The organism is uncultured Psychrobacter sp., from assembly GCF_947495825.1.
In the GTDB taxonomy this organism is placed as follows: Bacteria; Pseudomonadota; Gammaproteobacteria; order Pseudomonadales; family Moraxellaceae; genus Psychrobacter.
The window spans coordinates 346,029-403,699 of the sequence record NZ_CANMAH010000001.1 but is presented as its reverse complement, the minus strand read 5'-3'; the positions used below and the strand labels follow the sequence as shown (position 1 = coordinate 403,699).

The window sequence follows — 57,671 nt, the reverse complement described above, 5'->3', positions numbered from 1 at the left end:
AGACAACAGTTTTGACCCAAGTATTGCAGCGGCATAAAAACGCACAGACGCCATTAGAAGTACTGGCGGCATTAGGCGGGCTTGAGATCGCTATGATGGCAGGGGCGCTGATTCAGGCCGCCAGTGAGCACCGTATTTTATTAATTGATGGTTTTATTGCCAGTAGTGCATTATTGGCTGCCGAGCATCTAGCGCCAGGTGTCGCGCAGTATGCCATTTTTGCCCATCACTCGGTCGAGCCAGGGCACGCGCATTTATTAAAACGATTAAATGCTGAGCCACTACTCAATATGGGTATGCGTTTGGGCGAGGGTAGCGGGGCTGCGCTTGCTTATCCGCTATTGCAGTCCGCTTGCGGCTTTATAAACGAGATGGCAAGCTTTAGCGATGCTAGCATCAGTGAGCAAAACAGCTAATGTCAAAGTTACTAAACAAGCCACCAAACCAATTGCCAAACCAGTCAGTAAATCAGTCATCGGAGCAACCAACACAGCAGTCAGCAAACGCGCCTTCAGATCGATCAGCGCCGTCACAGCAGCTTGTCGCGTCGCCAAGCATTGGTCAATGTATCAAACAAGAAGGCATACTGTTACTGGTTGCAGTACAGTTTTTGACGCGCCTGCCGGTGCCCGCGTTTAAAACCTACGATCCGCAGTGGTTACACCAGAGTAGTCGTCATTTTCCCGCCGTTGGTTTGCTCGTTGGGCTGCTTTGCGCTGGTGTGTTTTGGCTGGCCAGTTTGCTGTTTACGCCTTTGGTCGCGGCGGTGATAAGTACGGTCTTTGGGGTTAGGCTGACTGGCGCCTTTCACGAAGACGGTCTTGCCGATAGCTGTGATGGACTGGGCGGTGGTCTGACCCGCGAGCGCACTTTAACGATTATGAAAGACTCACGTTTGGGCACATACGGCGTGTTAGGTCTGGTGTCGGCGCTATTGATTAAGATTTCTTTATTAGCGTCCATGCCGTCATCGGTGGCTATCGTCGCGCTAATTCTTGCTCATACCGCATCGCGCTTATTATGTATCAGTTTGCTTGCGCTATTGCCGTATGGCGGCGAAGTCGAGCATGCCAAGGCTAAACCGATGGCGCAGCAGTTGACACCGCTACAAGGGTTTTTCAGTAGTGGTTGGCTATTGGTAGCAGGCGCGCTCGTTGTCTTCTTGTTGCCGAGCACAGTGCAGCAGATTGGTCTGAACCAATGGATAGTAGCGCTGATATTGGCATTGCTGGCGACAGACTATATGCGCCGCTTATTACGCAGGCGGTTAGATGGCTATACGGGTGATGGGCTAGGGGCGACACAACAGCTGAGTGAAGTTGCCATTTATGCTGGGCTGGCTGTTTCTATACCTTTTGTCTAAAGTATATAGTCAGTCCTAAATGAAAAGAGTACAAGTATTATGACGCGCTACTGGTATAAATTTTCCTTGCTTGCTGTGCCTACGCAGACAGATGCTACGAAAAATTCATCCCAGTAGCACTGTGTTTATTTTATGGTGAATTGACTATAAAAAAACAGGAGGCGAATCAAGCAATGACGCTTTATATTTGGCGGCATCCAAAACCCATGGCCACTGACGGGCGCTGCATCGGCCAGAGTGATGTGGCCGTCGATATGCGCAAATTAAAACGTCTGGCACATCGTATCGAGCGTTTTGTGCGGCGGCATCAGCTGCCAAAGGTGATCTGGGTAAGCCCGTTACAGCGCTCACTCAAAGTCGGGCAGATATTAGCGCAGCGCGGTTTTGCCTGTCATGTCGCCCCTGAGCTCGCTGAGATTAATTTTGGTAAATGGGATGGCCAAGATTGGGTGCAAATCGCCAAGCAAGAAATCGATGACTGGTGTGCTGATTTTGCTCACTTTGCCCCCGATGGTGGTGAGAGCTTGCAGCAGCTATTTGAGCGTGTTGAAGGCTGGTTAAAGATAGTCTGGGCAGAGCAAAACGGCCTCGCGCCCATACTCGCTATCGGGCATGCGGGCTGGATAACTGCTGCAAAAATACTCGCCGCTGGTCACGAAGTACCCAAAATAGCAGCAGATTGGCCAGCTTCAGTGACGTATGGAGAGTGTAGTTATTTGACGCTTTCAGGCATTTAGCTATGGCTCACTTATTTCTAAACGGCATAACCAATAATCCCCATAGTAAGGCGTTTTGTTTGGGTGAGGGATATTCTTTTAGCCCAATATCTAGCTCATCATCAGGCTTCTGCGCCGCGCCTTTATAACTACCAAAGATCCAATCCCACCAAATGACACTAAAGCCATAGTTTGAGTTGGTTTCACTGACGCGCTGGCTGTGGTGAATACGGTGCAAAATCTGCGTCATCAATATCAGACGTGCCGGTTTTTCGATCGCAGGTGGCAGGCGAATATTGGCATGATTAAACATTGCCAAGCCATTTAGCGCAATCTCAAATATCAGCACTGCAATGGCAGGAACGCCCAATAAGCTGACGGCAACGAGCTTCACTAAAATGCTTAAGACAATCTCAATGGGATGAAACCTTAAGCCTGTGCTGGCATCAATATGCGCATCGGCGTGATGGACTCGGTGCAGCCGCCAAAGAATAGGTACGCGATGAAATAATCGGTGCTGCCAGTAAATAATAATGTCGAGCAATATTAAGCTTAATACGATAACGACGATGCTTGGCAAATCGATAATATTAAATAGACCAATTCCATGCTGCTGATTATAAAGTGCCACCGCTGTCAGCCCAACTGGCACGGCTAGACGAGCGATGACTGATGATACAAACACCAAGCCAAAGTTGGCAAACCAGCGTGTACGGCTTTTAATGGGCGCGGTGCGGGCAGGTATGCGCCACTCAATCAGCATCATAATGACTAAGATGCTGAAAAAAAACCCAAGACGCCACCATACTTCGTTAGTCATTGCTTACCTCTTGAGGGTTTAAACCAGCTGAGCTGCTAACATCAGCCTCTAGCTGTTTAAGGGTATGATAACCACCATAAATACGGGTAAAAATCGTAATCGCGCAGGCCGTTGCAAAGATGCTAGCGAGTAATTCAAAGTGCTGCGGCCAGATGCAAAAAGCGATAAACAGCGCGATGGTTTCGGTGCCTTCTGTCAAACCGTTTAAATAATAAAAACTTTTATATTTGAACTGTGGTCTATCCAGTTTAAACTTTTCTGCGGCAATCGCAAAGGCTAAAAAGCTAGAGCCTGTGCCGATAAATACGGCAAGTAATAACGCACCTGCAATGGCGTTTTGTTCAGGATTGGCCAAGATAAATCCAAGTGGTACCGCTGCATAAAATAAAAAGTCGAGTGTAATGTCTAAGTAGCCGCCTGCGCTTGAGCTTTGCTGTGCATGGCGGGCGAGAGCGCCATCAAGACCATCAAAAATACGATTTAATATAATGGCTGCTAGTGCGCCATACCACAGCTCAAACGCCAGCAGTGGTAACGCTAATATGCCGATTAAAAAGCCCACCACTGTGAGCTGATCAGCGGTGATACCGCGCTTGTGCAAGACAACGACCACAGGGGCGAGCATTGGCTTAATCATGGGCGTAAGAAATTTGTCTAGCATGTGCGTGCCTTTTGTATGGTAAATTCTAAATAAAATCGATACGCTAATATCTGCATGCTACTGGAATGAAGTACCGGTTTTAAAGTGAATCAGCGATATTCTGTTTTGATGTCTAAGTTTCGAATCTAAAAGCATAGGCCTAAATTTATAGGTCTAAATGAATCACTTTGCCCTTTGCAGCCTCAGCATCGCTATGGTCGTGGGTGACCATGATAGCAGGGAGTTTATGGGTGCGGATTTGCTCAAATACCAATTGGCGCGTATCTACTCGTAGCTGGGTATCGAGCTTACTAAACGGCTCGTCTAGCAGTATCGCTTTTGGCTCGCTCAATAGCGTTCTAAGTAGCGCCACTCGTGCTTGTTGCCCGCCCGATAAATTATCAGGATGACGATCTTCCATGCCTGCTAAACCTACTTGTGCCAACGCCTGTTCTATTTTTTCACGGCGCTGTTTTTTATTGCTGTTTTTACTGCCTTTAGGCATCGCAAAAGCAATGTTGCCCGCTACCGATAAATGTGAGAACAGTAGGGCATCTTGATACAGTACCCCAATATGGCGCAGGTGCGTCGGCAGATGGCTTACATTTTTATCATTTAACCAGACCTCGCCAGTAGCGGTAAAACCATTTGGCAAAGTACCTGTTAGCCAATTTAACAAGCTTGATTTACCGCTGCCAGAGGGTCCCATGACGGTCAGTATCTCACCACCAACAATCTGCTCATCTAGGCTGAGCAATAGCTCGCCTTGTCGATATAACTGTAAGTCTTTTATCTGTAACGATGATTGCATCAAGAACCCTTTTTTGCGTTTTTAACGATTGAATTTTAACGTCTGGATTAATGTCTGGACTTCTAACGACCACCACTTTTAAAAAAATACTTCGGCAATACCCACGCCAATATAAAGCCAATTAGCGGTAGCGCCATTTGGATGATGGCATACACCGCACTGGTGCGCCTACTGGCACCATTGGCAAGAGTCACCGCTTCAGTGGTAATGGTGGCGATACGTCCGCCACCTGCGAGCAGCGTCGGCAAGTACTGACCAAAGCTAATGGCTAAACCAAGGGCAATGGCAATCAAAATCGGTGCAAATAGCTGGGGTAGTTTGACCTGCAAAAATACTTTGGCAGGAGTTGCACCAAGGCTCGCGGCTACATGAGAAAAACGCGGGTCTAGACGCCGATAGCTGCTGGCAAGCGATAAAAACACATAAGGCAGCACAAAGAGCAGATGGGTAAACGCCACATTAAAAAACGCCGTTTGGTTATTCACCAGTTGCTGTAACCAAACTAAACCAAATAAAAAGGCAATGCTCGGCACTAACAGCGGCAGATAAATAATAAAACTGGTCAATGTTGAAAGTGGTTTTTTACTTAATTGCTCAGCTTCTAGACATAATAAAGTCAGCACAATGGCAAATACGGTGCTTACGATACCGATTGCAATGGTATTAAATAATGGCGTACCCATTTGCGTAAAGGCACTTTGAAAATGTAATAACACAAGCTGCTCTGGCAATGCAGCTGGAAAGCGCCAAAAACCAGCCACAGACCACATGACCAGACCAATGAGCGCCAGCAAAATAAAGCCAACCACCACAGTGGTAAGCGTGGCGGTGATTTTTTGCCAGAGTACATCGGCATAGTGGCGCTTACCATTTATCAATATGCCATTAAAGCAAGCTTTTATCGCTTTTTCGCTACCAAGCCACAAGGCGATTAAGCCGCCTGTCAATGCCAATTGTAATAACGCGCCTGCCGAGGCTTTTATACGTAGGTTTAAGTCCACATCGTTAAACCATTGCATGATAGTAACCGCCAGCGTCGGCGGCGTGTTTGGACCTAATATCAATGGCATCTCGACACTGGCACTGGCATAGGCCAGCACGGCTAAGATAGGCAATCGCAGCAAAGGATAGAGGACAGGGAGGACGGCTTTAAAAAAGGCAGTGATGGGATAATAACCGAGATTGAGCGCAACTTTATATTGTTGGCGCAGCTTTTTACCCAGCTCTGGCTGTGCCAAAGCCCCTAATGCCATGAGTAATAAAAACGGCAGCTCTTTTAAGGTTAAACCTAAAATAATACTGATGCCGTAGGGGTCATGTGGCAACATACCGCCTGGTGCCAACTCCCAGCCGCTTAGCCAAGGTGAAATAAGCCGTGAAAACATACCAGAAGGCGCAATTAAAAAACCAACCGCAATGGCTGCCGCTGCATGAGGAATGACTAAGATTGGACTCAGTAATCGCTCAATACGGGTCAACCAAATGCTATTAAAAAAAGCTGCCAGTATCATTAAGGCCATGACAAAAGCGAGTAACGTGCTGATTAATCCAGTGGCGATGCTAAGCGCGACCATTTGGCTAAGACCGGGCGTCTGCCAAAGTTCATGAAAGCCTTGTAGACTAATGGTCGTTTGCTCAAGTGCAGGCAGCCAGCTAAAGGCAGGTAACAACACACTGAGCAAACCACCGAGCACGGGTAATATCAGCAGTAGCAATAAAAATTTTGGACTTAAAGATACAACGCCCGTAAAGATGCGCGTAGATAGGTCTGTCTGATAAGGCGCTGTCGTTTTCGTATTTGCATCAGCCGTTTTATTATTAGAATCTTTACTCATGGGCTGACCCCATAACGAGCCTGCCAGCCTTCCATAATGGCATCAACCCAGCTCGGATGTGGTTCACTTACGGTACGTTTTATCGCATCAACCGGTAGGGCGCTCGGATGCTGTTTGTTAGTCTTGAATAGCGCTTGTTGTTCAGGGTCGAGCGTTGATTGCACGAGTACGGTTTTATCACCCCACACAGCAGGCGTTTGCTTTCTAGCTTGTGCTTCTGGGCTTAGCAAGAAGTTTGCCACCAGCTGCGCCGCTTGCGGATGGCTGGCGTTATAAGGAATGGCTACAAAATGGGTGTTGCTTAAGCTGCCATCGCTCATCGCATAGCTACGAATACTTTGGGGTAAATCATACCGCTGTACGGCCGCTGGCACTTCCGGTGCAGAAAAGGTAAAGGCTAAACTCAGCTCGGTATCATCGACCAAGCGCCGCATGTGCGCGCCCGTTTGCACAAATTGCTCACCTTTGCGCCATAGCGTTGGATGCAAATCATCGAGAAACGTCCATAGCGGGTCTAACACTAAGTATGTATTTTGCTCAGTAGCTGGCAGGTTGAGCTGTGCTTTGGTATTTTCGCCTGTGCTCGCATCTTGATTTTCGTGCAGCATGACTAAAGCGTATTTTAAAAAACTCATACCCAAAAAATCAGGCGGCTTTGGGTAGCTGAAACGCCCGGGGTTTTGCGCTGTCCAATTGACTAGCTCATGTAAAGTGGTTGGTGGCTTGTCGGTCGATAAGCTGTCGTAATAAAAAGTCAGTGAGGCTTGCCCCCATGGCACTTCCATACCATTGGTCGGTACACCAAAATCAAAGTTAACGGCAGGATTATTCTCTGGATCGGTCAAGGCAAAATTTGGCAGCTTGTTCGCCCATTGTTTCAGTAATAGTGAATTCTCGCTCATGGTGGCAAAGTTGGCGCCATTTATCCAGATGAGATCCACGCTGCCTTTGTCGTTATTGTCGGCAGACTTTTCCGCAAGTACACGGCTGACGGCTTCACTGGTGTCGCTCAATTTGACATGAACCAAATTGATATTATATTTGTCATCGACTTGCTTGGCCGCCCACTGTAGATAGGCATTGATCTGAGGGTCACCGCCCCAGGCATAAAAGTAGACGTCTTGATTGCTACCTTGCGCCTCTATTTGCTGCCAAGATGATAAATTTTGATTAAGGTCATCGGTAGTGAGTGAGGCAGTGCTGGCGGATATGCTTGAAGAAATAACCGTACAGACGCTAAGCGCCATAGCATAGGCGCTATAGCGGCTTAAGTTTTTTAACGTTGGCATAGCTGGTAAAGATTTAATAACGTACATTTAAGTTTCCGTTATGATGATATATTTTCAGCGCAATTGATAAAAAATCTACCTAACCTCGACGCCATGTATGGTATTTCTCAAGTAAGTTTAATACCGTTTCAGGCGCATGATTGCGTTTCCATTCGCCAGCCGCGTATTTATTACCCTCCGCCCATGTCGGGTACATATGAATGGTGCCGAGTATTTTATTCAACCCTAAACCGTGTTTCATCGCTAATATAAATTCCGGCATGATATCCCCAGCATGCTCAGCGACGATGGTCACGCCGAGTATTTTATCTTTGCCTTTTGGCGTAACCACTTTGATAAAGCCATCGTTGGCGCTTTCCGTCACCGCCCGATCTAAGTCTTTAAAGTCGTAGCGGGTGATCTCAAAGTCGATACCTTTTTCAATAGCCTCTTGCTCATTTAAGCCCACGCGTGCGACTTCTGGATCAATAAAAGTCGTCCACGGAATCACGCGGTAATCGACTTTAAACTTCTTTAGATGCCCAAACAAACCGTTTACGGCGGCGTACCATGCTTGATGGGAGGCAACGTGAGTAAATTGATAAGGGCCGACGACATCGCCAGCAGCGTAAATATTGGGATAGAGGGTTTCTAGATAGTCATCGGTCTCGATGGTACGTTCAGTTTCTATTCCTAAAGCTTCGAGACCATAACCCTCTAAGCGCGCACTACGCCCAACGGCGCAAATTAACTCGTCATACTCAATATCAATTTCTGCCTCATTGTGTTTCACCACAATATATTTTTTGTCGTCACGTACCTCGCAGCGCATTGCTTGATGCGAGGTTAAGACATTCACGTCACTCTCAGTGAGTGCTTTTTGCGCAAATTCTGAGACTTCCACGTCTTCTTTTTTCATTAGACGCGCGCCTCTCTCGATTTGGGTCACATTGGAGCCTAAGCGTGCAAAGGCTTGCGCCAGCTCAGAACCGATGGGCCCGCCACCAAGCACCACCAGTTTTTTTGGTGCTTCATCAAGCTCGGTAAATTTGTTCCATATAGTATCACTGGTCACATAGCCGGTCTCTTCCAAACCTGGCAAGTCTGGTACAAACGGCCGCGCGCCAGTAGCGATAACGATGGAGCGTGCGGTTAGTTTTTGCGTGCCGCCATCGTTTAGCGCAATCTCCACTGTCCACGGATTGATAAATTTGGCATAGCCTTTTAATACTTCGACGCCCAAGTCCGTATAACGCTCGACGCTGTCATTTGGCGCGATATCAGCGATAACTTGATGGATACGGCTTATGACATTTTTAAATGAAAACGCTGGTGGCGTATTGTCCAAACCATAACGCTCAGCGTGGCGCATCTGTTCGGCGACTTTCGCGCTTTTGATCAAGGCTTTACTGGGTACACAGCCATAGTTTAAGCAGTCGCCGCCCATTTCGCCCGCTTCGATTAAGGTCACTTTTGCTCGGACGGTCGCCGCGATATAGCTGGTGACTAGCCCGCCAGCACCAGCGCCAATCACAATCATATTACGGTCGAATTTTTTAGGTTTGCTATAGCTTTTATAGACGCGGCGTTTTTTTAGCATAGTTAATATCCCTTTTGCGATAAGTGGAAAAAAGCCTAATAATGCAAATGAGACAATCAAATTAAACGATAAAATCCCTGACAGACTGTCAATTTGCGCCAGTTGCGTACCGGCATTGACGAACACAAAAGTACCCGCAAGCATACCAACTTGGCTAACCCAGTAGAATGTCCACGCTCTAATAGCGGTGACACCCATGAGTAAGTTGATTAAAAAGAACGGAAATATCGGCACGAGGCGCAAGGTGAATAAGTAAAACCCGCCTTCTTTTTCCACGCCAGCATCAATGGCTGCTAAGCGCTCAGGAAAGCGCTGCTTAATCGTATCACGCAGCAGATAACGTGAAGCCAAAAACGCTAAGGTCGCACCAATGCTAGAGGCAAATGAGGCGACCAATAAGCCTTGCCATAAGCCAAATAATGCCCCAGCTGCCAAGGTCAAAATAGCGGCACCCGGTAAGGATAGGGCGGTGACGATGACATACAGCAAAAAGAACCCACCGATAACGAGTAGTGGCGATTGCGCTTTATAGTCGTTAAATTGCGCCATTGACCCTTTTAAGCCATCAAGCGTCAATAATTGATTTAGGTCAAAATAAAAAAAGCTTGCCGCTAATATCAATATTAACAGTATTAAAAATATTCTTTTAATCATGAAAGGTCCGGCTAATTAGTGGGGCAAAGTTAAATATCGAATTATTGACAGCTAAGGTATAATTTAATTGTTTTTGAGCGATTGCTCAATATCGTATAAGCGTAACATATTACCGCTTTCTAGTTATATAATTTTTTGGACTATCTTTGATTAATGTCAAAAAATATCAATAAAAAAAAGCTGAGCAAGCGCCCAGCTTTTTAAATTTATTCATAAATTGTGTTAAAGAGTTAATCTTTTAATACTTCTGCCATCGCATTGGCTACATAGTCGACATTGTCTACATTTAAGCCAGCGACGCACATACGTGAGTTGGAAACCATGTAAATACCAAACTCGCTTTGCATACGCTCAACTTGTTCAGGTGTCAATCCTGTAAAGCTAAACATGCCGTTTTGATCGGTCAGGTAATCAAAGTTACGGTCAGGAATTTTGGCCTCTAGTACAGATTTAAGCTTCATACGCATGGCTTTAATACGATCACGCATGCCATAAACTTCACCCACCCACTGCTCATGTAAGGCTTCGTCATTCATCACGATATCGACCACACGTCCACCGTGTGATGGTGGGCTTGAATAAATACGGCGCACCATAGAGGTCAGCTGACCAAAGACGCGCTCGGCTTCATCGGTAGTCGGACAAACCACTGATAGACCACCGACACGCTCGCCATATAGCGATAAGTTTTTGGAAAATGAGTTACTGACAAACAGCGGTAGACCCATATCGACTGCCTTACGAATAGGGTAAGCGTCGCGGTCTATATCTTCGCCGAAGCCTTGATAAGCGATATCCATAAATGGAATCAGCTCACGCTCTTGAACGACGTTTAGCACTTTATCCCATTGTTCTTTGGTCAAGTCCACACCCGTTGGGTTGTGGCAGCAAGGATGAAGCAAAAGAACATCGTCTTTATTTAATGTCTCAAAAAACGCAATCATCTCATCGAATTTAATGCCACCAGTGGCTTTGTCGTAGTAGGGGTATTTGCCAACTTCGACGTCACTGCCCTCAAAGATAGCAATATGGTTGCCCCATGTCGGGTCGCTCACATAGCACTTAGACTGCGGGAACCACTCGTGGATAAATTCAGCGCCCACTTTTAATGCGCCAGAGCCGCCAATAGTGGCGATGGTAGCGACAAGACCGTCGTTTAAGATTTGGGCATCTTTACCAAATAGCAATTCTTGGCAACCTTTACGATGACCTGGCAGTCCTGCCATGGGCAGATAAGGACGCGGAGAGATAGGGTCTGCGATACGCTGTTCGGCAGTCTTCACACATTCAAGTACTGGCATTTTGCCATCTTCGTCATAGTACACACCCACGCCCAAGTTTACTTTATTGGGATTGCTGTCTTTTGCAAACTTGTCCATCAGCCCCAAGATTGGATCACCCGCGTAGTAGTCGATACGTTCAAACATCTTTTTTCCTTACAAGAATAAAATAAAGCACAAGAATAGACACGAAGCCGCCAAAAAGCATAAACCAGATTGGCAATTAACTCAACGATAGTTTCAATCATATTGATTAATTAACTGATTAGCTAAGCTATTTGATAATTCACACGCGTTTTGTGCTGATGACATGGCTAATAGCTATTCAAAAATAGCGCTTAAAAATAGCAATAAAATCATAACTACTGACGCTAGCTACTTTTGTAATCGTTAAAATGGCTATTAAAATAAGTCTGCAAAAACTGCTTGAAGGCAATGCTGGCAGGTGACAGTGCCCGCGATGAACGCTGATAAATAAAGAACCTACGCATCTTAACAGGCTGTGCTAAGGGGCACATTTGTAAGCCATTTGCGCTTACCCAATCGATGACTTCTGGCATATAAGGCAGACATAAGGTAATACCAAAGCCTTGGCGCGTCATCTCAAGTGCTGTCGACATAAAGTTTACTTTATAGCGCGCTTGCTGAATATGCGTGGCAACCGTCTCATCTAGCTCAGCGGTCACTTGCTCAATAAAAGGCCCTTGTAAGGTAATGAGTGGAGTATCTATTAAATCTTTCCATACCACCTCTTTTTTTTGAGCCAACGCATGATTATCTGGCATCACTATGCAAAATGGCAGCTCATACAACAAATCAGCACTAATATCATCCTCAGTTTCCATCAAACCAAGTTCCGTACCGACACCTAGATCTACCTCGATGTCTTGAATGTGTTGCAGGACGTTTTCTGCAGAGCAATCTATTAAAGTCACGCTAATATCAGGATAATCTTTGGCAAACTGAGCGATGACCGCAGGCATAGAAGAAGCAGCAAATTGTGACACCGCTAGCCGGACTTGACCTTGCGCAAGACTCATCAGACTGCTTGCTTCGTTTTCAAACAATTGCATCTCATTAAGGACCCGCCGAGCTTGCGGCAGTAAATGTCTGCCTACGACCGACAAAGATAGCTGGCGCGTGGTGCGATCAAACAACACAATGCCAAGACTGGTCTCTAACTCTTTAATCAGTCCGCTGACCGCAGATTGGGTCAAATACATCTGGTCACTGGCACGTGTAAAACTGCCGCTGTCAGCGACTTTGATAAAAGCTGTGAGCTGACGAATACTGATATTCATAAGTAAACCTGATAAATAAATTAAAAAAAACAATTAGTCTTATAAATAAAGCTACTCTAAGATGAGTATATCGTCAATATATTGCATTGATATATACAACTTTTTATGTGAATTTTATACCACCGATTAACGTTAAGGATGATTACAATGGCAGATTTATTTGAAAACCCAGTAGGATTGCAAGGGTTTGATTTTGTCGAATTCGCCTCGCCACAACCTGAAGCGGTAGAAGCACTTTTTGAGCAACTTGGTTTTACCCATGTTGCCAATCACCGATCCAAAGATGTCTCTTTATACCGTCAAGGTGACATCAATCTCATCTTGAACCGTGAGCCAAGAAGCCCGGCCAGCTACTTCGTTGAAGAGCATGGAGCAGGAGCCTGTAGCATGGGCTTTCGTGTTAAAGATTCTGCAAAAGCTTATGAGCTTGCGATTGAAAATGGCGCCCAGCCAGTAGAGGTACCGACAGGATTTATGGAGCTAAGACTTCCTGCCATCAAAGGTATCGGCGGCTCATTGATTTATCTGATTGACCGTTTTAAAGATGGTGAGTCTATCTACGACGTCGACTTTGAGTTCTTCCCAGATGTTGATAGACACCCTGTTGGACACGGCTTTAAAGTCATCGACCACCTGACTCATAACGTCTACCGTGGTCGCATGGCTTATTGGGCAAACTTTTATGAGCGCATCTTTAACTTCCGTGAAATTCGCTATTTTGATATTAAGGGCGAATACACAGGGCTGACCAGTAAAGCCATGACCGCGCCCGATGGCAAAATCCGTATTCCATTAAATGAAGAGTCTAAGCAGGGCGGCGGACAAATCGAAGAGTATTTGATGCAGTTTAATGGCGAAGGTATTCAGCATATTGCCTTAGCCAGTGATGACTTATTTGCTAGTATTGATAAACTAAAAGCGGCGGGCATACCGCTTATGACCGCGCCAAGGGCTACTTATTATGAAATGCTAAGCGAGCGTTTACCAAATCATGGCGAAAACGTCTCTGAATTGCAAACGCGTGGCATCTTATTAGATGGTACTACTGAAGGCGGCAAACCGCGTCTACTATTACAGATTTTCTCTGAAACTATATTAGGTAGCCCAGTGTTCTTTGAGTTTATCCAACGTAAAGGCGATTACGATGAAGGCTTTGGCGAAGGTAACTTTAAAGCGCTGTTTGAATCAATAGAGCGCGATCAAGTGCGCCGCGGCGCTATTGGACAGTCTGAGACAGAGACAGAGTAAATTTAACCATTAAGCAAACATGGCAGGACAAAAAGGAATTTGTCTTGCCACCATTAACGCTATATTACTAAAACACCGTACTAGCAAAAATACTGTATTAGCAAAGACACTGTGTTACCAAAGTACTGGTCTAAATAAAACGGACGAATAGCAAAAGGAATGCTGGCATGGAAAGCCAAAACAAACAACCTTATCTCTCGCATCAACCTGATGCTCATGGTCATATTCACTATAGTGATGATGAGCATGCAATGTGGCAAGCGCTCCTTGAGCGTCAAGCCGAGCAAATACCCAATCGTGCTTGCACAGCATATTTAGATGGACTTAAAAAGCTCAATCTACCGTCAGATCGTATTCCACAATTACATGATATTGATGAAGTGTTGCAAGCGGCCACAGGTTGGCAAACAGCCGCCGTACCAGCTTTAATTAGCTTTGGTAAGTTCTTCAAACTCTTAGCCAACAAATCTTTCCCCGTTGCGACCTTTATCCGCCGTTTTGATGATATGGACTACATTGAAGAGCCGGATATCTTTCACGAGATTGTCGGGCACTGTCCGCTACTGACTCATCCTGCATTTGCTACTTTTAATGAAACTTATGGCAAGCTTGGGCTTAATGCTAGTAAAGAAGAAAGGCTATTTTTAGCACGCCTTTATTGGTTTACTATTGAGTTTGGCTTGGTCGGACAAACGCAGGATACTCGCCGAATTTATGGTGGCGGTATCTTAAGCTCACCTTCTGAAACTATGTATGCACTCAGCGATGAGACTCACAATCAATCAAATCATCAACCTGAATACCGAGCTTTTGATTTACTAGATGTGTTACGTACCCCTTATCGTATTGATCATATTCAGCCTATCTATTATGTCATTGATGACTTGGATACGCTGTTTGACATCGTGAATAGCGATATTATGGGCGTGGTCAAGCAAGCGATGTCGCTTGGAATGTTTGAGCCAACATATCAAGTCGAAACCAGCTAATTGCTTAATCAATTGATCATTAAAGCAAGTAATAGCTTAACCAAAAGCAGTGCAATATTATCTATTTAAAATTACCTGTTTAAATAAGTAATAAACATTAGCGTCAACATGGACGTACATTTAACAAAAACTCAATAGTTAAAATAAAAGGAATTTACTATGACAACATTATCTCAAGCCAGCTGCGAAGCCTGCCGTGTCGGTGCACCGACAGTCGATGAGAGTGAGGCGCGCGAGCTATTACAACAACTTCCTGATTGGTCACTCATTGAAGACAATGGGATCAATCAGTTACAACGCCAATATAAATTCAAAAACTTTGTCACTGCGATGGCGTTTGCCAATCAGCTGGCAGATATCGCGGAAGCCGAAGGGCATCATCCTGGCATATTGGTAGAGTGGGGTAAAGCGACGGTTACTTGGTGGTCGCACAGTATCAAAGGTCTGCACCGCAATGATTTTATCATGGCAGCAAAGACAGATAGCCTATACAGTAAGTAATGAGGGTAGCAATAATCAAAGCGACTCAGTAAACTTGCCATACTCAAAGCCAACCCGAAACCAAACTCAACTGGTCATCTAAGGATGTGTGATGCCGCCACAAATACTCACCCAGTTTTCACCCAAGCTAGCATTTATTATTGCCATCACTGTCATCGCCATTATGGGTATTACCATGATAGGCTTTGGCTGGGTGCCTCATCTATCGTTAATACTCGCTATTTGCGTGTTATTGGCTATTGGCCTATTCAAAGGTCTAAGCTTCGATGACATGCAAGGACAAATGGCCTCTGGAGTAATGCGCGGTATTGGTGCGATTTATCTGTTTTTCTTCATTGGTTTGATGGTCGCTGCACTTATGATGTCTGGCGCCATACCGACACTGATGTACTTTGGCTTTGAGCTTATCTCGCCAGAGTTTTATTACATATCAGCCTTTGTGCTTACTTCAATTATCGGCATTGCCTTGGGCAGTAGCTTGACCACTGCGGCGACCTTGGGCGTGGCATTTATTGGAATGAGTAATGCGTTTGATGCCAATGTCGCTATCGCTGCTGGCGCTGTGGTATCAGGGGCGTTCTTCGGTGATAAGATGTCGCCATTATCTGATACTTGTACCATCGCCTCATCAGTGGTGGGGATCGATTTATTTGAGCATATTCGCAATATGATGTATACCACGGTACCTGCGTGGATACTGACGGTCATACTTTTTTGGTTCTTTTCAGGACAGACGGTCAGCGGGGATTTAAGTCAGGTAACGGTGTTACAAGGACAGCTGATCGACAGTGGTTTGGTGCATGGTTATGCAGTATTACCGTTTGTGGTACTTGTTGGGTTAGCGTTGTTTCGGGTTAACGCCATTTATACCATTATTTGTACCATTATTGCAGCATTGATTGTCACCTATTTGCACAGTTCACCAAGCCTTGGACAATTGGGCGGATACTTCTTTGCCGGTTATGCGCCCGCTGAAACATTAGATCTTGGAGAAGTGGGCGGCATGCTCTCACGCGGCGGCGTACAAAGCATGTTCTTTACTCAAATGATTGTGATATTGGCTCTTAGTCTTGGTGGATTGCTGAGCGCTTTAGGTATCCTGCCAGCGCTGCTATCAGGTATCAAGGACACTTTGACCAGCTCGGGACGCGCAATATTTGCCGCTGCCATGTCAGCACTCAGTATCAACGTCCTTATCGGTGAGCAGTATCTAAGTATCCTACTATCCGGCACCGCGTTTCGTCCGATATTTGAGCGCTTAAACTTACATCCAAAAAACTTATCTCGCACCATTGAAGATGCAGGAACGGTAATCAATCCACTCGTACCTTGGAGTGTGTGCGGCGTATTTATCAGCCAAGCACTAGGCGTGCCTGTTCTAGATTATCTGCCTTATGCGTTTTTCTGTTATCTGTCGCTACTATTGACATTGATATTTGGCTTTACAGGGCTGACGATTAGTCATAAAGATGGGACCAAAGTCTCCGCCCGATAGTTCATTTAGGTTTTAGTCACGTTTCTACGTGTTGATAAAGATTGTCTAAAGTAAAGCCGTCGCTATTTTTGGCGACGGCTTTACTCGTTTTCAGTCAATTAAAGAGTGATTTTAGGCTATCTTACAATCTTACTATCCAAGGCCTTTGCCCAACTTTTACATTCGCAGCGTACGCACTGCTGATCTGGTTTAGTAATATAATCGACATAACCGCAGTGCATACAAGCATAGCAATGCTTTGGATCTATCTCGTCAGCTGCTTGATATTGCTTAGGAAAAAGTGGTAAGCCATAACGTGTTTTATCGGGCGGAAATAGCAATAAACTAAATGAGCCATCAGTTTCCAATAAGCCGACACGTACCTGACCTAAGTGTTCAACCCCTTGCTGGCGCATCTCAGCGAAAAACTCATCATGTGACATTTTTCCTCTTTTAATCTTATCAAGTACCAAAGCGCCATCTTCTACGATATAAATCGACTTTCCTTCCAAAAGATCTTCAAAAGGCTGATATTTCATCATTACCCAAGTACAGAGCCGATACATGAGAATTACGATACTCATGATAAGTACCGCTTGAATAATCGGTAAATCCTCGGTGAACATTGGATCACCGGCGATAGAACCCAATGACAAAATAATGGTCAACTCAAAAATAGACAGCTGCCGTACACCGCGTTTACCAGTAAAACGTAAAAATACAATAATCATGCTAAACATGACTATCACGCGTATGGCGATTTCGGCAGCGAACGCCCAAGTCGTGTCATAAATAAAAATACTTACCAGATCCATGTATGGCTATCCTCTCTTAACGTCTGACTGTCAAACCACACTATCGTTATGACTGTTATTTTAATAAAAACACTTATTTTGCGTTAGCTGCTTGTTGGCGCGCCATGGTATTAGATGATGAACGATAAATTAGGTAAGGATGCTTATCATGCATCATCGTGCTCGCGCATTATAAATGAATAACTTCATTTGTTTACAGAACAAATCGGTAGTTAAGTCGTAAAATAGAAAATGCATCTTAGTAATTAGCTGCTATATCTTACTAAAGTGCTAAGGAATTACTTGCAATACAGATCAATATAAATTACATTATATGTAAGATATTAATCTATGCGTAATTTCGTATGATTTATACAACTAAATTTATAAAACCAATTGCCTAGCAAGGAGCAACCCATGTCAACGATTGACAAAAACCTCTCTTCATTTCTTGATATCGCAAGCGACTCTGATTTTTCTATTCACAATTTGCCTTATGGCATCTTTAGTGACACTGCTGATGGCAAACGCCGTGCTGGTGTCGCGATTGGCGAGCATGTTTTAGACTTAGCGATACTTGAGACCGAAGGTCTGCTCAAGTTAGAAGGCGGTAGCTATTTTGACCAGCCGACATTGAACGCTTTTATTGATTCTGGTCGGGATAATTGGACTAGCGCGCGTAGCACCATTCAGACTCTGCTATCTGCTGACACAGACACGCTACGCGATAACCAAGATTTACAAGACAAAGCGTTATTTAAGCAAGCCGATGTCACGATGCATCTACCTGTTCATGTGCCTGGCTACACTGACTTTTATTCATCAAAAGAGCATGCTACTAACGTCGGTACGTTATTCCGTGACCCCAATAATGCCTTATTGCCCAATTGGAAAGAGATGCCAGTCGGCTACAACGGCCGCGCCAGTACGGTCTTTGTGACAGGTGCTACAGATATCATTCGTCCATCAGGTCAGCTCAAACCCAATCCAGATGAGCGTCCTATTTTTGCGCCTTGTAAGCGCCTTGATTTTGAGCTTGAAACCGCCTTTATCGTAGGTCAACCTAACAAAATTGGAGAGCCAATCTCTATTAAAAACGCATGGGATCATATTTTTGGTATGGTGCTGCTTAACGACTGGTCAGCTCGTGATATTCAAAAATGGGAATACGTACCTTTAGGGCCTTTTAACGCTAAAACTTTTGCTTCAGAGGTATCTCCTTGGATTGTCACCTTAGATGCTCTAGAGCCATTCAAAACCTCAATCCCAACGCAAGATCCTAAGCCATTGGCTTATCTACAAGAGGCAGGATCCGATAACAGCTTTGATATTAATCTGTCAGTAGAGCTGCAACCAGAAAATGCGGACAGCGCTACCGTCATTTCTGAAACCAACTTTAAATACATGTATTGGTCGATGGCTCAGCAATTGACGCATCACACCATTACAGGCTGTAAAGTCGAAGTTGGCGATATGATGGGCTCAGGTACTATCTCAGGACCAACGCCAGATTCTTATGGCTCAATGCTTGAGATTGCTTGGAACGCGACCAAACCCGTTGAGCTTAAGGGCGGGAGCACACGCACCTTTATCGAAGATGGCGATACCGTCATTATGAAAGGTTATAGCGAAAAAGACGGCATTCGTGTTGGGTTTGGCGAAGTACGCGGAAAGGTGCTACCAGCTTTAAACTTTGATTTTGACGCATAACTTTTATATAGAATAAGCGTAAAACAGTCAGTTGCCGTTATTAATATGAATGTTATTAATTTTTCTGTCTTTAATACGGACATTGTTGATACAGTCATCGTTAATTCAGACAGCTACTTGACTTAGGTTGTATGCCAAAGCTTTATTAGAGCATCAAGCTTATGTTTTACGCATTATCAAAAGGATATTGATATGAGCTTTAAAATAGAGAAAATCCATCACGTAGCCTATCGCTGCAAAGACGCTAAAGAAACCGTAGAGTGGTACAAAAAACACTTAAACATGGACTTCGTTTTGGCGTTTGCTGAAGACCATGTGCCTTCTACCAAAGCCTTTGATCCTTACATGCATGTCTTTTTAGATGCAGGTAACGGCAATGTATTGGCATTTTTTGAAGTGCCCAATCAGCCTGAGATGGGGTTTGACCCTAATACCCCAAGTTGGGTGCAGCACTTAGCACTTAAAGTTAAAGACCGTGACGAGCTTATGGCTGCCAAAGAGCAATTAGAGTCTGCTGGCATCGATATTGTCGGTGTGACCGATCACGGTATTTTTCACTCTATTTATTTCTTTGATCCCAATGGTCATCGCTTAGAGTTGACCTATGATGACTCTGCCTCAGAAGCAAAAATCTCGATGATTACTGAAGAGATGAAGCAAGAAATGCTTGATGAATGGGCACGTACTAAACGTGCACCAGCTCATACGCAGTTTTTGCATGCTGAAGAGTTAAAGGAAGCCAAAGAGCAGGTGCCTGTAGGGGAATAGGTAATCTAAATAATTTGATAACGCTTAGCTATTGCTAATATTCTATCCTTGACTTGCTGATTATCTAATGGAAGTTGTTCAGCAGTACCGATAATAGTGAGCGCGTATTCTAATAGCACATCGTTAGCAGATGGGTCAATATCGTTAATATCTTTAGGCTGCGGTAAAATGACGGGTATGCTAATGGCATTAATCCCCATTAGCATATCTCCAGCAACCGTTGCATAACCTTGCGTACGGATATCGGTTTGCAGTTCAGTAAACGCTTTCCATTTAGCAGAGAGTTCAGAGCTTTTGGGTTTGGTAGTAGGGGTAGGCGCTGATGACAAGATATCGATATCTCCTTGCCACTCTGTAAGCACTAAAGGTTTGATGACAGTCTCAGGCTGATAGCTGGCAAACAGTCTACCTGTCGCAGAAGACGTCAGTGGCATACGTGAGCCTATACGAGTAATGATACTGATTGGACTGTCCGGCTCAAATGAGTGAATCACAATAGGGCCTTCACTAAACCACTTAGCGATTTGCACACCGCAATTGATGGTATCTTTAATTTCAGTCGCCGCATGGGTTAGGCGCTGCAAAATATTGTTTTGATCGAAGTTGGTGTGACCCAGTGCGTTGACTCGTGTGCCGAGTCCGTAGCGTCCATCGCTCAGCTTACGTGCATAGTCTTTACGAATGAGACTAACCAAATAACGATGTACTTTTGCAGGGTGCATTTGCATCGCTTCAGCAATGTCTTTTAGCATCATAGGTTCGTGGTAATCTATAAGCACATCTAGGACAGAGAGACCAATCTCAAGTGACTGTATACCGCCTTGATTCTTATTTGCTGTTGTTTCTATTGATGACATTGATGACTCAGTTGAATAAAAAAACGATTTGATGGTTAGATTTGACAGGTTTATTACCATGGCTAATTATATAGGTAATAATGAGCGTTTGGTATATATAGAAAAACTCTCTTTAATATCTATACATAGGCATTGATAAATGAGCATTTACAACTCAGCACTTATAACATATCAGGAGAATAACTATGATGACACTTTATGGCTACTTTCGTAGTGGCACTTCACACCGTACACGTATTGCATTAAATCTAAAAGGTTTAGATTATGATGCTATCTCTATTAATTTGGCAAAGGATGAGCAGTCTGAGCCAGTATTTAAGGCCATCAATCCCCAAGGTTTAGTCCCTGCCTTACAGACGGACGACTTACTGCTTTATCAAAGCCCAGCTATCTTAGAGTGGTTAGAGGAGGTTTATCCGCACAATCCATTATTGCCCAAAGACGCTGCTGGCCGTATGCAAGTACGAGCACTGAGCGCGATGATTGGCTGTGATATTCATCCGATCAATAACCGCCGTATTTTGCAATATTTACGTAACGAGTTGTCAGTCGATGAAGATGAAGTGTTGGCATGGTGTCAACGCTGGATAGAGGAAGGCTTTGCTGCACTAGAGACGTTATTAGCAAAGGATAAGTCGCGCGGCAAATTCTGTTACGGTAACAGTCCAACGTTTGCAGATTGCTATCTAATCCCGCAAGTCTATTCAGCGCGTCGTTTTAAGGTAGATTTGACACCTTATCCAAATATTATGGCTATTGATGAGCATTGCCGTACGCTCCAGGCATTTTTTGATGCAGATCCTATGAATCAGCCTGATGCACCGCATTAAAAGTAACGCTCAAATGAGTTAACAGCTGATTTAATTGTCATTCACTTTATTGTCACACACTTCACAAAGCCGATAGCTATTCTGTTATCGGCTTTTTGGCGTTGTTCTATAGTTGTTTTATGACTGATAAAATGCTTTTGAAATAATCGCTTCGATTAGACCATCAAAGATAAAAGATTGCTTGGTTTAACATTCGTACCTGCTGTCCAGTACTTTAATTTGAGATATAATTCTAGTAATTGTTAAACCAGTGTTTTTATTAGAGGCTTTGTAAAATCTAACCCCGTCTCTTTGTATCTTTTTTATACTGATAAGACTATTTATACTGATAAGACTATGGTTTGCCAGGTTAGATATGCTAGTTGCAATTAACAGTGTCTATTTGTGTATGTCCCATATGCCTCATGCCCTAAGCTTTATACGAGATAAAAAATATAAATGATGAAGACCGAAACCAATAAGCCCTTGGCGTTTAGAAGATACCCATCGACCACTGCTCTGCAGTGTTTTGAGACGGCTGCACGCCATTTGAGTTTTACCCATGCCGCGCAAGAGATGCATATGACGCAAAGCGCCATCAGTAAGCAAGTTGCGCAGTTAGAGGAGATGTTGAACATTTCACTCTTTTATCGGACGCCGCACCGGATTTCACTGACGCTAGCTGGCAAGACTTATTATCTTGAAGTGCTGGAGATTCTCAAACATATCGAGGTGGCGACCACCAGTTTGATGTCACATAGTGACAATACAGAAGTGCTTAAGATTGCCTCACACCCGACTTTTTGTTCACGCTGGCTGTTACCAGCGCTAAAAGGGTTCAGCCAAGAGCATCCGTTGATTAATCTAGATATAAAAGAGCAAGCTGGGCCATTTTTTTCTGAGGATCAAAATGTCGATATTGCTTTTTTATATGGTGATGGCATTTGGGGCGGAATGGAGGCGATTAAGCTGTTTGATGAGTATTGTGTGGCGGTCTGCCAGCCTGAATATTTACGGGATAAAAACCCCTGCACGAGCAATGTAGATAATTGCACACTGCTACAGTTGAGCTCACGTCCAAGTGCTTGGTATGAGTATTTTAAGCAACAAGGCATCAGTATTGATGGGACGTTTGTAGGTCCACGTTTTGATACTTTCCATGCGTGTATCGCTGCAGCCTTGCTTGGCTATGGTATCGCACTCGTACCACTGCGCTTGGTCGCCCCTGAGCTACAGTCTGGGGCACTGGTGACAGCATGGAATTATGCGTCAAAAGGGCGAGGGGCTTACTATATAACTTATCCTTTATCTTTGGGACGATCTCACAAGGTAAAAGTCATTTTAGAATGGGTCTCAGCGTATCTTGAAACCTCTAATCAATATGAGGAGGCACTAGATTTTGTATTTTGACCGCTAAAACGGTTTTATATTTATCTTCATCGGCAAGTCTATGTCGGACTCTACCCAAAGACCCTTTTTTATTCAAAACTTGCTTTTTATCTAAAGCATATCCTAAAGCACATCGCTAAACTGAAAATCAATTTTTAAACTTATATGTCTTAGCAAAGAGGAGTAACTTTTTCTTTGCCAAGTCATGCATCAAATCAACATTCTATCGGCAATGACAAAAAGGAATGAGCGCATAACTATTATTCGTTTGCTGAGCAGGCAAGGTTTTGCTCAAATCAGTTATAAGCGTCAGTCAATAGAATTTCTGATATTTTAACAAGGATGTCTATCTGTGAATCATACATTTATAAATAGCGATGCTATTCGCCACAAGTTCTCTAAGGCGATGTCAGCCATGTACCAAGCCGAAGTCCCACTATACGGTGACTTGCTCGATTTGGTCGCTGAGGTGAATGCTGAGGTGTTAAGTCTACATCCTGATATTAAGGAGCAATTGGCGCACACCGGAGAGATTGATAGGCTCAGTATGGAGCGCCATGGGGCGATTAGATTGGGGACAGCGGATGAGCTTAGCATGATGCGTCGTCTCTTTGCCGTAATGGGTATGCATCCTGTCGGCTATTATGATTTAGCACCCGCTGGCGTGCCCGTGCACTCTACGGCTTTTCGAGCCATTGATGCGCAAGCATTAAATCAAAGTCCGTTTCGTGTATTTACCTCTTTATTGCGCCTAGATTTGATTGCTGATGAAGTACTAAAACAGGAAGCGTCAAGCGCATTGGCCAACCGCAATATCTTTACCGATACTGTCGTCAGCCTGATTGAGCGCTTTGAAGCGCAGGGCGGTTTGACGGCTGAGGAAAGTGAGCAGTTTATAAAAGAGGCTTTGGAGACCTTTGGCTGGCATGATAAAACGCCCGTCTCAAAAGAGCTATATCAGCGCTTGTTAGAGCAGCATGGCCTCATCGCTGATGTGGTTGGCTTTAAAGGCCCGCATATCAATCATTTGACCCCTAGAACGCTGGATATAGATACCGTACAGCAAGGCATGCAGGCAAGGGGCATCCCGCCAAAGGCTATTATTGAGGGGCCACCAAAACGAGAATGTCCGATTTTATTAAGACAGACAAGCTTTAAGGCATTACAGGAAGCTGTTCGTTTTAAAAAACCAAATGGTGAGTATGAAGAAGGTCATCATACCGCACGCTTTGGTGAGATTGAGCAACGCGGCGTGGCATTAACGCCGAAGGGTAGAGCGCTATATGACCAACTGCTTAGCCAAGCACGCAAACAATTAGGCGCAACTCCAAACGCAGACAATGCCTCACAGTATTATCAAATCTTAGAGAAGGCGTTCGACGCGTTCCCTGATGATTATCATACAATGCATAATGAAGATCTCGCTTACTTTTATTATCAACCAGCCGATGGTGAGGCAGATATAAACAGTGCTATGCTTAGTTTAGAAGAAGCCGTTGATGTACAAGATGGTGCTGCAAAACAAGCCATAAACGCTTTGATTGAGAAAGGCGCTATCCGGATTGAACCTATCGTCTATGAAGACTTTTTACCTGTTAGTGCTGCTGGTATTTTTCAATCTAATCTTCAACAAGATAAGCAGAGCAATTATGATGGCAATTCAAATCAGCATGAGTTTGAGCAAGCACTTGGTGCTAGTATCTATGATGAGCTTGCGCTATATAAAGAGATACAGGCTCAAAGCTTAAAAGAATGCATAAATGCTTTAAGCAGTTGTGTACAAAAAAGTGACTATGTATAAAAGCTGTTATGTATAAAAAGCTGTTGAGTGTAAAAATACATATAGCTATTTTGTTTATTCACCATTCCAAAATGGAATGACCATAAGAAATTTATTATTTTGCAAGTTAACGTGTTGCACGGTAGCTTAAAGGTCTATTAAGGACGTTATAAATGAATATACAAGGGATTGAATATGATTGAGCAATACATGTCTGCCATGGGTGTCAAAAAAGAACAATATCAATATGGCGATTTTGAAGTCAATACGCCTATAGACGGTACGGTTATTGGCAAGATAACCCTAGATAGCGTTGATGAAGTTGATAATAAAATCCAAAACGCCAAAAAAGCGTTTAAGGAATGGCGTACTGTGCCTGCACCCAAGCGTGGTGAGTTGATTCGTCTGCTGGGCGAAGTGCTGCGTGAGCATAAAGAAGACTTGGGTATGCTGGTGTCATATGAGGCCGGCAAGATCAAAGAAGAGGGCCTAGGTGAAGTACAAGAGATGATCGATATTTGTGACTTCGCTGTCGGCGTTTCGCGTCAGCTCTATGGCTTGACCATTGCCTCAGAGCGCCCAGGTCACCACATGCGTGAGACGTGGCATCCGCTTGGTGTTATCGGTGTCATCTCTGCGTTTAACTTTCCAGTCGCTGTTTGGTCTTGGAATACCGCGCTGGCCATCGTCTGTGGTAACCCTGTGATTTGGAAACCATCAGAAAAAGCGCCGCTAGTAGCGTTGGCCTGTCAGGCGATGTTCGAAAAAGCCTTGGCAAAGTTTGGTGATGCACCAGAGCATCTATCACAAGTATTACTGGGTAAGACAGATGTCGGTAATGCCTTAGTAGAAAACAAAGACGTGGCTTTGGTGAGCGCAACTGGTAGTACGCGTATGGGCAGAGCTGTCGGGCCAAAAGTTGCAGATCGCTTTGGTAAATGCTTACTTGAGCTTGGTGGTAACAACGCCATGATCTTGGCGCCAACGGCTGACTTAGATCTTGCCCTACGCGGCATTATATTCTCAGCAGTTGGTACAGCGGGTCAGCGTTGCACGACATTACGCCGCCTCTTTGTGCATGAGTCTATCAAGGACGATATTTTACCACGTATAAAATCAGCTTATGAGACTGTCAGTATTGGTCATCCACTAGAAGGCAATTTGGTCGGCCCACTGATTGACGAAGACAGCTTTAACAACATGCAAGCCGCGCTTGAGAAAGCTCGGAAAGCGGGCGGCACAGTGACAGGTGGCGAGCGTGTATTAGCAGATAAATACCCTGATGCTTATTATGTCACGCCAGCTATTGTCGAGTTCGATGAGCAAAACGACGTGGCCAGAAGTGAGACCTTTGCGCCTATTTTATATGTCATGACCTATAAAGACTTTGATGATGCCATTGAGATGCAAAACGATGTTCCGCAAGGGCTCTCGTCATGTATCTTTACCAATGACTTACGTGAGGCTGAAACTTTCCTTAGCGATCGCGGCAGTGATTGTGGCATCGCTAACGTCAATATCGGTACTAGCGGCGCAGAGATTGGCGGTGCGTTTGGCGGCGAAAAAGAAACTGGCGGTGGACGTGAGTCAGGATCTGATGCATGGAAAGCCTATATGCGTCGTCAAACCAACACTATCAACTATTCAACAGAGTTACCACTTGCTCAAGGTATTAGCTTTGGTTAATACCAAGCTGTTTGGGCACTCAGTATTTAAGCTTGTACGGTAACTGCTCGTTTTCTGTATAAATCTACTGAGAACAAATTACTAAGCACAGATCACTGAGTACAAATCACTGGTTAGAAACTGCCAAGCGCACTCTACGTGGGCTTGGCAGACTAAGAATAATAAGCAATCAAGGATTGGTTGCAACACTTATTGACGACTACTAAGGAAGGTAGATCTATCATGATTGATGACAAACCGCATGACCCTGCGAACGACGGCTATGGCCCGTCTTCTAGCTTTTTACTTGATATTGCTCCTCTAGTATTGACTGCCATGATTCTTATGGTGCAGTTTTTCGTATTTAAAGACTTTACCCCGCACATACCGCTGGCTTGCGGCATTTTGATCACCGGTCTTTTTATGAAGATGCGTGGCCGTGATTGGCAGGGTATGGAAGAGCGGTTTTTAAAAGTTATTAAGATAGGCTTACCGGCGATGATTATTCTCATGGGTGTCGGTATGCTCATTGGCTCATGGATCATAGCAGGGACTGTTCCGACCATTCTTTATTACGGTTTTAGTATTTTTTCTCCTTCCTCGTTTTTATTTTCAGTTTGTATTATTTGCGCCATTATCTCTGTTGCTACCGGTACGTCATGGGGCACAGTCGGTACGGTTGGTCTCGCGATGATGGGTATCGGCATGGGGCTTGGTATACCAGCGCATTTTACAGGTGGGGCTATCGTCTCTGGTGCTTTTTTTGGCGACAAAATGTCACCTTTGTCAGATACCACTAACCTAACTCCTGCTGCGGCAGGCGTTGAGCTTTGGGATCATATTAGAGGTATGCTGCCAACGACCGTCCCAGCGATGGTTACCGCTTTAGCCATCTATGCATGGATTGGCATGGGTTATGGTGATGACAGTATCGACTTGTCCTCTATTCAAGCCTTACAAGCCAGTTTAGCTGACAACTACAACTTAAGCATTATTACCTTATTGCCTGCCCTTGTGGTTGTTATCGCGGCTGTTATGAAAATGCCAGCGATACCGACGGTGTTAGGTGGCGTTGTCGTAGCATCGCTTATTGCGTTTTTTCTGCAAGGCGTTGGCGTTAGTGAGATCTTTAACGTTTTACAGAATGGCTATGTCAGTGAGACAGGCTTTGATGTTGTTGATCAGCTTTTATCAAAAGGCGGGGTGATGTCGATGACATGGGTCATTACCTTGACCATTTTTGCACTCGCTTTTGTCGGCTCACTTGAGCATTACGGCACACTCAAAGCCATCATGGCAAAAATCAATCATTTTGTAAAAACGCGCTTAGGTTTGATTTTTACTACTTATGGTAGTGTTTTGAGCGTAGGGACACTTATCGGTGACGTTTATACCACTTTAGTATTACCAGGACGTTTATTAAAGGAGAAGTATAAAGAGATGGGCTACAAGCGCACGACGCTAACGCGCTCTATCGAAGACAGTGGTACGTTATTGTCACCGCTTATCCCTTGGAACATGGGTGGTAGCTTTGTTGCCGCCACACTTGGTATTGCGACACTGACTTATGCGCCTTTTGCGTTTGCATGTTGGTTGTCACCTTTATTTGGCTTGTTATGGGCGTTCCTTGATAAGTTTATACCGCGTGAAGAGCCAACTGTAGAAAAGCTTGACACGACTACTTCAGCCTCAACCAATGAGGTCTGATACAAAGGGAGTATGAGATGTTGCAAGAGCAATGTTTATGGAACATGACTGCGCCCAATATTGACACCTACCGCCAGTTGAGTAGCGATACCCAAGCGACCATTTGTATCATTGGAGGCGGTTATACAGGGTTATCGGCTGCGATTCATTTAGCCGAAAAAGGTGTCAAAGTTATCTTGTTAGAAAGTAAAACAATCGGTAGTGGCGGTTCAGGAAAAAGCGTAGGGCTAGTCAATGCAGGGACTTGGGCGCGCCCTGATGACTTAAATATTGCGCTAGGCGAAGAAGCAGGTGAGCGTCTAACAGAAGCGCTAGGACAAGCGCCAAGCTTAGTGTTTGATCTGATCAAGCGTTATAATATCGATGCGCAGGCCACGCAAGCCGGTAATATTCATATGGCACACAACGCTAAAGGTGAGGTCGATGTCGATATTAGATATGAGCAACTAAGCCGTCGCGGGGCGAATGTTGAGGTATTGACTGGCAGCAAATGTCATGAATACTGCGGCACCAAAAGTATCAATAAAGCACTATTAGATCATCGGGCTGGTACTATCAACCCGCTGGCTTATGTCAGAGGGCTTGCAAAGGTCGCAACGGATCTTGGCGTGACTATCTTTGAGCATTCAGCCGTTGAAGCACTAGAGAAAGTAGATGGCCATTGGTACGCAAGGACTGCTAAAGCTCGCGTGAAGTCTGAGCGCGTCATTATTGCGACTAATGCTTATACCGAAGGCGAATGGACAGAAATTACCAAGACGTTTTATCTGGTTTATTACTATCAGATTGCGTCTGAACCGCTCAGCGGAGAGGCTGCAGATCGTATTTTGCCTTATAAGACAGGTGCTTGGGATACGCGCTTAGCGTTATCTAGCTTTCGCCGTGACAAGGACGATCGCTTGTTATTAGGAACGGTCGGTGGCACCCAGCTTAAACCAAAATCCTTTTATCAATCATGGGCTGCTGCTGTGCAAAAGAGCTATTATCCAGATTTGCCAGCATTTAAATGGCAATATGAATGGTGTGGTAGTTTTGGCTTTACCCAAGATCATATCTTTCGAGTCATGGAGCCCGATGAAGGCTTATTGACAGCGACAGCTTATAACGGGCGCGGTATTACTACTGGAACCATGATGGGTAAATGCTTTGCAGACTATATACTGACTGGCAATAGAGACAGTATTCCACTACCATTTAAAAGCTTAGAAGAAGCAAAAATCTCCTTTGTAGGACTTAAATCTGGATTTACTGAAGTAGGATTGACGCTGTATCATGCAGGACAATGTCTAAAAATTATTAGATAAATTGCTAAGCATCCTTACAAGTCATATAAATCAGCAAAGTTATTGCTTAGTATCGATATTACCATTATGGTTAAAGCCAAACAGCATTTACGTTGTTTGGCTTTTTTCTTCTATTTTCATCATTTATAAGACAATTATATTTAAAAAAATGGACAATAACATGCAAGCACCTAACAATAAAAATTTCACTCATATGGCTAATGTAGCGAATAATAAAACGTGGTTATTCGTCCCAGCGACTCGAATAGATAGAGTAAGCAAAGCCTTTGCTAGCGGTGCAGATGCCGTGATTGTAGATTTAGAAGATGCGGTGGCTTTAGAGGATAAAGCGCAAGCGCGCAACGCATTACAAGAATATTATGATAGTGCAGACTATCAACCAGTTTGGGTACGAATTAATCAAGCGAGCAGCGATGAGTTTGCCAAAGATATAACAGCATGCGAGAAGATGCCCAATCTCGCTGGTATCATACTACCCAAAGCTGAACAGGCCACAGATATCGAATACATTCATCATTTAACCGGACTGCCTGTCATTGCACTCATAGAAGATGCTATCGGTCTGTATCAGGTCGATGCGATAGCAAAAGCGGCAGGACTGAGCGCCTTTAGCTATGGCTTTCTAGATTTATGCAATGATTTGGGTGCCCAAGTGGGGACGCCTGCGGCAGATATTGTCGCCAATCAGATTCGCTATCAGCTTATTCTTACCTCCAAGATCCATCAGCTGTCGCCGCCCATTGATACAGTGTATCCCGATTTTAATGACGCCAAAGGATTAGGCGCGCGCGTGCAGCTGTGGTCACAAATGGGTATGTCAGGCATGCTGTGTATTCATCCCAAGCAAGTGGCTGTGGTACAAAACGCGCTTAAACCGACAGCTGCTGAAATTGAGTTCGCTAGGCGTGTGGTAGAAGAATATGAGCGCAGTGGACAAGCGGTGTTTAAAGTAGATGGCGAGATGGTCGATGCGCCAGTGATTCAGCGTTGTATGCGGCTGCTAGGTACAAATACATAGGCAAAAAAGTACATAGGTGAAAAAAAGCTAGTTTATAAAAAACAGGCACTTTTATAAAACAGGCATTCTTATAACAGTGTCTCAAAGATACCATCAATGTACTGATCAACCGCAGCAGTATCGTGACTCACTTGCGCGTAAGTTCTTAAGCCTATGAGCTGAATCTGGAAGTAGCGCGCCAGTTCAGCGGGGTCTTTATCAGAGCTAATCTCACCATTATCGATGGCTTGTTCAAAGGCCTTCACAAAAGAGGCTTCCACCCGTTCTAAGATGCTAGTGGCATAGCTTAGCAGTTCTGGACTGTCATTTTGCGTCAGCTCACCAATGGTTTTGACCACCATGCACATGCCGCTTGGCGCAGCGTCTTTACTATAAGCAGTACCTTTACTACAAATGGTCACACTACGAATAAAACGCTTTAAACCATCCAGCACGGTTTTTTCTTGAGCGATACTGTTGGCAAGATTGGCAGCCCCTTGCTGGGCATAACGGTTTAAAGCCTCTTTAAACAGATTGTCTTTATTACCAAAAGCGGCATAAATACTCCCAGGACGCATATCCACCACATCTTGCAAGTTTCTCATAGAGGTAGCGTGATAGCCTTTTTCCCAGTAGAGATTTTTGGCTTTTTCGATGACCTCGTCACGATTAAACTTTGCTTGTGCACTCATCGTACTCACCTTAACAGTCATTTAGGCTTCAATAATAACACTTTATCGATATCTGCTGCACTATGACGATTTTCTAATTGCTCCCATTGTTCGCCGTGAGTGCGATTAACGATACGGCCACGTTGTACGGCTGGTCGCGCTAAGATGGCATTAGCCCAGCGCTGCACATGGGTGTAATCATCGACTTGCAAAAAGTCCTTGGCCTCATACTGATTGCCTATTACTAAATTGCCATACCAAGGCCACGTGGCAATGTCAGCGATACTATACTCGTCACCCGCGATAAATTCATTTTTAGCCAATTGCTTATCGAGTACATCTAACTGGCGCTTAGTCTCCATCGTAAAGCGGTTGATGGCATATTCAAACTTTTCGGGTGCATAAGCGTAAAAATGCCCAAAACCGCCGCCTAAGTAGGGCGCGGAACCATGTAGCCAAAACAGCCAATTAAACACTTGGGTGCGTTTGCTGCCTTTTTCAGGTAACAAGGCCCCAAACTTTTCTGCAAGATAAAGCAAAATAGAAGCAGATTCAAATACCGCTTCAGGCTCAGTACCAGAGTAGTCGACGAGGGCGGGGATTTTAGAGTTAGGATTAATATCGACAAAGCCTGATGAAAACTGATCGCCTTCACCAATATTAATCATATGAGCGTCATATTCTGCGTTTTTGCCCAGTGCCAGCAGCTCTTCTAGCATGATGGTGACTTTTTGACCATTGGGCGTGCCCATTGAGTACAGCTGAAAAGCATGTTTGCCTACTGGTAATGCTTTTTCATGGGTAGCGCCTGAAACGGGGCGATTCACACTGGCCCATTTACCGCCACTCTCTGCGTCATGCGTCCAGACTTTTGGGGGTACATATTGGTTTTCCATTATTATTCCTATTTTTGTTATGGCTACTTTTATGACTACTATTACGGTCAAGGTTTTATAAAATAAACACAGCGAGACTAGTACATATTTTTTGCAGCATCGAGCGGCTAGGCACAGCACGCAAGAAAAATTTGTACCAGTCTCGCGTATTCTTCCAGTGTATCTATTTTATTTATTAACTATTATATTCAGTGTTTTTCGCAAAGTTTTGTGGATACAGCGCACGAGCAGCGGCGTCATCAAAATCAGATTTGAACTGAACGTCTTTAGCGATATTGCGCGCTTTATCTACCGCAGGACGAGCGTTTATACGAGCAAACCAGCGTTTGAGGTTAGGATAATTGTCCAGCCCTTCTTCGCCCAATACAAACGTTGCCTTATCGACCCAGCCCCACGCGGAGATATCGGCAATAGAGTAGTCGTCACCAACCAGATATTCACGGCCTTCCATGTGCTTATCTAACACCTCATAATGACGTTCTGCTTCACGAAGATAGCGATTGATCGCATAAGGAACTTTTTCTGGTGCTTTATGTCTAAAATGCACAGATTGACCAGAAAACGGGCCCAAGCCTGTCGCGATAAACATGAGCCACGACAGCATCTCGCCTCTATCTTCTGGCTGACCTGCAAGCTTGCCTGTTTTTTCAGCCAAGTACATCAAGATAGCCGTCGAATCAAAGACACGGTTGCCATCATCTTCGATAGCGGGCGTTTTACCATTTGGGTTGATAGCGCGGTACTCAGGCGTATGCTGCTCACCTTTCATCGTATCTATGGGCATCAGCTCGTACGATAGGCCTGTCTCCATCAGATAAAGTGCTACTTTCATAGGGTTTGGGGTTTGGTGAAAATAAAACTTAAGCATAGTAGTGTCCTAAAAGCGTGAAGGGTTTGGTAGGTCTTAGGCCACTATAAACATAAATGAACGACCGTTCAAGTATGGTTTGAAAAATATAGTTTGAGCAATCGTTTATTTTATTGGCGCTAACTATAAAAAAGCCTTTTGCTAAGCAGACTAAGCAGATTTTTGTGGACGTAATAATAAGGCAAGTCCAATGGCGACAAAGGCGGCAATGCCAGAGACCATATAACTGATGCTAAAGTCGCCAGTAAGCTCTGCAAGATAGCCTGCCGCTACTGGTCCAAGCGCTTGACCGCCCGAAAAGGCAAAAGTCAGCGCGGCGAGCGCACTTGCCGCCGCTGCAGGCCCGAAATAATCGCCAGCACAGGCCGCCATAATGACAGGCACGCTCCAGACCACTAAGCCAAACAGGATAATGGACAAATACAGCCCTAACGTCCAATCTGTCAAGCCGACTAACAAATAAGCGATAGCAAGGAAGAAAAAAGCCAGCGCCAGACCAAGACGGCGGCCGATATGGTCGGAGATCCAGCCAAAGAGCATGCCTGAAAAGACACTCAGTAGACCAATCCATGCCCAAATACCGCCAGCAGTCGCTTCGCTCAGCTGATAAGAGCCCACCATGCTGGTTACGATAAAGGTCACGTAAACCATATAGGTTGCGCCATAGATAGCAAAGATAACGCCTAAATGTACCAGTAGCTTGATGTTACTGCGCTCCAGTTTTTTCTTGTTTTTTACGGGTAAAGTGGGTACACGTCCAAAAGGAGTGTGCATGATATCGTCTGGATGATTACGGATTAGCGTAAAGGTAAGGCACGCCACCACGATGTTGATAATGGCAAAAATCAGCCAGCCTGTCTGCCAAGACAGTAAGCTAAAAAATGGCAATAGCTTTGGAACGACAAAGCCCGATAGAATAATGCCAAAGCCAGGGCCAGCCATGACCAGTCCTAAAGCAAGGCCACGATGCGATGGGAAAAACCAATGCGACATGACGCTCATCATCGGTAAGACCACGCCGCCACTACCAATACCAGTCAATACGTAAAGAGCACAAAGTAGGGGGAAGCTTGTGGTAAAAGCCATACCAAGCATAGAGACAGCGATTAAGAGAAGGCTGGCAGTACCAGTGATTCGAGTACCAAACCTAGGTAGAATAAGCGGACTTAAAAGCACAGCGACAAGATAGCCTATCAGGTTGGCAAATCCCAATATTCCGCTTTGGGTGTAATTGAGTCCCAAAGAAGCCGACATCGATGGTAATAGCATGCCAAATGCAAATCGTCCTAAGCCAAGCCCGCAAAACATCGCTATAGAGCCTGTCGCAGCCACGATCCAAGCATAATTTAATCTGCCTAGTCTGATAGGAGGTGTACGAGCTTTATCTTGTTGAATAATGTCCTCAGGCATTGTGTTTCTCCGAGTGGACGAAGAAGGTGAATGTCGCGCTCACAATACGAAGGGTAGATAAAGATAAACCGAATGACGTAGCTATTTGGCTTGAAAGATTGTCCATTTTACACTTATCCTTGTGTGTTTGATGCAGTACAAACGAGTCCGATAGCACTGAGTATAGCCTTGCCTGAACACTCGTTCAATAGAAGTTATAAAGGTTTATGTAAATTGCTAAGATATAGTGACGAGTAGCATAAAAAAATGCCAACCCATTTAAGTGGCTGGCATTTTAACTACTCTTCTTTAACTTTGCCTTTTTAGCTAACCGAGTCTTCTACTTAACTCAGGAAAGCGTTTTATCATAAATAGCATCAGTAGCAGCGCCGCACTAGCGATGGCCGCGCCGACATAGCCCACGCTTGAGAGAGACAAATGCGTCACCGTGTATCCACCAAAGAGCGCACCCGTACCAATCCCTAAGTTGATAATACCCGAAAACATTGACATCAGCATGTCTTGCGCATTGACATCGACCATGATGACTTTGGCCTGCATGGAGATAATCAGTAGCATCAGCGCTGCGCCCCATAACAAGGCAATTAGGCTGAGCGCCCAAACGGAAGTCACGACGAATAACAGCACCAGCATAGAGAAAAGCATCAGGATCGTCGATATCAGCATCAGCCGTGTGTTAAATCTATCACCCCAACGGCTAAATATGACACTGCCGGCAATCCCTGCGACACCGAATAATAATAGTACAAAAGTGGCTGAGTTCTCACTGACTGAGCCGACCTGACGCATAAACGGTTCAATATAAGAATAAGCGCTATAGTGAGCGGTAAAGACTAGTAGGATGAGCAAGTACAGACAGACCAATAATGGGTTTTTTAGTAGCTCTGGAATTTTTCGAAAAGAGCCTTCAAACATACTGGGCAATGTTGGCAATAGTCTCATTTGCAGCATAAATACGATAAAGGCAATACCGCCAATACCGCCAAATGTCGCGCGCCAGCCAAACCATTGACCGACCAAGCGCCCCAATGGCACCCCTAATACCATGGCCAATGACGTACCTGTCGCAAGTACGCTAAGCGCTAGTGCCTTTTTGCCTTCTGGTGCCACGCGTATGGCGATTGCGGCCGTAATGGACCAGAATATCGCATGCGATAGCGCGATACCTACTCGGCTGATCAGCAGCACATCAAAGCTCCATGCAAATACTGACAGTACATGACTGGCGATAAATACTGCAAACAATGCCAAGAGTAAGCTTTTACGCTCAAAGCGACTGGTCAGCAGCATCAGCGGCAATGACATGGCAGCGACGATCCACGCATACAGCGTCAGCATCCAACCAGTCTCGGCAGTGGTAATAGAAAAATCTTGGGCAATGTCACTGAGTAGGGCGACGGGGACAAATTCTGTAGTATTCATAATAAAGGCGCTGACACCCATCAAAAATACTTGAAAATACTGAGTCCGGCGAGCATCTGGGCTCGCCTCAATGTTGTGTTTCATAAGATCCAATACAAGAAAATGCTAGAGCGTGTCCTCACTCGATAAATAACAAAAATGAGGACAAGCCCTAATACGATAAGAAGATTAGCCAATAAAGGGGTAAAAAATGCTGTGTGGTAAACACCTTTGGTAATATAAGAATGGCGAGGCAAGATACCAAGACCGTGACATTAGTTAAAGGGCTTTTTTGCTAATACGTGTTAATCAGTTGATTATCACTATATAGTGTAGGCTAGTAACTCCATCAAAAGAAGCACAGCTAATGCTATTTATTTTTTAGCAGCTGATGTGCTATTATCATTGCATCAACTATCGTGGGTTTAACAGTTTTGACATCGCTTGCCATGGCTATAATAAATGGTGGCGTACAAACCTTGCAACTTCCAGCACGATATAAAACAATCCTGGTAAAGCGCATGAGCCTGTACTCCGACATCCTCATTTGTGCCTGATTTTATACTTTTTTGTCGGAGTTATAGGAATCTAAGGTGTTCAATATCATGAGCCACTCAACCAGCCCATCTAAATATACTCGTCGTTATCATCCGCGTCACCTTCTAGCGCAATATGCTATTACTCAAATAGACATGCTTGAACTGCGTACGCAGGACATTATCAAAGCCATGGGGTATCCTTTAAAGCACACTATACCTGCTTGTGAGCGCCTGCGTCATGTATTGTGTCATCGCTATCTTGGGCTTGATGATAGCTATATGGACAAATATTTTACGGCTGACGAGTTTTTAGCCAAGCTATTTGCGGTACTTGAATTGCCTTATGAACCGTTTGCAGAAGATATCGCGCAGATTAAGTATGAGATAGCGTATAGCACCAACCCTTTACCTAAACATCGCCTACAAGCAGAGGTGGATTTTGCTTGTGATGACGCAGATTGGAGTAATGAGGTGTCTGAGAAAGTAGAGTATGAGCTGCCAAAATCTAGCAAAGCTTAAGAAGCGCTCAGGTTACTAAGTGCTTGATAGTATGCCGAGAGTTATGCTGAAATATTAAAAAATATTGAGAGAGGATAGAACAAGACTCGGCGCTCAGGTTTTTCTATCGGCGTCAGCGCGCCTGCTTGCATAAGCAGCATATTCTTTAGGGAGGTCTTCTAAAGTAGCAAGTCGTTCCATGATTGACTCCAGATATTGAGTAAGTGCATTGAAAGTAACACTATGCGTCGACATTCTTGTCTTAGGCATAAACGTTGAATTTCAGTATAAGATGTCAATGACTGCTTGGGAAGACACTAGGTATAACAAGGCTGGAGCAATAAAATACCATTGATTTTTAAAGTAAATTTCAAATTACGTAATATCTTAGGTATATGTTAAATGATGATTAAATTATATTTTTGATTAATATAGAAAAGCAGGCAGGTAAATTTTTTCTCTCAGATTATTATTCTTTAAGATGTGTTTATAGAAAAATTACGTAATACAGAAAAATACCTTATTTAGGTTAATATATTTTTTTACATTTATTTACAAAAGGATGAATAGTCTTGTTAAATAAGCATACGCTTAGTGAGATTTGGTTTTAAAAGAGACTCATCATTTAACAAGCCTCTTAACACTTTGATTTTTAGCTAACATCAATTTAACGAACGCTCAATAAATTGTGCCACTACCTGAGTCAATGATCACTTCCAACAGATAACTTCCAGTCATTGCTAATGCGTTATTTATCGCTACGGACAATTGCTCGTGTTCAGTTACGCGAGCTGCATTACAGCCCATACTTTCAGCCAATTGCACAAAATCAATATCAGGCAAATCAAGACCTGGTATCGCTTGGCTTTGCATGATTTTGCTAAATGAGCGCATCGCTCCGTAGCCTGAGTTATTGAGCACAATCACAGTGAGGGGTAAGTTTAATTGCACTGCCGTCCAAATGGCCTGAATCGAGTACATCGACGAGCCATCACCAATCACACAAATTACTCGCTTACTCGTCGCAAGCGCTACCCCAACTGCCGCAGGCAAGGCATAACCTAGACCGCCACTCGCCATCGTATAAAACCCACCTGCTTGAGTAATAGGCAAAAAGCGTTGAATGGCTGGACGATGGGACGGTGCTTCCTCCACTATGATGGCGTCAGCAGGTCTAGCATGAGCAAGTACATCAATAGCATATTCAATTGGAATCGGTGTGGCGGCACTCACTTTTGGAGCAGGGGGACGAATTGGCTCAGTAACTAGAGTCTTGTCGCTCGTTGGTAATTGTTCTAGCAGAGCATGAATGCTATCCGTCATAGTGCCAAATAACGTCGTCGTCGCTGATGCAAGCGCAGCATACATCGGGTCATCAGTGATTTGATAAATCGCTATATTGGAGTCAAACAGTGGCATATCCCCTGCCAGATGCAAGGTAAACACAGGTGCCCCAATCACCAAAATGACATCGTAGTCGGCAAGCTTTGCTGAGAGCTGTTCTGGTAGAGCCGGCAGAAACCCTGCAAACTGCGGATGATCTTCAGGGAAGCTGGCTCGGCTAGAGTTTGGCGCTTCCCATACCTCAGCTTGCAAGCGCTCGGCAAGGATAATTGCCGATTCAAACGCGCCTTGTCGGTCAATATCTGATCCCACTATCAAAGCCAAATTTTGACTATTTTGTATAGCTGTCAGCAGTTGCTCTATGGCATCTGCACTTGGCGTGCTGCCCCCAATTGTCTTAGAGTAGTTGGGCATAACCGTGGGTTTGTCCCAATCATCTGATGGGATAGATACGAAGGTTGGGCCGCGTGGGTGCTGCATAGCGATATGATAAGCTTGGGCGATTGCTAATGGCACGTCTTCAGCGCGCGCCGGTTCAATGCTCCATTTAACATGAGGCTTGGGAAATTCTGCCGCCTGTTCTGCTCCTAAATAGGGCGCAAATGGCAATATGCTGCGAGATTGTTGTCCTGCGGTGATGACCAGTGGTGCATGATTGCGAAAAGCGGTGTATATATTGCCCAGCGCATTACCGAGTCCTGCGGCTGAGTGTAAATTGACAAATGCGGCATTGCTACTGGCTTGAGCGAAGCCGTCCGCCATTGCTACAGCAGACGCCTCTTGCAGAGCAAGCACATAGTCAAAGTCTTCTGGAAAGTTGTTTAAAAAATTAAGCTCAGTTGATCCAGGATTGCCAAACACCGTGGTCATACCAAGTTCACGCATAAGACGAAATGTAACTTGCTGAACGGTATTGGCAGGGTTTGAAGCTGGCACGGGCTCAGTACGAGACATAGTCAACATCCTTGTTGGTAGTTAAGCCGCGCGGGTTAGCGACTGTAATAAAATTTTAGTATATAAAAAATACTTTTATAAAAATAGAGAAGCTTCTTCAAACTTACAATCCCATTATTTTCTAAAAACTACTTATACGTTCTGCTTTTTGCAGAAACAAGCCATACTAAATAAGGTTGTACATTCTTATTTATCTTCCTAAAAAATAAAAACATTAATTACAGTTCAATACTTATCGCCCAAGTTCAATGTCTTGACAGGTTTTTTATTTGAGGCCACTATATTTTTGCGTGGCAAATTTTTATGTCACAATAATTTTTTACATGATTATTAGTCAGATATATTGATTCAAGCAAGTACAAGCAAGTAAGCATAGCGATTCATAGGGGTAAGAATAGTATAAAAGTCTGTTGTCCTTCGAACCAATATTTTAACTAATAACCATATTTTAGCTCAATCTGCTACTGTTGAGTTGCGAGTATGGTCAATACAATAGGAAGCTATAACATGACATCAGAAATAGAAAAAAACCATGCCGCCCACTGGATTAACGGTGAATGGATAGATAAGGGCGTTAAAAAGGAAACCATGAACCCATCGACAGGTGAGGTGTTAGGCACCTATGTTGAAGGTGGAAAAGCCGAGATGGAACAGGCGATTCAAGTCGCTAAAGAGACCTTTAAAAGTACCGATTGGAAAACCAACCGTGAATTGCGTCATCAAGTATTGACCGAGATAGCAGACGCTTTTGAGGCTCGCCAAGAGGAGTTGGCGACTATGATCGCCAAAGAAAACGGTAAATTGCTGGGTGAAGCTCAGTTTGAAGTCTCTTTTGTAAAACCAAATATACGTTTTTGTGCTAGCAAGATTTATAACGAATATGGCCGCTCTGCTGAATGGTCGGCGGGTAAATATTCTTTACTTATCAAAGAACCCGTTGGGGTCGCTGGTATTAGCACGCCTTGGAACTCTCCAGCTGCGCTATTGGTGCGCTCCTTAGCTCCGGCCTTAGCAGCAGGCTGTACCGCTGTGCTAAAAATGCCAGGACAAACTGCCTTGAGCAATGCTCTCATTGCAGAGATTATCGCGAGCGTAGAATCCCTACCAAAAGGCGTGGTCAACATGGTTATCGGTGAACGTGAAGCCCTACAAACTTTGGTAGAACATCCTGATGTCCCAACCATTAGCTTCACGGGTAGCACCACCACTGGACGCGCCCTCATGAAAGAAGGCGCCGACGAGCTTAAACTTTTGGGTTTAGAGCTTGGCGGTAAAACCCCGCATATCGTCTTTCAAGATACCGATATCGATGCTTGTTTACCTGTCGTTGAAAAGTCTCTTACCGTATTTACTGGGCAATTTTGTATGACTGGTAGCCGCATTTTGGTCCATAAAGACATCGCTGATGAAGTACGCGAAAAATTATCAAAACGTCTAGAAAATGTCAAAGTCGGTAATGCGATAGATAGCGGCAATGATATGGGCGCGATGATTGATAAAAATAGTGTAGAGCGCGTGAACAAGATGGTCGAAGCGGCTATCGACAATGGTGCTAAGGTACTGGTTCGCGGTGGTCCAATAAACGATGGCGAGCTTGCTAATGGCGCGTTTTATAAGCCTACGTTGCTTGAAGTCAATGATAGCCAAGCAGATATCGTACAACAGGAAGTCTTTGGTCCTGTGCTTACTTTGCAAGTCTTTGACACTGAGCGTGAGGCGATTGAGATGGCCAATGCGACTGAATATGGTCTGTCGGCTTGTATTTGGACCAAAGATCTTGATAGATCGTTCCGTGTGGCTCGTGAAGTGGAAGCTGGCACGATTTGGTTTAATGATTGGGCAGTTATGCGTGATGAGTTTGAAGAGGGCGGTTATAAACAAAGTAGCGTGGGCCGCTTGCGTGGTCAGTCTACCCTTGAAGACTTCGTTGAAGTTAAGCACATCGTCTTACAACCAGGTGTTGTCGGCCAGTAATCTAAACAATGGCTTAACTTAATAGATATTTAAAAGGGGCAAACGCTAATGTTTGTCTATTTTTAATACCATATGAATTGTCCAAATTCCGTAGTATTTGCAGGCTATAACGGTAATTTGCGATGAGCTATCATAAGTTGCCATGAACGAATTATAATTGTAATTATAAATTGCTTTGTTCCAAATTCGATAAAAACGCGGCAAAACCGTCATCTACCCGGCCGTTTACCCGACTACTGGTGATTACTCGTACGCGATTGCTCCAAGTGATAGCATAACCTTGGGTCTCAAATTTTTTGACCAAATCCACATCTTCATGACATGCTAGGAGATTAAAGCCACCAACGGCAAGGTAAGCTCGACTGCTAAAACTCAAATTTGCCCCATGAATATGCCGATGCCCCATTCTATCTTGATAGTGAGCAATATAATCGCGCCGCGTTTGCGGTGACAAGTTGGTCCAGTCATCGACACTTACTACACCGCAAATCATATCAGTTGACTGTTGGGTTATGTGAGCGACTTGCTGCACCAGCCAATCTGTAGTCACAACCGTATCAGCGTCTGTGCAAGCAATCCACGTCGCCCCCTGTGCAATCGCATGTCGAATACCCATATCTCGCGCCCGTCCCACACAGCGATACTCACAGCTTATATGATTAACAGCTACCTGTTTGACAATAGATGGGGTGCCATCGGTGCAGCTATCAAGCACGACAAGCGGATATGCGGTAATGGTCGAGGGGAGTCGTTCAATGGCAGTTTGCACAGATTCTAGGCAAGCGCTAATAGTCGATGCTTCGTTGTGAGCGGGAATCACTATACCGATTTTTATATCGTCCATAAATCTCTCATTGTTTGGCGACTGGTCTTACTCCGTTATACTTCATTACATGCGTCATATCAGGTTTTCCTGCATGGCGACCGAGCGCGGAGAGCGCTGCCAAACGTCTAATAAAAAATCACGATCTACAATCTGGCTTTGATGATTAAACGCTGATTGTTGCGTCTCTTTATCATTTATCGTATGAAAGGTTTGGTGCAGACGTTGGTGCACCGTCTCACCCGTCATCACAAAGCCATCAATACTATATCGCCAATGGCAGAACAGTATGGTGCCGCCTATTGCAAGGTTTTGCTGAGACCAAGCGATAACCTTGTCGATATCAGTGGGCGATAAATAATACAAAATCTCACTAATGATAATTAAATCAAAAGGAGGTTTATGCGCGTCTGAAACCTCTATTTCTATTAAAGGATAGGCTGCTGACAGCGCATCTTGTAAGTTTAATAACGTACTAGGAATAATCCCTTGAATTACCTTAGCATGAGCGTGATTCGTCAAGCGTTGTTTGGCAAGTGCTACCGCCTGATGATTGCCATCTACGCATGTCAAAGTCTGACAACGTTGAGCCAATAACTCGCTAAATACGCCATTGCCAGAGCCTAGTTCAATGGCATTGCTATATTCCGACTGCGGTAGTATCGCTAGACAGATATCACGTTTTCTTTTTTCATACCAGCGGGTCTGATACTCCCATGGATCAGTGTTGTCGTTATATAAGGCATCAAAATACGTTTCTGAGTAGGCATCAGTGCGATTGTCAATATGAGTAAAACTGTCCAAAGTTGTTTTGGCGAAACAATCAGCAACGTCGGCTGATGACATCGATTTAGGTGAGTGGCTCATATAGATAAACTTCCCAAGGTTGGCTAATTCTAGCAATGGTTTGAGCAGATAAAATAGGGGGGTTGCCCGTACTTTCATCAACGGTAATTTGACTGTCAAAACAGGTAATTGCTTGGCTTTTACGCTGTAATTGCTCAGCGTTTAAATCGACTCTAACGGCATGATGCCAAGGAATGCGAGTGTCGGCAGGCTTGGCCCAGTGCCATGCCCAAATCAGTACCTGATAACACGCTAGACGCTGCTGCTTAGCAAATGCAGTGACCACGCGCCCTGTCGCCTCATGATCAGGGTGGCCGTCGTGCATAAAAGGCGTCACCAAAATATCATCAGAACGGATAATAGCGGCCAGTTTTTGCCAAAACTGCTCTTGCTCGGCAATCACATTGCCATCAGTCAAATTTAGCGCAACGGTGGTCACTTGGTGGGCAATGCCCAATACTTCTAACGCCGCTAGGCTTTCTTTTGGACGGATAATATCAAGCTGCTGCGGAGGATAAGTCTGTGAGTCTGGATGGCTTTGAGTGCCATTGGTCACGTGAATCAAAATGATAGGATTACCATTAACCGCCACTTGCTGTAGCAAACCACTAGAGCCCAATATTTCATCGTCAGGATGCGGGGCAAAAATGCACACCCGCTGCTTTGGCGAAAAACGCTTGGCAATATCTAATCGAGGTAGGTTTTGTAGCCCTTGCCAGTTTTTCCAACTCTCTATACTGGTGCCATCGCCTGCTATCATACGATCACCAACGATTGGGTGATGACTCTCAGACGTAGCCATATTAGAAATTACAGTTGCCATATATTTACCTGCCCGTCTGTTAAATCACTGGTGGCAAAGCTAGATAGCTCGCCAATTTTTTGTAAATCAAACGCGCCATGACTTTGGCGGATAAACACACTTAGATCTGCTGATAATCTTGCAAAATGCGCGTTACCACAAAATGGTGCCGCGCCCAATGCTTGTCCAGCACTCTCTATTACTTGCCGAGCGACTTGCTCGACATGCGCCCTTAACTCGCGAATAGCCAGCTCATGGGACAGTGTGGGCTGGGTATCTATGAGTTGAGCCACATGATGAAAATACTGCTGAGTAACACTCAATGCTGTACCGACTTGTCCTAAATACATGGCTTTATAGTCGTTTGGCTTTTTTTGATAAGACTGCATTAAATAAGTGGCTATATATGAGGCTGCGCCATACCAGCAAGCAGCAACACCTGCTGCCCCATGCCAAAATCCTACGCGCTCTAGGTACGCATCAGCTTCCCCAGCAGTATCGGCCGTTGCCTGATCGAACGTTATAGTGGCAGTATCAGTGGCTTGCATACCTACTGCTTGCCATCCACTATTATCAATCGCAATGCCATCTTGCTGCATATCCACGACAAGCAGTTGTGAGCGCCCCTGCTCATCTCGATAAGTCATTACGCCATAGTTGACAATATTCGCGCCTGAACACCACGCTTTTGTACCACTTATTTTGCCTTGCTCATAGCGTATGGGATCAGGGTGGCCTTCTGACGCCCAAACTGCGCATAGTCCTTTTACTGCTTTGTCATAACCCAGTTCGTGCAAGATGCTTAAGGCATCTAGGTGCGACTCAAACCACTTTATAATCGTTAAGTCGATACTAGCAACATACGCCAGCACTTGCCAACGGACTAATGTGCGAGAGTCCGTTCCATTATTACCGGCAGCACCGCTGGCAGGATGCGGGATTTTGTCACTATAAGTGATTAAGACATTCAATATGTCACGGCGCAACTCGTCCGTTATGACAGGCAAGTTAGTATCTGTTAAATCGGTACTTATCACGTCTCTTATAGCGGCTTTAATGTCCTGTAATAAAGTATCTTTTGCGTCTAGCATAAGGGTTCCCTAATTATTTTTATAAATAAGCTATTGGGACTGCGCCCAAGGACTAGCTATGGGTTAAATGTCATTAATCATAAACCAACGACAAAATATCATCGGTATAAATCCTCTAAGAAGTCTTGCTGCCAAGCTTGTAAGTCATACTCCCAAAGACCTTGCAATAACGTCTGATAGCGAGACTTACGCTCTTTTAAGGGCATTGTTAGAGCGGTTTTTAGACCTTCTATAATGCTCTTTGGATTGTGCGGGTCGATGATAACAGCTGCCTGCATTTGCTCAGCCGCTCCTGCATAGTCAGAGAGTAGCAGCACCCCAGGATTGTCTGGATTTTGTGCGGCAATATATTCTTTGGCGACTAGGTTCATGCCGTCTTTGAGCGAATTTACCCAGCCAATATCGCTGTACCAAAATGCTGCCATCAATTCTCCATGACTTAACACGTTTTCACTATAGGTAATCGCCTGCCAATTGTTTGTAGAGCCGAAAGTATCAAGTTTACAGTCTTCTAAATCGTCAATTTTAAAAGCATCTGATTGCACCCCAATCGGTGAAAATTGCTGATTTACCTCATTGACAGTCTGTCTAACATCGTTATAAAGCTGCTGATAAACGGGCAGATCTAGGCGACTAGGACAAGCAATTTGAATCAATTTTAGCTGATTTTGATAGGCTGGATACTGCTGCAAAAACTGGCGATAGGCCGAAAAACGCTCTAACAATCCTTTGGAATAATCAATCCTATCTACCGCGATTATCTGCTGAACGGCTGATTTTATATCAGTCTTTTTTGGCATTTGTCTTTTATATTGCGAAGATAAATATGAAGATGAATTGATGACTTGCTGTTGTATTTTGGCGACATCTATACCGATTGGATAAGCATCAATCACTATGCGGTGCGAGGCATCTAAGTCTAGGTCGAGCACTAACTGCGCACCAGCCGATCGATTGGGTTTAGCAAAATCTTGTGCTGTATGTGCAGGGTTATTTGAAGACTCTTTTAGCATATTATCAGTTTTTAATACGCTGTCGGTTTTTGACATACTATCGATTAAGTGGCGAGTGTTTAAATAGCTGCCCTTTAAATAATGGTCAAAAACCGCAAGACAATTGGCTTTATCTTGCTCAGTTTGCGTACCGAATACATCGTAATGAGCAAGGTGTTTGATTAATTCAGGACTTTGATCAAGCTTTTGCCAAAATGTGAGAGGAGCAAATGGGATGTGCAAAAACAAGCCGATACGGTTATTTAAGCCCAGCTGCCTACAATAATATGCCACACTCAAAAAGTGGTAATCATGTACCCAAATGACATCATCGGGTTGAATAATCTTTTTTAATTGTTTGGCAAAAAGTTGGTTGACCGCCTGATAGCCTGCATAATCTTCTGGTGCTTGACTAATCAGATGGGCTTGCTCATGCAAGAGTAACCACAATACATTATTAGCAAATCCACAGTAAAAATGCTGATACTGTTTAGACGTGAGGGCGGTGGTCATATAAGTGATGTTCTTATTCGCCACTTGTACATCGGCATCGGTTGCAGCATCTTGTTCGTTGCTGCTAAATTCATTATCAGCGCCGTCATCACAAGTGTCTACAATATCACCATTCCAGCCCATCCAGATGCCTGAATTTGCTATTAGCATGTCATGCAAAGCGACGGCAAGTCCGCCTGCCATTGGGTTATTATCGGGCATCTTGACCCGATTAGATAAGACGATTAAGCGGCTCATATAAGACATCTCGTTGTTTTTTTAGTAATAAAGTCATCGGGAGCGGTTGACTCAGATAAAATAGTAGCCCTGCTTTGACAAAAGGCCAAAAAGCTACGAAGTAAAACAGTTACCTCAGTAATGTCATGTACGTAGTAATGAGCACAAGTAGCTCCACTACCTACTTTAATACCCATACCTTTTATAGGCTGATCAAGCTGGGCCATAGATGTATTTTCGCTTAGGGCATCTTCTTGTTGTATGGCTCTAAATCCCGCCTCATCAGTAATGTCATCACCGATAAAGATAGGACAAAGCTTATGATCAGTTTGCATCTTTTTTAATAAGGTCAAAATAGCTGCGCCTTTATCCGCCCCTTTTGGTACCGCTTCCCAGACATATTTGCCTTGTTTCAATGTCCAATCAACACGATTTTTTACCGTTTTTGCCATAATGGCATATGCTGTGTCAGCCAAGTTAGGGTTTTGGCGATAGTGCAGAGCAACGGAGTAAGGCTTATCTTCTATAGTAAAGTCATCATAAGGTTTGCAAGATTGGATAATGGCCAGTTTGATAGCGCTAAGTTCAGTGTTATCGAATTGCAAAGTATCTGTACTGTCGTAGCTTGTACCTTGAGCTTCATTACGATCAAATTCTATTTCGAGACCATGAGTGGCTGCAATCGGTACTTGTATAGGGGATAGCATTTGCTTTGCTTCTGCCAAACTACGTCCCGTCACGACCCCTATGTCAACACCGCAACTTTGTATGTCTTTTATGAGTGACAAGGTTGTATCCGGAATGCTGCTGTCTTTTGGATCAAGCGTAAAATCAGCAAGCGTGCCATCAATATCTAAAAACAAGCAATAATTCTGCTGAATAGACAGATAATCAGCAAAATCTCTTGGTTCGATATACACCGTTGGTATATTTAAACGGGAATTTTTTGCTAAAGTCACGCTTTTGCCCTTTTAGTTAATGAGTCGTCAGTTTTGACGCTACCTAATTTTAAGATAAGATAGACTTTTATCCTTAAAAGTGAATATATATTTAAGTATCTGTTTATAAAACGATAATAATCAATAAAGTATGCTATTAAGTCTGCCACAAACCTACTCACACTGCGACACAGCGAATGTGTCATTTGGTATAAGTTTTTTTAGTATAAAACTTTTAATGCATTAAACTCGTCATTGAAGGTAAGGGTTTGCGTTGCTAAGATAAATGGATGAAGACACTTTTATGGCCACTCTTAATCAAATGTGGTTAGTGATAAGATAATAGCTTCTATTTTTAAACCCACTCATCTAGATTCAATTGCGAAAAATATTTATGACTTCCTCGCTTCATTGCCTGTACTCTTTTCGACGCTGTCCTTATGCCATACGCGCTAGGCTTGGTATCTTATTTGCTGAGCAGCAAGTAGAGCTGCGGGAGATAATACTAAAAAATAAACCGCCACAGATGCTAGCGATTAGCCCAAAAGGTACTGTGCCTGTTTTACAACTTTTGGGCGGTGGAGTGATTGAAGAGAGCCGAGAGATCATGATATGGGCGCTTGAACAAAACGATCCGCAAGGCCTACTTGATGCAGAGGTTATGCATCAGGCAAATGCTTTGATTGACGAAAATGACAATGAATTTAAACATTGGCTGGATCGTTACAAGTATGCTGATCGTCACCCTGAGATGACCCAAGAAGAATATCGACAACGGGGAGAAGTGTTTCTACAAGTTTTAGAGAAGCAGTTAGCTAAAAACCATTATTTATTAGGTGAGAGTATAAGTATTGCAGATATAGGTATCATGCCTTTTGTCCGTCAATTCGCTCATGTGGATCGCGAGGTTTTTTATAGTCTGCCTTATCCGAACTTACAGCGCTGGCTACGGCATTGGTTAGCACACCCACTATTTATACAAGCGATGACGAAGTATCAGCCTTGGCAAGAGGGCGATGAAGTAGTGGTTTTTCCATGACTGGTAATATTCTGTCATGACGGCACGTACTACCACTATGAAGGAGTATTTATAAAAAACTACTGATATAATGCACATCGTTATGAAATAAAGAATTCAAATTATGGAACAAAGACAAAACGCTGTAGAACACAAACCCGTATTTATGCCTAGAGTCAACAGTGACAATCTGGTAAAAACGGATATGGTTAGGTTTGAGCGGCATGTGGGATTTGCCAGTCGTCAAAAGAAAAAATCCATCAACGATATGCATCAAGTCATTCGCAAAAAATATGGATTCAATCACGTTTTAGAGCTATCTAGTAAATCTGGCAATAAGCTCAGCTTTTTGCTCAGTCCACTTAGCTTAAAGCTCACTGACGAGCATAATGGCGCGCAGCATAGTATCGAGAATATCTTTCAGGCGAGCAAGGTGTTTGAACATGGCGGTCCCTATACTGACTTGCTAACAGTGCCACCAAGACAGGCCAAAAAAGACGAGCGCTTGCAAACCTCTGGTGAGCTTATTGGTTATAATGATTTTGGTATGGAGTGGCATTTAGAACCGCTAACTGCGTTTTATGATTGGCTGTATGTCAACGCGCTAAAGCAAAATGTTCAGTTACACGACGAGGTTATGCAATATCAAGCTTTTACAGATCTTGAGTTTAATCCCAAGAAGTCTATCCATTGTCCGGCTTATTCGCTGGCAATGTTTGTAGCGCTCAATAAACGCGATTTACTTGATAATGTCGAAGACCCAGGAACGTTTTATGATTTACATACTGAGTTTAAATTGAGTAATACTGAGCATCTATTAGAAGAAGGGTGGTTTTGATGATTAGATTGGTTCTTAATTTAGAATAAGAAATCAGTTAATTGCTAAAAGCTATGGTGTATAGTCTTATGTATCGTAGCTTTTTTTGTTTGATAAAACACTTCATATTTCAATAATAATATTAAACCATTGCTCGTTTCTATCTGCTCTTTGGTCGGTGGTGAGCCAAGTTTGGTCTTTGAATTCAGAAGTGATTTTTTGTTTTAGAGTTTCCCAGCGCACCTCATTTATATCACAAAAAAAACGTCCATCTTTCACGCGCTCACTATTACCGTATTTAAATGATACGTAAAACACACCATCGTCTGTCAGCATGTCTAGTAATCCTTCTATCAATTCAGGAAGCTCTGTATAAGGCACATGAAGTAATGAAGCGCATGCCCAAATACCTGTAAAGCACTTACACCAACCTTGAAATAGAGTTTGTTTAAAAGTCATGCATCGCCAATCAATAACATCATCATAATGACTTTTCGCCCAATCGATTAGCTTTCGGCTGCCATCGATAGCCGTAACTTGATAATCCAAACTAGCAAAATACACACTATCGCGACCTGAACCGCAGCCAACATCTAAAATATGCTGATTGCTATCAGGCAGATTATCAATAAATATTTGAATGCTTGCCGCGATTGACCAAATAGAAAATGTCTTAAATCGGTATCTTGATCAAACATAACATGATTGTGTTTATTACTGCGAACAAAGTCAGTCCAGTATTGTTGGCATAATTTAAAAATAATGTGACTAAAATGAGCCAGACAGTAGGCTATTCCCTGATTGAGCAAAACGCCTTTGCTACTCTTGTCATCGTAATGGTACAAAAAGGTGCGCTCTATATTCTCAGGAGTCTGCAAAAACTTAGCCGGGTATTTGCGGATAGTTTGAGCGACTGATTTTTTCAGAATTTGCCATTCTTGTGTATGATGCACTTTTGCTTTATTAATATTGGCTTGCTTAGTTTGCAGCTCAACAATTTTATTAATGACAGCAGCTTGGCGTCCAGTATTCTGAGACAAAATAAAAGCGGTTTCTTCATTAGAGCTATGATTATGCGTATAGGGTAGGGATTGTTTCCAATACAGTTTGATATACTGTTCAGCCAGATGCTCATAGCTGATAAATAATGTCTCATTGCCATGAACTCCTGATTCAATCGCAATGTTTACCAGTGACATGAGTAAGGCAAACTTATAGGTTGAGGTATATGAGCCAGACTCTAGCAACCACTGGATATATTTTATAAACTTTATCTGAAAGTCAAAAGCTGGAATATCTGGGGTCATTGTGTTTGCCAAAATACGCTTACTCTAATAAATACATCTTTAAATAGTCAAAAAAATAGTAATCATTTACAGCTTAAAATTAATTAAGCTGTAAACGTGTGATGATTAAAAGGTATTTAGTCAAATAAACAAGTGATAGTTTTATTTTTAGGGTTATAAGTTGCGCCCATATCTATCATTTCGCCCCAATACTCCATCTTATAAGACCTAAAATTTGGCCAAATAGTAGCGATATTGGCGGCTGGCGAGAATTTTAAGATTTCACCAGAACCTGAAGATTCAGGACGGAACATAAAAATGTACTCTTCTAACGGTTGGCCACGGTATTTGATACCATCTTTAAACATCACGTGATATTGCGTATATTCACTACCTTCATGTATTCTTACATTTTTTATCGTATCACGATATTCTGATAGCCATTCTGATCTTGGCTTAACATAATAATCATAGCCATTACTCACGCCTTTAATGCTATCTTCTAACGACAACGTACTTTGGTCAAAGGTCTGAAAAGGCATGTCTTTTCCTAAGCAACCTCCTTCCATGCTGCCGAATAGGTATACCATATCGTTTGCAGGCAAAGCGGAATGAGTGTTGCTAGTGCTACTGTCTTTAGTGGCAGTAGTTGCTGCGCCTCCTAATCCTTGTCTAACGCCTTCTACTGTACCATTGACTACTTCTGTTACTAGCGAGCCCACACTATTGACGACAGTACTACCCATGGTTTGACTCTCAGCACAGCCAGATAAAGTCATTAGACTGCCAATAGCTAAAATCGATAATATATTATTTTTTTTCATAGTTTAGTCCATTAATTTTTTAGATTTTAAATGCGTTAAAGATCAAAGGTGCAAGTGACATCATTATAGTCAGCGTCTGAGGTTCTCAAATTGATAAGTGCCTGCTTATAATTGGACTCAAAAAAGGTATCTAAGCTTTTTGCGATACCAACATCGCTTGAGGTACCTGCATTAGCTTGGTCTATGATGGAGTAGATAAAAAGCGTCTGATATCCTGGTTTTTCCCATTTATAAAACTGCTGTGAGAAAAGCTCGTTTTCACCTTTATCACAATTTGACTCTATTCGAGTGAGCTCACTGGTTCTAAATAGATCTTCAAGTTTATATACGGCGCTACCAGTCTCATCCTCCATAACCGCCTGACCTGAACCAATCGTTATTATCTCTGGCTGCTCTTTGGTACCATAAACTGCCATTCCACCATAATCGTCTAGACCTCCTCTGATTGAGTAGCTAGGGTCTTCGGGTAGATGTTCATTCTGAGCGGGTGTTCTGCTATACCACTCCTTGATATCAGGCGTATCTGCTAGCTCTTTCCAATTCCAATTTGTATTAGGCTTTAATGCTAGATAATCAGTAACTTGAGCAAATCTAGGAGGGTTTTCATCGACCACTTCCGCTTCTGCTACAGGCTCAGTAATGGTAGCTGATTCAGTAGTAGCTGTTTTTGTAGAAGCTACTGCTTCAGAAGTAGTAACTTCAGTTGTCTCCTCCACCGGCGTATTGTCAGAGCAGCCTGTGAGAGCAATTAGGCCAGTTAAGGCAAATACAGATAAAATGTGGTTATCTTGCATTGAAAATTTCCTTCAAGTATAAATATTTAACTTAAATCTAATTATTTAGTGAGTTGAGACCAGTAAACATAAGTGCTAACTTCAACTAATAAAGCCAACCTAATCTATCGACAAGCTACCTTTTTATCTGATTTGTTGATGCATACTGTTTTATCATTGATTGTCGCCACTTCTGCGACGTTATCTTCAAAAATAAAATAAGTCGCACCCATATAGTTAACGCCAAGGCGTGCAACACTGCTATCGGAGTATTTAAAAGGAATTACCGTTTTATTCGCACCATTAATAAAGCCCCACTTGCCATTCTTTAACACACCGGCGACGCCTTCACTAAATGGGCGTATTTCGTCATAGACAAAGGGTATAGCGACTTTACCGGATTTGGTAATATAGCCCCATTTGTTGCCCTTCTTCATACCCGCTAAGCCTTGAGAGAAGCCATAAACTCCGCCAAAGTGACCGTTAGTACCATCATACTTAGGGGAAATGACTTCTTTCCCATCGGTATCAATAAAACCCCATTTGTAAGACTTCGACATGACTGGTGCCATACCTTCGCTAAATGATTCGATTGAATTGTATTTATTGGTGAAAGGCATGATCACTTTGTTAGAGGTATCGATAATGCCTAACTTACCGTTTTTGGATACTACGATACGATTTTGTGAAGGCGATTCAGCCCAAGTCTCATCGTATTTGTCATCAGGATCCTGCATAGAATCGTAAACCGTTGGCACCAGCAGCTTACCTTGAATATTCATGTAGCCTACTTTTCCGTTTTTCATCACAGCGAAAACATCATCTTCGATACCCCATTGGTCGATAACGTCATAGCCTTTGAGGCTAGCCACTACTTTGCCTTGTTTGTTGATTAAAGCTTGCGGCTTGTAGTTGTCATCATTTGCAGCAAATAAATTATCATTAGAAGTACAGGAGACGCTACTATAACTCGTTTTTGGTGGTTTACATTCACCTTCGTATGCTTGCGCAGGTAGGGCGTAAGCACCCATACTGATTGCAGCGGCTAAAGGGAACAAGCGAATAGGGGATAAGGTCATGAGTAACATTCCTAAAAGTTAATTTTTTGTTTAAATGCGATTTACATTTAAAATTATAGCGACAGTTTTAGCTCAAAATCAGTAGTCCGACGAACGGTAACTGCTTGTTAGGACCTTAAAATGAAGATCTTCAGCTTAATAAGATAAAATACAAAAATTATTTTTAACTCAGGTTTTAGATAAAGACTCTAATTTCTATGGATTATTGCATGACTAGTTGTACATCTCTTCAAGTACATCTGATAAGTAATCATATTTTTTACGTTTAAGCTCGTTGCCATTTTTATCAATAGTAATAGCAGTTACTTGTCCATTCTCACCGTCTTGATAGACATCGATAGTGCCATCTTCAAAGTAGCCACCTATGACATCGGGTGAGTCGCCCATAGGGTCGATATAGGCATGATCATATTTGGGTTCGATGACTACATTGCCTGAGGTGTCTATAAACCCCCATTTAGCATTTTCGTAATCGCCTTTAGCGACGGCAGCACGGCCTTCGGAAAAAGGCATGGTTTGATCCCAGATAGGCTTAACTATGACTTTACCTTGAGTATTTATAAAACCATTTTTGTCTGAGTCTGCTGGAGTGAACGTCGCCAAACCTTCTTTAAATTCTCCAAGACGGCTGTATTTCATATCGATCACTGTTTTGCCAGCGCGATCAATTGCGCCATATTGGTAGTCTTTTGATACGGTCGCTAGACCATTAGAGAAGTCGGAGGCGGTCTCATACTCAAAAGGAATCACTGTATTGCCTTGCTTATCCAAATAGCCCCATTTATCCTTATTTAGTACTGCTACTACACCTTCACTAAAGTCTCGCGCATCTAACATCCATCCGTAATCTGCTTCGATATTTACTGGAATGACAAGCTCACCTGAGCTGTTAGTGTATCCAAGATAATAGCCTCCATCAGAATCAGACTTCATGTTCTTCTTTAGTAAGTAAGCCATTCCCTCATTAAAACCACCGCAAAAATCATATTCTGCTTTTACAATTACGTTGCCTGCATCATTTTTAAATCCACATTGTTCTGAGTACTCGCCATTAGCTACGGTATAGTGAACCAACTCGGACTCATCTTCAGCAACGATTTGCACTTCTTCTTCCATTTCTTCTGATAGCGCAGCTTTTTGTCCTGCTTCTATATGCGCCTCATTGGTTTCGGCGGTCGTTTCAGACGTAGTATCTACGCTACTTATCTCAACATTTGCGCTGTCATCTTTACTACAACCAATAATCGCAAGGCTTGTCATCACTGACAACGTTAATAGTCTCACTTGCAACATCCTAGTTATCCTTTATTTTTCTAAAATAATTAAGAATAATAGCAGATATATGTTCGGTTTTACTATCAAATTTTAATAATTAATAACCTAGAAAATAAACTGCTAGGTAGTCCGCTATACTGACGATAAAGTAGAGAATAATAAGTGAGCTGGTAAGACCATGACCCAAACTGACGATATTTCAAATACTAAGCAAACGATAGCTCAAGCTTGCGCTATTACCTTTAAAGGCAATGCTAGTAATGGATTACAACAAGATGCGTTCTTCTTTTTAGATCACTGGTATCAAGAGGGGTTAGGTGTAATGCCAGTGACCCCAATCGTTGCTCCATTTTGTCTCGCTGTATCAGACGGCGTTGCCAGCTCTAACCAGTCACAGCACTGTTCAAAGGCAGTGGTTAAAGCAATTAAAGCGCTATGGGATGACAAACAAGCAAACGTCCAAAGCATGACCTCAGATCGTATCTATCAACAACTGAGCCAAACCAAACATACCCAAAAACGCTATGGCGCTGCGGCAACCCTCGCCATGATCGTCGGAGTTCTAAACGATGATAAGTCGATAAATATAGATATCACTCATGTCGGTGATAGTCGTGTATACAAGCTGGGCAAAGAGGCAAAAGAATGGCAGTTCTTAACTCGTGATCATAACTTACTAAACGAACTCATTGAGCAGCAAGCACAGGAGCAAGGTCGACAAGTAAAGTTTGCAGACTATAACCAAGAAGAGATGGCCAGCAGCTTATATAGCATCACTGAATGCTTTGCATTAACAACTGACGACAGTTATCTAAGTAGTGAAGCACCGGAAAGCCTGTCTCAAACGATCAATGTTAATAGTGGCGACTGTCTCTTGGTTTGTACGGATGGTATTCACGATTTAGTGCCGAGCCGTAACTGGCAACCTGTCAGTGCGAAAACGGATTTACAGGATTGGCTAATTGCTCTTAAAAACCAAGTTTATGATTCCAAGGGCAATGCTTATGATAACGGCACCGCTATTGTGGTGCGGTTTGAATAATTGTTTTATGACAGTTCATTTTTAAAAAGACAATTTGATAGATTTAATAACCTATAGAGCAGCCAATATGACTACACACCCAATCGCAAGTTACAACAAATCCACCCGTTTGTTTACGCTCTATCAATTTCTGCCGCGTGATCAATTCAACGCAATGTCCCTGACAGAGCTAATGAGTGTCTATGGCGCTAATCCTGACCGTTACGCAAATGAGCGTAAAAACTTAGAAAACGATCTGAGTAGTCTCAATCAAATATTTAACGATATTTTTTATAGTCAGGCCTTGGTCAGAGAGCCAGCGTGGGGTCAGGATATTAGCGGACAGACGGCACGGTTTTATATTGAGCAAAGTTTCAGTATTGATGTCATCAATGAGCAAACGGTATTTTTTTGGCAGATGCTCGCTAACTATACCGCAAACTATTTGCCAACATCTTTCAAGCAAAGTATTAGCGATAAGCTTAGTCAATTACACCGACAAGACAGACATAGCTTTAATCAAAGCAAACTGGGACGGTGGCAAGATCATCTCATTACCCTGCCTAGTATCGTACAAGCACCAAAGCTTGATAGTGAGGTACTGGCTAGCATTCATCAGGCGTTGTTGCAAAACAAACAACTTCAAATCACTTATAGAAAAAAATGGGATGAACATACGGACGTTAGGATAATCTACCCCAAAGGTTTAGTCTTTATCGACAATATGATCTATCTCACTGGGTTTAATCTCGCTGATGATCACATTGATGATGAGGTTTTACTAGAGTCGCATCGAAACTTCGCGGCGAATCGAATTACAACAGCTAAAGTAATAGACAAGTCGATCCCTGACTGGGTAGAGCGCAATGCTTTTACTCTTGAGAATCTACGTAAGCTAGGAAAGCTGGAATTGAATAATGGTTTAGAAATCGGACTGGTTTTAAAGGTACAAAAATATGCTTGTCAGCATCTATATGAGCGTCCTTTGTCAGATGATCAAACGATTACTGTTATCGACGACACTTGGAATGAGGTGCGCGCAACGGTTACTAATACGCAGCGCCTGCAAGATTGGCTGGTGAGTATGTCGCAGTTGGCAGTTGTGATTGAGCCTGCCGAGTTAAAGGCGGTAATTTATGAGCGTTTGCAAAGTGGGATGGCGCTTTATGAGGATTATTAGAAACTTCATGACCTTACGTGTAAATCTATTCTAGAGTTTCTAACTACATTAGCACCATGAATTATAAACGAGTATAACCATGAAATATCATCTTAATGATTCTAAATTAGAACATGTATCCTGTGCAGCCTTATACCGATCAAATACAGAGTATTTTCCGCCAGCTGTTATCGCCTGTTTTATCATCAGTGACGGTTGGAGTGAGGAGGCACTACTAGAGCTAAAAGAGAAAGTAAAGGCTGACATTTTAGTAGGCTTACAGACAGATGATCATAAGTATGAAAGCTTAAATATCATAGAGGGGGTTATTAGATGTCAGCCTGATGAAGTAAATGACATCATTAAACTGCTAGATGTAAGGTCTGCAAGTACTATTATCGGTATAGATGTAACAGATGTTATAAGCTTGTTTGAGTGTGGCAATTTTTTTCAATTCATTCAAGTAAATGCCACAGGTGAGCCTGAATTAGATTTAATAAAAGTAGCTACACACAAGCTTGTTAGTCAACTTGCAAAAGCTCATGATACTAGAGGGTTATTTGTAGAAATGCAGAGTGTGCAAGCTTTACCACTGGAATCCATGGCTTATGTAACAGAAGCTGTTGAAGGATTGTTGTCTGGTGATGAGGCATCTATATACTATAGTTCAAGTAGTACTGATGAGTTTAATACTTTTAGGTTAAAGGCGATATATGCTGAGGAGTAGATAGAAGCTCCGACTTAAGCATTAGTCTATAACTAAAGCATTACTCTTGATGCTTCCAGTTCTCTTGACCTAATGGCATCTGGTTGAGCAAGTCGCGTCTAGATCGCCAATCGGGCATATAAGTGTCTAGTAGAGCCTTGAACCTATCATTGTGCTGCCGTTCTTTAAAATGTAGCAATTCATGCAAGATGATATATTCCAAACAGGGCAGTGGCTTTTTGGCCAAGTCTAAGTTAAGCCGTATGTTTCCTTCTTCTATATTACAGCTGCCCCATTTGGTTTTCATTTTTTGGATCTGCCAATCGCTGATAGTGACACCAGTTTTCTTCGACCATTTATCAATAATGTTAGGTGCTCTGGCTTTTAGTCGGCCACGATAGTATTCAGACAATAGCTTAAGCTTTGCTTCATCAGATGCTCCCTTATTTACGCTTAGTATAAGCTTGCCGCTTTTTAGTTTGACGGTTTGAGACTTTAGGTCATCAAGCTCAATCACTTCGAGCCGGTAACGCCTGCCCCATAGATAGTGCGTCTCTCCATTTACCATCTCCCTTATAGATTGACGCTCTTGCTTAGCAAACGCTGCCTGCTGACGCCGAATCCAAGGTATACGGTGGATGACAGCCATCCGAATGG

At 43.4% G+C, this 57,671-nt stretch carries 52 protein-coding genes (2 of these 52 cut by a window edge); 23 read left to right on the top strand and 29 right to left on the bottom strand.

Annotation, left to right across the window (positions count from 1 at the left end; genetic code table 11):
- The 3 genes from cobT to Q0895_RS01640 all read left to right on the top strand — a co-directional run.
- Window positions 1-416: the end of a nicotinate-nucleotide--dimethylbenzimidazole phosphoribosyltransferase gene (gene cobT / locus Q0895_RS01650; RefSeq protein WP_299185022.1), read on the top strand. The gene continues 661 nt to the left of window position 1, outside the view; the window shows 416 of its 1,077 coding nt (coding positions 662-1,077); its start codon lies beyond the left edge, outside the window; the stop codon is at window positions 414-416.
- Window positions 416-1,363, top strand: coding sequence for an adenosylcobinamide-GDP ribazoletransferase (cobS, locus tag Q0895_RS01645; RefSeq protein WP_299185020.1), 948 nt, complete (start codon window positions 416-418; stop codon window positions 1,361-1,363). The genes cobT and cobS overlap by 1 nt, the downstream gene beginning before the upstream one ends.
- 173 nt (window positions 1,364-1,536) lie before the next feature.
- Complete coding sequence (locus Q0895_RS01640; protein ID WP_299185019.1) at window positions 1,537-2,100, top strand: histidine phosphatase family protein; 564 nt, start codon at window positions 1,537-1,539, stop codon at window positions 2,098-2,100.
- A 7-nt stretch (window positions 2,101-2,107) separates the two neighbouring features.
- Here Q0895_RS01640 and Q0895_RS01635 read toward each other — a convergent pair whose 3' ends face one another.
- The 8 genes from Q0895_RS01635 to Q0895_RS01600 form a co-directional block, all read right to left on the bottom strand.
- Entirely contained in the window at window positions 2,108-2,899 is a 792-nt protein-coding gene (locus Q0895_RS01635) for a sterol desaturase family protein (protein WP_299185018.1), read from the bottom strand.
- A complete protein-coding gene (locus tag Q0895_RS01630; RefSeq protein ID WP_299185017.1) occupies window positions 2,892-3,560 on the bottom strand; it encodes a CDP-alcohol phosphatidyltransferase family protein in 669 nt (222 codons plus the stop codon). The genes Q0895_RS01635 and Q0895_RS01630 overlap by 8 nt, the downstream gene beginning before the upstream one ends.
- A gap of 145 nt (window positions 3,561-3,705) precedes the next feature.
- Window positions 3,706-4,350 (bottom strand): ATP-binding cassette domain-containing protein, encoded by a 645-nt coding sequence (locus tag Q0895_RS01625; RefSeq protein WP_299185016.1) that lies wholly within the window; start codon window positions 4,348-4,350, stop codon window positions 3,706-3,708.
- Between the two features lie 62 nt (window positions 4,351-4,412).
- Entirely contained in the window at window positions 4,413-6,185 is a 1,773-nt protein-coding gene (locus Q0895_RS01620) for an ABC transporter permease subunit (protein ID WP_299185014.1), read from the bottom strand.
- A complete protein-coding gene (locus Q0895_RS01615; RefSeq protein WP_299185013.1) occupies window positions 6,182-7,501 on the bottom strand; it encodes an ABC transporter substrate-binding protein in 1,320 nt (439 codons plus the stop codon). Before Q0895_RS01615 ends, Q0895_RS01620 begins: the two co-directional genes overlap by 4 nt.
- A 52-nt stretch (window positions 7,502-7,553) precedes the next feature.
- Window positions 7,554-9,707 (bottom strand): bifunctional TVP38/TMEM64 family protein/FAD-dependent oxidoreductase, encoded by a 2,154-nt coding sequence (locus Q0895_RS01610; RefSeq protein WP_299185011.1) that lies wholly within the window; start codon window positions 9,705-9,707, stop codon window positions 7,554-7,556.
- Window positions 9,708-9,937: 230 nt separating this feature from the next.
- Window positions 9,938-11,134: an amino acid aminotransferase gene (locus Q0895_RS01605; protein ID WP_299185009.1), complete on the bottom strand. Its 1,197-nt coding sequence runs from the start codon at window positions 11,132-11,134 to the stop codon at window positions 9,938-9,940.
- 224 nt (window positions 11,135-11,358) lie between these two features.
- Window positions 11,359-12,288: a LysR family transcriptional regulator gene (locus tag Q0895_RS01600; protein WP_299185008.1), complete on the bottom strand. Its 930-nt coding sequence runs from the start codon at window positions 12,286-12,288 to the stop codon at window positions 11,359-11,361.
- Window positions 12,289-12,435: 147 nt separating this feature from the next.
- Here Q0895_RS01600 and hppD point away from each other — a divergent pair, with 147 nt between their 5' ends.
- The 4 genes from hppD to Q0895_RS01580 all read left to right on the top strand — a co-directional run bounded on the left by hppD (window position 12,436) and on the right by Q0895_RS01580 (window position 16,521).
- Window positions 12,436-13,536: a 4-hydroxyphenylpyruvate dioxygenase gene (gene hppD, locus Q0895_RS01595; protein WP_299185006.1), complete on the top strand. Its 1,101-nt coding sequence runs from the start codon at window positions 12,436-12,438 to the stop codon at window positions 13,534-13,536.
- 167 nt (window positions 13,537-13,703) lie between these two features.
- Window positions 13,704-14,525, top strand: a complete 822-nt coding sequence (gene phhA / locus Q0895_RS01590) for a phenylalanine 4-monooxygenase (RefSeq protein ID WP_299185004.1) — start codon at window positions 13,704-13,706, stop codon at window positions 14,523-14,525.
- Between the two features lie 159 nt (window positions 14,526-14,684).
- A complete protein-coding gene (locus Q0895_RS01585) occupies window positions 14,685-15,026 on the top strand; it encodes a 4a-hydroxytetrahydrobiopterin dehydratase (protein ID WP_299185002.1) in 342 nt (113 codons plus the stop codon).
- Between the two features lie 91 nt (window positions 15,027-15,117).
- Entirely contained in the window at window positions 15,118-16,521 is a 1,404-nt protein-coding gene (locus tag Q0895_RS01580) for a Na+/H+ antiporter NhaC family protein (protein ID WP_299185000.1), read from the top strand.
- 116 nt (window positions 16,522-16,637) lie between these two features.
- Here the strand turns inward: Q0895_RS01580 and Q0895_RS01575 are convergent, their stop codons facing one another.
- The gene (locus Q0895_RS01575; RefSeq protein ID WP_299184999.1) at window positions 16,638-17,315 is read right to left on the bottom strand and encodes a YetF domain-containing protein; all 678 of its coding nucleotides are present in this window, start codon (window positions 17,313-17,315) and stop codon (window positions 16,638-16,640) included.
- 396 nt (window positions 17,316-17,711) lie between these two features.
- On the opposite strand from Q0895_RS01575, the gene fahA reads away from it, so the two are divergent.
- Both fahA and Q0895_RS01565 read left to right on the top strand, forming a co-directional pair.
- On the top strand, window positions 17,712-19,004 hold the full coding sequence (gene fahA / locus Q0895_RS01570; RefSeq protein ID WP_299184998.1) for a fumarylacetoacetase: 1,293 nt from the start codon (window positions 17,712-17,714) through the stop codon (window positions 19,002-19,004).
- Between the two features lie 192 nt (window positions 19,005-19,196).
- Window positions 19,197-19,772, top strand: a complete 576-nt coding sequence (locus tag Q0895_RS01565) for a VOC family protein (RefSeq protein WP_299184996.1) — start codon at window positions 19,197-19,199, stop codon at window positions 19,770-19,772.
- Between the two features lie 5 nt (window positions 19,773-19,777).
- Here the strand turns inward: Q0895_RS01565 and Q0895_RS01560 are convergent, their stop codons facing one another.
- Complete coding sequence (locus tag Q0895_RS01560; protein WP_299184995.1) at window positions 19,778-20,629, bottom strand: IclR family transcriptional regulator; 852 nt, start codon at window positions 20,627-20,629, stop codon at window positions 19,778-19,780.
- A 188-nt stretch (window positions 20,630-20,817) separates the two neighbouring features.
- Between Q0895_RS01560 and maiA the strand changes: the two genes are divergently transcribed.
- The 7 genes from maiA (at window position 20,818) to Q0895_RS01525 (ending at window position 30,301) form a co-directional block, all read left to right on the top strand.
- Window positions 20,818-21,459, top strand: coding sequence for a maleylacetoacetate isomerase (gene maiA, locus Q0895_RS01555; protein ID WP_299185339.1), 642 nt, complete (start codon window positions 20,818-20,820; stop codon window positions 21,457-21,459).
- 438 nt (window positions 21,460-21,897) lie between these two features.
- Window positions 21,898-22,848, top strand: coding sequence for a LysR substrate-binding domain-containing protein (locus tag Q0895_RS01550; protein WP_299184994.1), 951 nt, complete (start codon window positions 21,898-21,900; stop codon window positions 22,846-22,848).
- A gap of 331 nt (window positions 22,849-23,179) precedes the next feature.
- Window positions 23,180-24,628 carry a VOC family protein gene (locus Q0895_RS01545; protein WP_299184992.1) on the top strand — a complete coding sequence of 483 codons (1,449 nt, stop codon included), beginning with the start codon at window positions 23,180-23,182 and terminating at the stop codon, window positions 24,626-24,628.
- Window positions 24,629-24,802: 174 nt separating this feature from the next.
- The gene (locus tag Q0895_RS01540) at window positions 24,803-26,293 is read left to right on the top strand and encodes an aldehyde dehydrogenase family protein (protein ID WP_299184990.1); all 1,491 of its coding nucleotides are present in this window, start codon (window positions 24,803-24,805) and stop codon (window positions 26,291-26,293) included.
- Window positions 26,294-26,515: 222 nt separating this feature from the next.
- Window positions 26,516-27,979, top strand: coding sequence for a Na+/H+ antiporter NhaC (nhaC, locus tag Q0895_RS01535; protein ID WP_299184989.1), 1,464 nt, complete (start codon window positions 26,516-26,518; stop codon window positions 27,977-27,979).
- Window positions 27,980-27,996: 17 nt separating this feature from the next.
- Window positions 27,997-29,283, top strand: a complete 1,287-nt coding sequence (locus Q0895_RS01530; RefSeq protein WP_299184987.1) for an FAD-binding oxidoreductase — start codon at window positions 27,997-27,999, stop codon at window positions 29,281-29,283.
- Window positions 29,284-29,443: 160 nt separating this feature from the next.
- On the top strand, window positions 29,444-30,301 hold the full coding sequence (locus tag Q0895_RS01525; RefSeq protein WP_299184985.1) for a CoA ester lyase: 858 nt from the start codon (window positions 29,444-29,446) through the stop codon (window positions 30,299-30,301).
- A gap of 68 nt (window positions 30,302-30,369) precedes the next feature.
- On the opposite strand, the gene Q0895_RS01520 is transcribed toward Q0895_RS01525, so the two are convergent.
- From Q0895_RS01520 to Q0895_RS01500, 5 genes are all read right to left on the bottom strand, one after another.
- A complete protein-coding gene (locus Q0895_RS01520; RefSeq protein ID WP_299184984.1) occupies window positions 30,370-30,972 on the bottom strand; it encodes a TetR/AcrR family transcriptional regulator in 603 nt (200 codons plus the stop codon).
- A 17-nt stretch (window positions 30,973-30,989) separates the two neighbouring features.
- Window positions 30,990-31,850 carry a glutathione-dependent disulfide-bond oxidoreductase gene (gene yghU, locus Q0895_RS01515; protein ID WP_299185338.1) on the bottom strand — a complete coding sequence of 287 codons (861 nt, stop codon included), beginning with the start codon at window positions 31,848-31,850 and terminating at the stop codon, window positions 30,990-30,992.
- A 172-nt stretch (window positions 31,851-32,022) separates the two neighbouring features.
- Window positions 32,023-32,715, bottom strand: coding sequence for a glutathione S-transferase N-terminal domain-containing protein (locus Q0895_RS01510; protein ID WP_299184982.1), 693 nt, complete (start codon window positions 32,713-32,715; stop codon window positions 32,023-32,025).
- 150 nt (window positions 32,716-32,865) lie between these two features.
- Window positions 32,866-34,125 carry a YbfB/YjiJ family MFS transporter gene (locus Q0895_RS01505; protein ID WP_299184980.1) on the bottom strand — a complete coding sequence of 420 codons (1,260 nt, stop codon included), beginning with the start codon at window positions 34,123-34,125 and terminating at the stop codon, window positions 32,866-32,868.
- Window positions 34,126-34,431: 306 nt separating this feature from the next.
- Complete coding sequence (locus tag Q0895_RS01500) at window positions 34,432-35,631, bottom strand: sugar transporter (protein ID WP_299184979.1); 1,200 nt, start codon at window positions 35,629-35,631, stop codon at window positions 34,432-34,434.
- A gap of 500 nt (window positions 35,632-36,131) precedes the next feature.
- Between Q0895_RS01500 and Q0895_RS01495 the strand changes: the two genes are divergently transcribed.
- A complete protein-coding gene (locus Q0895_RS01495; RefSeq protein ID WP_299184978.1) occupies window positions 36,132-36,584 on the top strand; it encodes a hypothetical protein in 453 nt (150 codons plus the stop codon).
- A 657-nt stretch (window positions 36,585-37,241) separates the two neighbouring features.
- On the opposite strand, the gene mdlC is transcribed toward Q0895_RS01495, so the two are convergent.
- The gene (gene mdlC / locus Q0895_RS01490; RefSeq protein WP_299184977.1) at window positions 37,242-38,861 is read right to left on the bottom strand and encodes a benzoylformate decarboxylase; all 1,620 of its coding nucleotides are present in this window, start codon (window positions 38,859-38,861) and stop codon (window positions 37,242-37,244) included.
- 507 nt (window positions 38,862-39,368) lie between these two features.
- Between mdlC and Q0895_RS01485 the strand changes: the two genes are divergently transcribed.
- Window positions 39,369-40,835, top strand: coding sequence for an aldehyde dehydrogenase family protein (locus Q0895_RS01485; RefSeq protein WP_299184976.1), 1,467 nt, complete (start codon window positions 39,369-39,371; stop codon window positions 40,833-40,835).
- A 163-nt stretch (window positions 40,836-40,998) separates the two neighbouring features.
- Here Q0895_RS01485 and Q0895_RS01480 read toward each other — a convergent pair whose 3' ends face one another.
- The 6 genes from Q0895_RS01480 to otsB all read right to left on the bottom strand — a co-directional run bounded on the left by Q0895_RS01480 (window position 40,999) and on the right by otsB (window position 47,077).
- Window positions 40,999-41,670, bottom strand: a complete 672-nt coding sequence (locus tag Q0895_RS01480) for a glycosyltransferase (RefSeq protein WP_299185337.1) — start codon at window positions 41,668-41,670, stop codon at window positions 40,999-41,001.
- Window positions 41,671-41,733: 63 nt separating this feature from the next.
- Complete coding sequence (locus Q0895_RS01475; RefSeq protein ID WP_299184975.1) at window positions 41,734-42,525, bottom strand: class I SAM-dependent methyltransferase; 792 nt, start codon at window positions 42,523-42,525, stop codon at window positions 41,734-41,736.
- Window positions 42,509-43,327: a PIG-L family deacetylase gene (locus Q0895_RS01470; protein WP_299184973.1), complete on the bottom strand. Its 819-nt coding sequence runs from the start codon at window positions 43,325-43,327 to the stop codon at window positions 42,509-42,511. The genes Q0895_RS01475 and Q0895_RS01470 overlap by 17 nt, the downstream gene beginning before the upstream one ends.
- Window positions 43,315-44,397 (bottom strand): acyl-CoA dehydrogenase, encoded by a 1,083-nt coding sequence (locus Q0895_RS01465; protein ID WP_299184971.1) that lies wholly within the window; start codon window positions 44,395-44,397, stop codon window positions 43,315-43,317. The genes Q0895_RS01470 and Q0895_RS01465 overlap by 13 nt, the downstream gene beginning before the upstream one ends.
- 98 nt (window positions 44,398-44,495) lie before the next feature.
- Window positions 44,496-46,139, bottom strand: coding sequence for a trehalose-6-phosphate synthase (locus tag Q0895_RS01460; protein WP_299184969.1), 1,644 nt, complete (start codon window positions 46,137-46,139; stop codon window positions 44,496-44,498).
- Window positions 46,136-47,077: a trehalose-phosphatase gene (gene otsB / locus Q0895_RS01455; protein WP_299184967.1), complete on the bottom strand. Its 942-nt coding sequence runs from the start codon at window positions 47,075-47,077 to the stop codon at window positions 46,136-46,138. Before otsB ends, Q0895_RS01460 begins: the two co-directional genes overlap by 4 nt.
- 373 nt (window positions 47,078-47,450) lie before the next feature.
- Between otsB and Q0895_RS01450 the strand changes: the two genes are divergently transcribed.
- Both Q0895_RS01450 and Q0895_RS01445 read left to right on the top strand, forming a co-directional pair.
- Entirely contained in the window at window positions 47,451-48,095 is a 645-nt protein-coding gene (locus Q0895_RS01450) for a glutathione S-transferase (protein ID WP_299184965.1), read from the top strand.
- A gap of 103 nt (window positions 48,096-48,198) precedes the next feature.
- On the top strand, window positions 48,199-48,912 hold the full coding sequence (locus Q0895_RS01445) for a hypothetical protein (RefSeq protein ID WP_299184964.1): 714 nt from the start codon (window positions 48,199-48,201) through the stop codon (window positions 48,910-48,912).
- A gap of 102 nt (window positions 48,913-49,014) precedes the next feature.
- Here Q0895_RS01445 and Q0895_RS01440 read toward each other — a convergent pair whose 3' ends face one another.
- From Q0895_RS01440 to Q0895_RS01415, 6 genes are all read right to left on the bottom strand, one after another.
- Window positions 49,015-49,455 carry a class I SAM-dependent methyltransferase gene (locus tag Q0895_RS01440; RefSeq protein ID WP_299184962.1) on the bottom strand — a complete coding sequence of 147 codons (441 nt, stop codon included), beginning with the start codon at window positions 49,453-49,455 and terminating at the stop codon, window positions 49,015-49,017.
- A 29-nt stretch (window positions 49,456-49,484) separates the two neighbouring features.
- Window positions 49,485-50,198, bottom strand: a complete 714-nt coding sequence (locus Q0895_RS01435) for a hypothetical protein (RefSeq protein WP_299184960.1) — start codon at window positions 50,196-50,198, stop codon at window positions 49,485-49,487.
- Window positions 50,199-50,314: 116 nt separating this feature from the next.
- On the bottom strand, window positions 50,315-51,001 hold the full coding sequence (locus Q0895_RS01430; RefSeq protein ID WP_299184958.1) for a hypothetical protein: 687 nt from the start codon (window positions 50,999-51,001) through the stop codon (window positions 50,315-50,317).
- Window positions 51,002-51,036: 35 nt separating this feature from the next.
- A complete protein-coding gene (locus Q0895_RS01425; RefSeq protein ID WP_299184957.1) occupies window positions 51,037-51,795 on the bottom strand; it encodes a hypothetical protein in 759 nt (252 codons plus the stop codon).
- A gap of 104 nt (window positions 51,796-51,899) precedes the next feature.
- Complete coding sequence (locus Q0895_RS01420; RefSeq protein WP_299184955.1) at window positions 51,900-52,853, bottom strand: WG repeat-containing protein; 954 nt, start codon at window positions 52,851-52,853, stop codon at window positions 51,900-51,902.
- Window positions 52,854-53,066: 213 nt separating this feature from the next.
- The gene (locus Q0895_RS01415) at window positions 53,067-54,137 is read right to left on the bottom strand and encodes a WG repeat-containing protein (protein WP_299184953.1); all 1,071 of its coding nucleotides are present in this window, start codon (window positions 54,135-54,137) and stop codon (window positions 53,067-53,069) included.
- A 169-nt stretch (window positions 54,138-54,306) separates the two neighbouring features.
- Between Q0895_RS01415 and Q0895_RS01410 the strand changes: the two genes are divergently transcribed.
- The 3 genes from Q0895_RS01410 (at window position 54,307) to Q0895_RS01400 (ending at window position 57,035) form a co-directional block, all read left to right on the top strand.
- The gene (locus tag Q0895_RS01410; protein ID WP_299184951.1) at window positions 54,307-55,170 is read left to right on the top strand and encodes a protein phosphatase 2C domain-containing protein; all 864 of its coding nucleotides are present in this window, start codon (window positions 54,307-54,309) and stop codon (window positions 55,168-55,170) included.
- A 67-nt stretch (window positions 55,171-55,237) separates the two neighbouring features.
- The gene (locus tag Q0895_RS01405; RefSeq protein ID WP_299184949.1) at window positions 55,238-56,329 is read left to right on the top strand and encodes a WYL domain-containing protein; all 1,092 of its coding nucleotides are present in this window, start codon (window positions 55,238-55,240) and stop codon (window positions 56,327-56,329) included.
- Between the two features lie 79 nt (window positions 56,330-56,408).
- Complete coding sequence (locus Q0895_RS01400) at window positions 56,409-57,035, top strand: hypothetical protein (protein WP_299184948.1); 627 nt, start codon at window positions 56,409-56,411, stop codon at window positions 57,033-57,035.
- A 40-nt stretch (window positions 57,036-57,075) separates the two neighbouring features.
- Here Q0895_RS01400 and Q0895_RS01395 read toward each other — a convergent pair whose 3' ends face one another.
- Window positions 57,076-57,671 carry the 3' portion of a SprT family zinc-dependent metalloprotease gene (locus Q0895_RS01395; RefSeq protein WP_299184946.1) on the bottom strand. Its footprint extends 142 nt past the window's final position, so only the last 596 of its 738 coding nucleotides appear in the window; the start codon falls outside the window, past its right edge; the stop codon is at window positions 57,076-57,078.

What these genes read in the sequence shown, in the direction of transcription:
- cobS (WP_299185020.1), top strand. Translation starts at nt 416, where the DNA reads ATGTCAAAGTTACTAAACAAGCCACCAAACCAATTGCCAAACCAGTCA.
- Q0895_RS01640 (WP_299185019.1), top strand. Translation starts at nt 1,537, where the DNA reads ATGACGCTTTATATTTGGCGGCATCCAAAACCCATGGCCACTGACGGG.
- Q0895_RS01635 (WP_299185018.1), bottom strand. Translation starts at nt 2,899, where the DNA reads ATGACTAACGAAGTATGGTGGCGTCTTGGGTTTTTTTTCAGCATCTTA.
- Q0895_RS01630 (WP_299185017.1), bottom strand. Translation starts at nt 3,560, where the DNA reads ATGCTAGACAAATTTCTTACGCCCATGATTAAGCCAATGCTCGCCCCT.
- Q0895_RS01625 (WP_299185016.1), bottom strand. Translation starts at nt 4,350, where the DNA reads ATGCAATCATCGTTACAGATAAAAGACTTACAGTTATATCGACAAGGC.
- Q0895_RS01620 (WP_299185014.1), bottom strand. Translation starts at nt 6,185, where the DNA reads ATGAGTAAAGATTCTAATAATAAAACGGCTGATGCAAATACGAAAACG.
- Q0895_RS01615 (WP_299185013.1), bottom strand. Translation starts at nt 7,501, where the DNA reads ATGTACGTTATTAAATCTTTACCAGCTATGCCAACGTTAAAAAACTTA.
- Q0895_RS01610 (WP_299185011.1), bottom strand. Translation starts at nt 9,707, where the DNA reads ATGATTAAAAGAATATTTTTAATACTGTTAATATTGATATTAGCGGCA.
- Q0895_RS01605 (WP_299185009.1), bottom strand. Translation starts at nt 11,134, where the DNA reads ATGTTTGAACGTATCGACTACTACGCGGGTGATCCAATCTTGGGGCTG.
- Q0895_RS01600 (WP_299185008.1), bottom strand. Translation starts at nt 12,288, where the DNA reads ATGAATATCAGTATTCGTCAGCTCACAGCTTTTATCAAAGTCGCTGAC.
- hppD (WP_299185006.1), top strand. Translation starts at nt 12,436, where the DNA reads ATGGCAGATTTATTTGAAAACCCAGTAGGATTGCAAGGGTTTGATTTT.
- phhA (WP_299185004.1), top strand. Translation starts at nt 13,704, where the DNA reads ATGGAAAGCCAAAACAAACAACCTTATCTCTCGCATCAACCTGATGCT.
- Q0895_RS01585 (WP_299185002.1), top strand. Translation starts at nt 14,685, where the DNA reads ATGACAACATTATCTCAAGCCAGCTGCGAAGCCTGCCGTGTCGGTGCA.
- Q0895_RS01580 (WP_299185000.1), top strand. Translation starts at nt 15,118, where the DNA reads ATGCCGCCACAAATACTCACCCAGTTTTCACCCAAGCTAGCATTTATT.
- Q0895_RS01575 (WP_299184999.1), bottom strand. Translation starts at nt 17,315, where the DNA reads ATGGATCTGGTAAGTATTTTTATTTATGACACGACTTGGGCGTTCGCT.
- fahA (WP_299184998.1), top strand. Translation starts at nt 17,712, where the DNA reads ATGTCAACGATTGACAAAAACCTCTCTTCATTTCTTGATATCGCAAGC.
- Q0895_RS01565 (WP_299184996.1), top strand. Translation starts at nt 19,197, where the DNA reads ATGAGCTTTAAAATAGAGAAAATCCATCACGTAGCCTATCGCTGCAAA.
- Q0895_RS01560 (WP_299184995.1), bottom strand. Translation starts at nt 20,629, where the DNA reads ATGTCATCAATAGAAACAACAGCAAATAAGAATCAAGGCGGTATACAG.
- maiA (WP_299185339.1), top strand. Translation starts at nt 20,818, where the DNA reads ATGACACTTTATGGCTACTTTCGTAGTGGCACTTCACACCGTACACGT.
- Q0895_RS01550 (WP_299184994.1), top strand. Translation starts at nt 21,898, where the DNA reads ATGATGAAGACCGAAACCAATAAGCCCTTGGCGTTTAGAAGATACCCA.
- Q0895_RS01540 (WP_299184990.1), top strand. Translation starts at nt 24,803, where the DNA reads ATGATTGAGCAATACATGTCTGCCATGGGTGTCAAAAAAGAACAATAT.
- nhaC (WP_299184989.1), top strand. Translation starts at nt 26,516, where the DNA reads ATGATTGATGACAAACCGCATGACCCTGCGAACGACGGCTATGGCCCG.
- Q0895_RS01530 (WP_299184987.1), top strand. Translation starts at nt 27,997, where the DNA reads ATGTTGCAAGAGCAATGTTTATGGAACATGACTGCGCCCAATATTGAC.
- Q0895_RS01525 (WP_299184985.1), top strand. Translation starts at nt 29,444, where the DNA reads ATGCAAGCACCTAACAATAAAAATTTCACTCATATGGCTAATGTAGCG.
- Q0895_RS01520 (WP_299184984.1), bottom strand. Translation starts at nt 30,972, where the DNA reads ATGAGTGCACAAGCAAAGTTTAATCGTGACGAGGTCATCGAAAAAGCC.
- Q0895_RS01510 (WP_299184982.1), bottom strand. Translation starts at nt 32,715, where the DNA reads ATGCTTAAGTTTTATTTTCACCAAACCCCAAACCCTATGAAAGTAGCA.
- Q0895_RS01505 (WP_299184980.1), bottom strand. Translation starts at nt 34,125, where the DNA reads ATGCCTGAGGACATTATTCAACAAGATAAAGCTCGTACACCTCCTATC.
- Q0895_RS01500 (WP_299184979.1), bottom strand. Translation starts at nt 35,631, where the DNA reads ATGAAACACAACATTGAGGCGAGCCCAGATGCTCGCCGGACTCAGTAT.
- Q0895_RS01495 (WP_299184978.1), top strand. Translation starts at nt 36,132, where the DNA reads ATGAGCCACTCAACCAGCCCATCTAAATATACTCGTCGTTATCATCCG.
- mdlC (WP_299184977.1), bottom strand. Translation starts at nt 38,861, where the DNA reads ATGTCTCGTACTGAGCCCGTGCCAGCTTCAAACCCTGCCAATACCGTT.
- Q0895_RS01485 (WP_299184976.1), top strand. Translation starts at nt 39,369, where the DNA reads ATGACATCAGAAATAGAAAAAAACCATGCCGCCCACTGGATTAACGGT.
- Q0895_RS01475 (WP_299184975.1), bottom strand. Translation starts at nt 42,525, where the DNA reads ATGAGCCACTCACCTAAATCGATGTCATCAGCCGACGTTGCTGATTGT.
- Q0895_RS01470 (WP_299184973.1), bottom strand. Translation starts at nt 43,327, where the DNA reads ATGGCAACTGTAATTTCTAATATGGCTACGTCTGAGAGTCATCACCCA.
- Q0895_RS01465 (WP_299184971.1), bottom strand. Translation starts at nt 44,397, where the DNA reads ATGCTAGACGCAAAAGATACTTTATTACAGGACATTAAAGCCGCTATA.
- Q0895_RS01460 (WP_299184969.1), bottom strand. Translation starts at nt 46,139, where the DNA reads ATGAGCCGCTTAATCGTCTTATCTAATCGGGTCAAGATGCCCGATAAT.
- Q0895_RS01450 (WP_299184965.1), top strand. Translation starts at nt 47,451, where the DNA reads ATGACTTCCTCGCTTCATTGCCTGTACTCTTTTCGACGCTGTCCTTAT.
- Q0895_RS01445 (WP_299184964.1), top strand. Translation starts at nt 48,199, where the DNA reads ATGGAACAAAGACAAAACGCTGTAGAACACAAACCCGTATTTATGCCT.
- Q0895_RS01435 (WP_299184960.1), bottom strand. Translation starts at nt 50,198, where the DNA reads ATGACCCCAGATATTCCAGCTTTTGACTTTCAGATAAAGTTTATAAAA.
- Q0895_RS01430 (WP_299184958.1), bottom strand. Translation starts at nt 51,001, where the DNA reads ATGAAAAAAAATAATATATTATCGATTTTAGCTATTGGCAGTCTAATG.
- Q0895_RS01425 (WP_299184957.1), bottom strand. Translation starts at nt 51,795, where the DNA reads ATGCAAGATAACCACATTTTATCTGTATTTGCCTTAACTGGCCTAATT.
- Q0895_RS01420 (WP_299184955.1), bottom strand. Translation starts at nt 52,853, where the DNA reads ATGACCTTATCCCCTATTCGCTTGTTCCCTTTAGCCGCTGCAATCAGT.
- Q0895_RS01410 (WP_299184951.1), top strand. Translation starts at nt 54,307, where the DNA reads ATGACCCAAACTGACGATATTTCAAATACTAAGCAAACGATAGCTCAA.
- Q0895_RS01405 (WP_299184949.1), top strand. Translation starts at nt 55,238, where the DNA reads ATGACTACACACCCAATCGCAAGTTACAACAAATCCACCCGTTTGTTT.
- Q0895_RS01400 (WP_299184948.1), top strand. Translation starts at nt 56,409, where the DNA reads ATGAAATATCATCTTAATGATTCTAAATTAGAACATGTATCCTGTGCA.